General features: G+C 49.6%; 44 protein-coding genes and 1 rRNA gene (1 of these 45 cut by a window edge). 28 read left to right on the forward strand and 17 right to left on the reverse strand.

The window, feature by feature from the left end; translation table 11 throughout:
• From H6F90_RS09980 to H6F90_RS09995, 4 genes are all read left to right on the forward strand, one after another.
• Positions 1 to 817: the 3' portion of a GGDEF domain-containing response regulator gene (locus tag H6F90_RS09980; protein WP_190552317.1), read on the forward strand. The gene continues 905 nt to the left of window position 1, outside the view; 817 of the gene's 1722 nt are visible here — the last part of the coding sequence; its start codon lies beyond the left edge, outside the window; the stop codon is at positions 815 to 817.
• 85 nt (positions 818 to 902) lie between these two features.
• The gene (locus tag H6F90_RS09985) at positions 903 to 1328 is read left to right on the forward strand and encodes a hypothetical protein (RefSeq protein ID WP_190552318.1); all 426 of its coding nucleotides are present in this window, start codon (positions 903 to 905) and stop codon (positions 1326 to 1328) included.
• Between the two features lie 96 nt (positions 1329 to 1424).
• Positions 1425 to 2012 (forward strand): molybdenum cofactor guanylyltransferase, encoded by a 588-nt coding sequence (locus H6F90_RS09990; RefSeq protein WP_190439710.1) that lies wholly within the window; start codon positions 1425 to 1427, stop codon positions 2010 to 2012.
• Between the two features lie 87 nt (positions 2013 to 2099).
• Complete coding sequence (locus H6F90_RS09995) at positions 2100 to 2288, forward strand: CsbD family protein (protein ID WP_190439712.1); 189 nt, start codon at positions 2100 to 2102, stop codon at positions 2286 to 2288.
• Between the two features lie 72 nt (positions 2289 to 2360).
• Here the strand turns inward: H6F90_RS09995 and H6F90_RS10000 are convergent, their stop codons facing one another.
• Together H6F90_RS10000 and H6F90_RS10005 are read right to left on the reverse strand one after the other, a co-directional pair.
• Positions 2361 to 3725, reverse strand: coding sequence for a HEAT repeat domain-containing protein (locus H6F90_RS10000; protein WP_190552319.1), 1365 nt, complete (start codon positions 3723 to 3725; stop codon positions 2361 to 2363).
• Positions 3726 to 3760: 35 nt separating this feature from the next.
• On the reverse strand, positions 3761 to 4225 hold the full coding sequence (locus tag H6F90_RS10005; RefSeq protein WP_190552320.1) for a ubiquinol-cytochrome c reductase iron-sulfur subunit: 465 nt from the start codon (positions 4223 to 4225) through the stop codon (positions 3761 to 3763).
• A gap of 522 nt (positions 4226 to 4747) precedes the next feature.
• Here H6F90_RS10005 and H6F90_RS10010 point away from each other — a divergent pair.
• From H6F90_RS10010 to H6F90_RS10075, 14 genes are all read left to right on the forward strand, one after another.
• Complete coding sequence (locus H6F90_RS10010) at positions 4748 to 5611, forward strand: formate/nitrite transporter family protein (protein ID WP_190552321.1); 864 nt, start codon at positions 4748 to 4750, stop codon at positions 5609 to 5611.
• A gap of 334 nt (positions 5612 to 5945) precedes the next feature.
• Positions 5946 to 7901: a ferredoxin--nitrite reductase gene (locus H6F90_RS10015; protein WP_190552322.1), complete on the forward strand. Its 1956-nt coding sequence runs from the start codon at positions 5946 to 5948 to the stop codon at positions 7899 to 7901.
• A gap of 317 nt (positions 7902 to 8218) precedes the next feature.
• Positions 8219 to 9550, forward strand: coding sequence for a CmpA/NrtA family ABC transporter substrate-binding protein (locus tag H6F90_RS10020; protein ID WP_190552323.1), 1332 nt, complete (start codon positions 8219 to 8221; stop codon positions 9548 to 9550).
• Between the two features lie 85 nt (positions 9551 to 9635).
• Positions 9636 to 10472, forward strand: coding sequence for a nitrate ABC transporter permease (gene ntrB / locus H6F90_RS10025; protein ID WP_190439727.1), 837 nt, complete (start codon positions 9636 to 9638; stop codon positions 10470 to 10472).
• Positions 10473 to 10575: 103 nt separating this feature from the next.
• On the forward strand, positions 10576 to 12621 hold the full coding sequence (locus H6F90_RS10030) for a nitrate ABC transporter ATP-binding protein (protein ID WP_190552324.1): 2046 nt from the start codon (positions 10576 to 10578) through the stop codon (positions 12619 to 12621).
• Positions 12622 to 12711: 90 nt separating this feature from the next.
• The gene (locus H6F90_RS10035; RefSeq protein ID WP_190552325.1) at positions 12712 to 13545 is read left to right on the forward strand and encodes a nitrate ABC transporter ATP-binding protein; all 834 of its coding nucleotides are present in this window, start codon (positions 12712 to 12714) and stop codon (positions 13543 to 13545) included.
• A 112-nt stretch (positions 13546 to 13657) separates the two neighbouring features.
• Positions 13658 to 15175 carry a NarK family nitrate/nitrite MFS transporter gene (locus H6F90_RS10040; protein ID WP_190552326.1) on the forward strand — a complete coding sequence of 506 codons (1518 nt, stop codon included), beginning with the start codon at positions 13658 to 13660 and terminating at the stop codon, positions 15173 to 15175.
• Between the two features lie 206 nt (positions 15176 to 15381).
• Positions 15382 to 17592 (forward strand): molybdopterin oxidoreductase family protein, encoded by a 2211-nt coding sequence (locus tag H6F90_RS10045; RefSeq protein ID WP_190552327.1) that lies wholly within the window; start codon positions 15382 to 15384, stop codon positions 17590 to 17592.
• Between the two features lie 20 nt (positions 17593 to 17612).
• Complete coding sequence (locus H6F90_RS10050; RefSeq protein ID WP_190552328.1) at positions 17613 to 18077, forward strand: phosphate-starvation-inducible PsiE family protein; 465 nt, start codon at positions 17613 to 17615, stop codon at positions 18075 to 18077.
• Between the two features lie 237 nt (positions 18078 to 18314).
• Positions 18315 to 18767 (forward strand): nitrate reductase associated protein, encoded by a 453-nt coding sequence (locus H6F90_RS10055; protein ID WP_190552329.1) that lies wholly within the window; start codon positions 18315 to 18317, stop codon positions 18765 to 18767.
• Between the two features lie 78 nt (positions 18768 to 18845).
• Positions 18846 to 19397, forward strand: coding sequence for an HD domain-containing protein (locus H6F90_RS10060; protein ID WP_190552330.1), 552 nt, complete (start codon positions 18846 to 18848; stop codon positions 19395 to 19397).
• A 137-nt stretch (positions 19398 to 19534) separates the two neighbouring features.
• Complete coding sequence (locus tag H6F90_RS10065) at positions 19535 to 21016, forward strand: cell wall metabolism sensor histidine kinase WalK (RefSeq protein ID WP_190439757.1); 1482 nt, start codon at positions 19535 to 19537, stop codon at positions 21014 to 21016.
• A complete protein-coding gene (locus H6F90_RS10070; protein ID WP_190439760.1) occupies positions 21013 to 21696 on the forward strand; it encodes a response regulator transcription factor in 684 nt (227 codons plus the stop codon). The genes H6F90_RS10065 and H6F90_RS10070 overlap by 4 nt, the downstream gene beginning before the upstream one ends.
• Before the next feature lie 59 nt (positions 21697 to 21755).
• A complete protein-coding gene (locus H6F90_RS10075) occupies positions 21756 to 22595 on the forward strand; it encodes a metallophosphoesterase (RefSeq protein ID WP_190552331.1) in 840 nt (279 codons plus the stop codon).
• A gap of 92 nt (positions 22596 to 22687) precedes the next feature.
• On the opposite strand, the gene H6F90_RS10080 is transcribed toward H6F90_RS10075, so the two are convergent.
• Positions 22688 to 23497 carry a hypothetical protein gene (locus tag H6F90_RS10080; protein ID WP_190552332.1) on the reverse strand — a complete coding sequence of 270 codons (810 nt, stop codon included), beginning with the start codon at positions 23495 to 23497 and terminating at the stop codon, positions 22688 to 22690.
• Positions 23498 to 23710: 213 nt separating this feature from the next.
• Here H6F90_RS10080 and H6F90_RS10085 point away from each other — a divergent pair, with 213 nt between their 5' ends.
• From H6F90_RS10085 to H6F90_RS10105, 5 genes are all read left to right on the forward strand, one after another.
• Positions 23711 to 24517 carry an MOSC domain-containing protein gene (locus tag H6F90_RS10085; RefSeq protein WP_190552333.1) on the forward strand — a complete coding sequence of 269 codons (807 nt, stop codon included), beginning with the start codon at positions 23711 to 23713 and terminating at the stop codon, positions 24515 to 24517.
• Between the two features lie 175 nt (positions 24518 to 24692).
• On the forward strand, positions 24693 to 26915 hold the full coding sequence (locus tag H6F90_RS10090; protein WP_190552334.1) for a GAF domain-containing protein: 2223 nt from the start codon (positions 24693 to 24695) through the stop codon (positions 26913 to 26915).
• A 114-nt stretch (positions 26916 to 27029) separates the two neighbouring features.
• Positions 27030 to 28139, forward strand: coding sequence for an NC domain-containing protein (locus H6F90_RS10095; protein WP_190552335.1), 1110 nt, complete (start codon positions 27030 to 27032; stop codon positions 28137 to 28139).
• A gap of 679 nt (positions 28140 to 28818) precedes the next feature.
• The gene (locus H6F90_RS10100) at positions 28819 to 29682 is read left to right on the forward strand and encodes a glycosyltransferase family 2 protein (RefSeq protein WP_190552336.1); all 864 of its coding nucleotides are present in this window, start codon (positions 28819 to 28821) and stop codon (positions 29680 to 29682) included.
• A 32-nt stretch (positions 29683 to 29714) separates the two neighbouring features.
• The gene (locus tag H6F90_RS10105; RefSeq protein ID WP_190552337.1) at positions 29715 to 30530 is read left to right on the forward strand and encodes a PIG-L deacetylase family protein; all 816 of its coding nucleotides are present in this window, start codon (positions 29715 to 29717) and stop codon (positions 30528 to 30530) included.
• Between the two features lie 23 nt (positions 30531 to 30553).
• Here the strand turns inward: H6F90_RS10105 and H6F90_RS10110 are convergent, their stop codons facing one another.
• The 6 genes from H6F90_RS10110 to H6F90_RS31460 form a co-directional block, all read right to left on the reverse strand.
• Complete coding sequence (locus tag H6F90_RS10110) at positions 30554 to 31309, reverse strand: hypothetical protein (protein WP_242024400.1); 756 nt, start codon at positions 31307 to 31309, stop codon at positions 30554 to 30556.
• A gap of 95 nt (positions 31310 to 31404) precedes the next feature.
• On the reverse strand, positions 31405 to 32481 hold the full coding sequence (gene acsF / locus H6F90_RS10115; protein ID WP_190439787.1) for a magnesium-protoporphyrin IX monomethyl ester (oxidative) cyclase: 1077 nt from the start codon (positions 32479 to 32481) through the stop codon (positions 31405 to 31407).
• A gap of 98 nt (positions 32482 to 32579) precedes the next feature.
• Complete coding sequence (locus H6F90_RS10120) at positions 32580 to 32717, reverse strand: hypothetical protein (RefSeq protein WP_190552338.1); 138 nt, start codon at positions 32715 to 32717, stop codon at positions 32580 to 32582.
• A gap of 11 nt (positions 32718 to 32728) precedes the next feature.
• Positions 32729 to 33793, reverse strand: coding sequence for an NAD(P)-dependent alcohol dehydrogenase (locus H6F90_RS10125; RefSeq protein WP_304941002.1), 1065 nt, complete (start codon positions 33791 to 33793; stop codon positions 32729 to 32731).
• A gap of 256 nt (positions 33794 to 34049) precedes the next feature.
• A complete protein-coding gene (locus tag H6F90_RS10130; protein WP_190552339.1) occupies positions 34050 to 34526 on the reverse strand; it encodes an N-acetyltransferase in 477 nt (158 codons plus the stop codon).
• 34 nt (positions 34527 to 34560) lie between these two features.
• A complete protein-coding gene (locus H6F90_RS31460; RefSeq protein ID WP_370587984.1) occupies positions 34561 to 36648 on the reverse strand; it encodes a M48 family metalloprotease in 2088 nt (695 codons plus the stop codon).
• A gap of 141 nt (positions 36649 to 36789) precedes the next feature.
• Here H6F90_RS31460 and H6F90_RS10140 point away from each other — a divergent pair, with 141 nt between their 5' ends.
• Positions 36790 to 37260, forward strand: coding sequence for an NINE protein (locus H6F90_RS10140; protein ID WP_190552340.1), 471 nt, complete (start codon positions 36790 to 36792; stop codon positions 37258 to 37260).
• Positions 37261 to 37268: 8 nt separating this feature from the next.
• On the opposite strand, the gene H6F90_RS10145 is transcribed toward H6F90_RS10140, so the two are convergent.
• The 6 genes from H6F90_RS10145 to H6F90_RS10170 all read right to left on the reverse strand — a co-directional run bounded on the left by H6F90_RS10145 (position 37269) and on the right by H6F90_RS10170 (position 43531).
• A complete protein-coding gene (locus H6F90_RS10145) occupies positions 37269 to 38021 on the reverse strand; it encodes a DUF2996 domain-containing protein (protein WP_190552341.1) in 753 nt (250 codons plus the stop codon).
• Positions 38022 to 38040: 19 nt separating this feature from the next.
• Positions 38041 to 38934, reverse strand: a complete 894-nt coding sequence (locus H6F90_RS10150; protein ID WP_190552342.1) for a hypothetical protein — start codon at positions 38932 to 38934, stop codon at positions 38041 to 38043.
• 129 nt (positions 38935 to 39063) lie between these two features.
• Positions 39064 to 39606 (reverse strand): hypothetical protein, encoded by a 543-nt coding sequence (locus H6F90_RS10155; protein WP_190552343.1) that lies wholly within the window; start codon positions 39604 to 39606, stop codon positions 39064 to 39066.
• A 77-nt stretch (positions 39607 to 39683) separates the two neighbouring features.
• On the reverse strand, positions 39684 to 40787 hold the full coding sequence (locus H6F90_RS10160; RefSeq protein WP_370587985.1) for an ABC transporter ATP-binding protein: 1104 nt from the start codon (positions 40785 to 40787) through the stop codon (positions 39684 to 39686).
• 15 nt (positions 40788 to 40802) lie between these two features.
• A complete protein-coding gene (locus H6F90_RS10165; RefSeq protein ID WP_199295811.1) occupies positions 40803 to 42452 on the reverse strand; it encodes an iron ABC transporter permease in 1650 nt (549 codons plus the stop codon).
• A 5-nt stretch (positions 42453 to 42457) separates the two neighbouring features.
• Entirely contained in the window at positions 42458 to 43531 is a 1074-nt protein-coding gene (locus H6F90_RS10170) for an iron ABC transporter substrate-binding protein (RefSeq protein WP_190552344.1), read from the reverse strand.
• A 355-nt stretch (positions 43532 to 43886) separates the two neighbouring features.
• On the opposite strand from H6F90_RS10170, the gene carB reads away from it, so the two are divergent.
• The 4 genes from carB (at position 43887) to mutY (ending at position 50575) form a co-directional block, all read left to right on the forward strand.
• Positions 43887 to 47147, forward strand: coding sequence for a carbamoyl-phosphate synthase large subunit (gene carB, locus H6F90_RS10175; RefSeq protein WP_190552345.1), 3261 nt, complete (start codon positions 43887 to 43889; stop codon positions 47145 to 47147).
• A 772-nt stretch (positions 47148 to 47919) separates the two neighbouring features.
• Positions 47920 to 48876, forward strand: a complete 957-nt coding sequence (locus tag H6F90_RS10180; RefSeq protein WP_190439820.1) for an RNA polymerase sigma factor, RpoD/SigA family — start codon at positions 47920 to 47922, stop codon at positions 48874 to 48876.
• A gap of 197 nt (positions 48877 to 49073) precedes the next feature.
• Positions 49074 to 49418 (forward strand): DUF760 domain-containing protein, encoded by a 345-nt coding sequence (locus tag H6F90_RS10185; RefSeq protein WP_242017027.1) that lies wholly within the window; start codon positions 49074 to 49076, stop codon positions 49416 to 49418.
• Between the two features lie 20 nt (positions 49419 to 49438).
• Positions 49439 to 50575: an A/G-specific adenine glycosylase gene (gene mutY, locus H6F90_RS10190; protein ID WP_190552346.1), complete on the forward strand. Its 1137-nt coding sequence runs from the start codon at positions 49439 to 49441 to the stop codon at positions 50573 to 50575.
• Between the two features lie 45 nt (positions 50576 to 50620).
• Here mutY and H6F90_RS10195 read toward each other — a convergent pair whose 3' ends face one another.
• Both H6F90_RS10195 and rrf read right to left on the reverse strand, forming a co-directional pair.
• A complete protein-coding gene (locus H6F90_RS10195; RefSeq protein WP_199295812.1) occupies positions 50621 to 51961 on the reverse strand; it encodes a hypothetical protein in 1341 nt (446 codons plus the stop codon).
• Positions 51962 to 52221: 260 nt separating this feature from the next.
• Positions 52222 to 52334 (reverse strand): 5S ribosomal RNA (gene rrf / locus H6F90_RS10200); the annotation flags it as partial.

Below are 52334 nucleotides of genomic sequence, written 5' to 3' on the forward strand. Positions count from 1 at the left end.
GTTTTATGCTTCTGGGATGACTGTCGGCTCTCTAAATCAGTTTCTGCTAGAAGCTAATTTGCGTCATGCCTTAGAGCGCTCAGAGTTTCAGGTTTACTACCAACCCAAGGTGAGCTTGGTCACGGGGGAAATTGTTGGAGCGGAAGCCTTAATTCGGTGGTTTTCTTCTAGTCAAGGCTTCGTCTCGCCCGTTGATTTTATTCCTTTAGCTGAAGAAACAGGATTGATTGTGCCCTTGGATGAATGGGTGATGACAACAGTTTGTACCCAAGCTAAGCAATGGCAACTAGCCGATTTACCACCACTCCAGGTTGCGGTCAACTTGTCAGGTTTGCAATTTCACCAAACTGACCTCACGGAACGGGTAACCCAAATTTTGCAAAGAACTGAGCTGGAGCCGCAGTACCTAGAGCTTGAGCTGACTGAAAGTGTAATTATGCAAAATACCGATGCCACCATTAAAAAATTGGATCAGCTAAAAACGCTGGGGATTCAAATTGCCATTGATGACTTTGGGACTGGCTATTCTTCCTTGAGCTATTTAAAGCAATTTTCCTTTGATACTCTCAAAATCGATCGCTGCTTTGTGCAAAATATTAGCTGTGATTCTAAAAATGCTGCCATTACCACTGCCATGATCCAGATGGCTCACGATCTTGACTTAAAAGTAATTGCAGAAGGCGTTGAGACCAACTCAGAGCTAGCTTTTTTACAGCAGCAAGCCTGTGATGAAATGCAAGGATATTTCTTTAGTCGGCCTGTTCCGGCTCCTGAGTTTGAGCAGTTACTCGTGACTGGTAAGCGGCTCGCTGATTAACGATTGGTATACCTGAGAGATTACTGAGCAAGTGGGAATACTGAAAGCAAGCTTCGGTGAATCCTAGGTTGGTAGCTTGCAGGGCATGTGGCAAAGGGTCAAAAATTTCTTCCTTAGTTTTCGCACTTATGCTGACCTCAGCCCTGATGTCAAAACTCGGCGGCAGGTGAATCACTGGCTACGCGATCGCCCTGCTCTAACATCAGATGAATGGTACGAGTATTTTTGGCAAGCCCGCCAAGTTTCACCCGCTGTCGCAACGTTTGCCTATATTTATTTAGAGCAGTATTCCGGTTTGCAAACGGCCAGAATCTTACCTAGCGATCGCTTAGAGGAAGACTTGCATTTGACCTTAGTTTGCTGGTTTGACTGGCACTTCACCCTTTGCGAAGATTTTGAGCAGCACTTAGGGGTGGGGATTGAGGACTACTTGGAAATGCAAGACCTCTCGACCGTTGAAGATTTTGTCATGTTCTTAAATCAGCAATTGCTCTCCGTGAATCACTCCTAAGTCAGGTGACGCTGATATGAGGTGTTGCGAACCTAGTAGAACGTCCCTTGAATCTCCTAATCTGCTTGTAAAGCTCAAGCATTCACCTTTAGGGTTATGTCACTCGCTGCCATTGTATTAGCCGGAGGTCAAAGCTCCCGGATGGGTCAGGACAAAGCCCTGATTCCGGTCCAGGGAGTACCGCTGCTACGCCACGTTTGTGATGTTGCAGCCGAGTGCACTAACGAAATTTATGTAGTGACGCCTTGGCCACAGCGTTACCGTGAACTATTGCCCAATACTTGTCGGTTTGTGCAAGAACGACCACTGCATCAAGATATTCACCCCCAAGGCCCTTTAGTGGGATTTGCTCAAGGGTTAGCCCAGGTCCAAACAGATTGGGTTTTGTTGCTGGCTTGCGACCTGCCTCGGCTTAGGGGCGAAGTCTTGCAAGGTTGGGCGCAACAGTTAGATACAGTTCCAGAACTTGCGATCGCCTTTGTCCCGTACCATGCTCAAGGTTGGGACCCGCTGTGTGGGTTCTATCGCCGGAGTTGCTTGCCTCTCTTGAATGCTTTTATCAGCCGAGGCGGGCGATCGTTCCAACGGTGGCTAGACCACAATGAAGTGCAAGCCATTCCGGACGCTGACAAACACATGCTCTTTAACTGCAATACACCCAACGACTTAGCGGCTTTAAATTAAATGCGCCACCAGTAAGATGCCAATTTCTCAAGTGAATGGCTAAGCTCGGTTTAGATAGTAATATTTTTAACTAAGGAGCTTAACACTATGAGTATTGAGGATAGAGCTAAAGCTGTTGCTAAAAACATTGAAGGTAAAGTTCAAGAAGCAGTTGGCAATGTAACAGGCGATCCTAAAGACCTAGCCGAAGGACAGGCCAAACAGAATCAAGCCGCTGCTATGCACACGGTAGAAGACATGAAAGATCATGCTAAACGGCTGATCGATCATGCTTAATTTGCTCTTTTAGTAAGCATAAACCTTGGTTTCGCTTCAGCAGAGTTCTAGTAATTCTGCTGATTTTTTATGTTAGTTGCTATCAGCAATCCCATTCATTTGCCATTCTTGCAAAGCGATCGCTATTCCCTGTTTTAGTTCCGGTGATGCCGCTGGATCTGCTGCCAGGGTTTGTAATTTTTGATGAGTGATTTCAGGCGCTAGTTGCTTTAAAGCTGCGATCGCGTGTAACTGCACTCCGATATCTGGCGTGGCTAACAGTTGAATCAGCGGTTCTACAGCAGCTAGTTCTCCAAGTTGCCCCAAGCCTAGAGCGATCGCTTGTTGCGTGTGGGGCTGTTGCACAACAGGGTGTTGACTTCCTAAGGCTGCCAATAAAATTTCGACAGCTTGCGGTTTTAACTCAGGGGCTTCCACTCGGCCTAGTGCCGTGAGCACCGCTTGATAAACCTCTAGGGACTCTAGCTGCAACGCTTGGTGTAAGTAGTTCAAAGCTTCTGGATGTTGCATCCAACCCAAAGCTCGTACTGCTTCTAACTGAAGGACAGCAGGAGTGGCCGCAGATTGCAATACTTGCCACAAGGCGGCAGCTGCGGCGGGAGTACCCAAGCGTCCTAAGGAAGTAGCTGCTTGTTGACACACCGCTAAATTAAAATCCCACAGGCAATCGCGCAGGAGGGCTACCACATCCAGGTCAGGAGCTAAATCAGCTCGTAACGCTAAACCCGCCACAGCCTCTCGTCTGACTGTAGCCGCCACATCATTGAGAGCATTGACCAAAATCGGTGCAATCTGTGGGTCATGAAAACTACTTAATGCTTCGATCGCAGTCGATCGCACCTCTACTTGTGGGTCATCCACCACACTGCATAAGGGAGCAATGGTTTCACGGCTGCGAATCTGAGCTAAGGCTTGCACTGCCAACCCTCTGGATTGCTCGTCGGCTAGTAGTTCTGTTAAAGCGGCGATCGCATCAGGGCCAAAACTTGCCAAGGTAGTGGCGGCAATTTCACTCAACTCTTCCGCTTCTGTATCCTCGGATTGCAGCAACTGCACCAAGATTTTGATGACTGCTGGATGGTTGAACTGACCTAGAATTCGGATTGCAAACCAACGCAGTTCGACCTCGGCTGCATCGTCTTGCACAATCTCGATCAACGGTGCAATCAACCCATCTACACTTTGCCCAATCTGACCAAACGCTGCGGCTAAGGTAGGAAACACTTTGGCTAGATCCCAGCGCGATTGGAAGTCTCCCGTCGCGAGAGCCGCGATCGCCAAATCTAGCACTTGCTTTAGCGCTGCTACTGTTGGCCCATTTTCCTTAGCTTGAGGAGTCGTTTTTACAGCAGCAGAGAATTGTTGCAAATACTGATTCAGTAGCGGCCAATCGGCTTGTTGTGCCGCAGCCTGAGCTTTTTCCAAAACCTCTAACATTGGCAAATCGGGGGTGTTAATACTTTCACTAAAATCTATACTTTCACTAAAACTGTATCTCCCTCCAGCTTTGTCTCGTAAGTTTTGAGCGGCTCTGTCGCAGGTCCTTGCAACACTTTGCCATCCGTACCAAATTTAGAATCATGGCAAAGACAAACAAAAACTTTCTGCTCGGCTTGCCAGTCTACGAGACAGGCCTTGTGAGTACAGCTAGCATTGACTGCGGCTAAAGTGTCAGGACTATCTGGATTACGCACCACAAGCAAAGGCCCCGAAACAAACTTCTGATCGCCCAACTGGCCCTTCTGGTCTAAAGTCGCCACAGTTCCCACAGGTTGAAAACCATCTGCACGAGCAACCGCGCCTGAAGTGGCCGCAGGATTGGATGCTGTTTCGTTGGAAGTTGTGGTTGTTTTGTTAGAACAAGCTGCGATCGCCACTGGCAAAGAACTGGCAATTCCACCAACGCCAACCCAAGTTAAAAAAGTACGACGATCCATGTTCAGTCTATAAAAGTTCTGCTCGTTCAATTGTCGCATAAGGCTCCAAATCAGTTCCTACACTACCGATTACGGGGATTTTCAGCCTCCTAACTGCCTAAAAAATCTACCTGAACATACTTTGTGAATAGTACAGATTGCACCAGGATTATGCAGTTTTTGTATATTTGATCACCTTTTTTGGTTCATTGAGCTAATACAAGAACCGCATAAATTAATTAAAAAATAAGTAATTTTTTCCAAGCAGATTGCGTTTTTAGCTCAACTCAGTTTTTTCAAACTGTCTCGAATGATGCAAATTCTCAGAAAACTGTATAGAAAACAACTTTTAATAAGCATGGAATTCATGCAGTAATTGCATTGATTGATGAATTTTGTAGTTAAAGATACAAATATTCTTTCTATGCAGAAGTTACATAAACATAGATTTTGCAGCTAGAGATACACTTTCAAATTCAAAGTCAAAGATTTTGATTTGAAGTTAAATTTCCTGGCTCAAAGCAGCTTTAAAAGGACTTGATTATGACGAAAGAAGCGATCGCGACTATTATTAGTGCTGCCCGCACCAAAGCAGAACTGGTTGAAGACAGCTTGCCTAAATTCCTGATTCTATCTGTATTGGCAGGAATTTACGTTGGCTTTGGAGTGATGCTGGTTTTTTCCATCGGCGCACCCTTGCATGCGGCTGGGTCACCTGCGGTTAAAGCCTTAATGGGAGCCTCATTTGCGGTCGCTTTGTCATTAGTTATTTTTGCTGGGTCCGAACTATTCACTGGCAATCATATGTTCATGACAATTGCCAGTCTCGCTAAACAAGTTACCTGGAAAGACACTTGGAAAGTCTTGGGCATCAGCTTTGTTGGTAACTTGGCTGGCTCTCTGCTGCTAGCCTTGCTCTTGGTTCAGTCTGGGCTTTTGGCTAAAGGACCGATCAAGGATTTTGTCTTAGAAGCTGTAGCTGGAAAAATGCAGGCTCCCTTTATGGAGCTATTTTTTCGCGGCATTCTTTGCAACATTTTGGTTTGTTTAGCCATTTGGATGGCCGCTAAGACTAAAGAGGATATCGCGAAGTTAGTGCTGATCTTCTGGTGTCTGTTTGCCTTTGTAGGTGCAGGGTTTGAGCACAGCGTTGCCAACATGACCCTAATGGGATTGGGTCTATTTATCCCTCATGATCCTGAGCAAATTTCTTGGATTGGGTATGTCAAAAACTTGATTCCTGTTTCTCTTGGTAACTGGGTTGGTGGTGCTTGCCTGGTTGGAGCCTCTTACTGGTATGTAGGCAGCGATCGCCCATCTCGCAAACCCAAAAAAGCTAAAAAGTTGGAATCAGTGCCCAGTTTTGAAACTTGGGAAACAGAACCTAGGGAGAAAACAACTTATTAATTGCTTAAGCGAACTCATTCTCCTAGTTAAAGAGCTTATCCAGACTATTTGGATAGGCTTTTATTTTTTGAAGCAGCACCTATTAATCAGGTCTTTTGTATCCTTTGTTGCAAAATCAAATGTTTTTTAGATCGTTTGAAATCAACGAGTTATGTCAAAACAGCATGACTTACATGCAAGTGTTTCATATATAGAAACATTTTGTAACTATAGATACGAATTCACTAGCTAAGTACTCATAACCTTAGCTGGTAAGAAACGTTAAACGGCAAATTACATTGAATTCATCTGAATTCAAACCTTGCTTAAAGCCAGCAGTGACACGGGTAGATTCATGACAACCGCAGCAACCAATCCAGCGACTGGAAGCAATAAATTTGAGAAGCTCAAAGCTGAAAAAGACGGTTTAGAGGTCAAAAAAGAACTTGATCGCTTTGCTCAAATTGGCTGGGAAGCGATGGATGAAACCGATCGCGACTACCGCCTCAAATGGTTGGGTGTATTCTTCCGACCTGTCACTCCTGGCAAGTTTATGTTGCGGATGCGGATTCCCAACGGCATCCTCACCAGCGGTCAAGTACGGGTGCTTGGAGAAGTGCTACAACGCTATGGTGAAGATGGTACTGGTGACATTACCACTCGGCAGAATATTCAGTTGCGCGGCATCCACATCGAAGACCTACCCGATATCTTCCGTCGCTTCGAGGAAGCGGGTCTCACCAGTATCCAGTCTGGCATGGACAACGTCCGCAACATTACAGGCTCTCCCGTTGCAGGGATTGATGCAGACGAGTTGATCGACACTCGCGGCATCGTCCGTAAAGTGCAGGACATGATCACCAACAATGGTGAAGGCAATCCCTCCTTTACCAACCTGCCCCGGAAATTCAATATTGCGATCGCGGGCTGCCGAGATAACTCAGTCCACGCGGAAATCAATGACATCGCCTTTGTCCCTGCCTACAAAAACAACAACCTAGGCTTCAATGTTTTAGTCGGTGGTTTCTTCTCTGCCAAACGTTGCGAAGCCGCAATCCCCATGAATGTCTGGGTTGACCCCCGCGATGTGGTGGCTCTGTGTGAAGCGATTCTCTTGGTCTACCGCAACCACGGTCTACGGGCTAATCGCCAAAAAGCGCGCTTGATGTGGCTGATTGATGAGTGGGGTCTCGACAAGTTCCGCTCTGAAGTTGAGCAACAAATGGGTCATGCGCTCCAGACGGCTGCTCCCAAAGATGAGATTGTCTGGGATAAGCGTGACCATGTCGGCATTCACGCTCAGAAGCAACCCGGACTAAATTATGTGGGACTACATGTTCCGGTAGGCCGCCTCTACGCCCAAGATATGTTCGACTTAGCGCGTCTCGCCGAAGTCTATGGCAGTGGAGAGGTTCGCCTCAGTGTTGAACAAAATGTGATTGTTCCCAATATTCCTGATTCTCGCTTAGGCCCCTTCCTGAAAGAACCTCTGCTGCAACGCTTTACCGCTGATCCTGCGCCGCTCTCGCGATCGCTAGTTTCCTGCACCGGATCTCAGTTCTGCAACTTTGCCCTGATTGAAACCAAGAACCGCGCCGCAGCCCTGATTCAAGAATTGGATTCAGAACTCTCTTTGCCGAAATCCGTGCGGATTCACTGGACAGGTTGCCCCAACTCCTGCGGTCAACCTCAAGTGGCTGACATTGGCCTCATGGGGACCAAAGTTCGCAAAGATGGCAAAACGGTGGAAGGCGTAGACCTCTATATGGGTGGCAAGGTGGGCAAACATGCTGTTTTAGGCACCTGTGTCCAGAAATCCATTCCTTGCGAAGATCTCAAACCATTTCTCACGAATCTCCTGATCCAAAACTTTGGCGCTCAAATCCGCACGACTCCACTAAAAACTTCTGCTCAAATTCAGTTTTCTGTGGAAGAAGAGGTAGTTTCCAGCCCGGTTGCTGCTGTCAATGTCCCTGCGGCATCCAGCTATCAACCTGTGGCAGTGGCAACGCCAGTTCCCTCGGCTCCCCCTGCTCCTCCCGCTCAACATGCGATCGCCAGCTTTGCTAAATCTGGCAAAGAAGTTGCTTGCACAGAAGCAGATACGTTATTGGATGTAGCGACTCAAGCAGGGGTAGAGCTAGATAGCAGTTGTCAGGCAGGTACCTGTGGCACTTGCAAGCAAAAACTGCTGGAAGGACAAGTGCGATATGAAGGTGAACCGGATGCATTGGATGCCAGTGAGCAAGCAGCAGGTTGGATTCTAACCTGTATTGCTCATCCCATCGGCAAGGTTGTGATTGATGCTTGATTAGCCGTTGTTTTCCTCACTGCCTCTCGCTCAATCACGGTGATAACCGAGAGGCACATTGAGAGAGCGATCGCTCCTTGCACCCCAAGCCTCACATCCCCAGGATGGATTGCGAGGTAGGTAGTTACGGCTTAAAAACCACAAGTATGTTTCGCTACAGACAAAAACGCCAAAACCTGTAGAAAAACTTCAAAATTGCTCATGGGTAACATTTTATCTAGAGCAACATCGGTAGGGTAATGACAAGTTGTTGGTATAGAAAACTACCAACACCCCAAAATTTTCACAACTTATAACTTGAGTATTGGTGAACGAGGATGACGAAGTTTTCGAGACGGAAATTCATCTTGACAGCAGGCGTTACAGCCGCAGGTACTCTACTCGCCCACGGCTGTACGTCCTCTAATTCGACCGATACTGCTGCTAGCACTTCCCCCAGTGCTGCTCCTGCGGTTAATGTTGCCGCCGCCGATGCGCCAGAAGTCACCACGGCCAAGCTCGGCTTCATTGCCCTGACAGATTCCGCTCCCCTGATCATCGCCAAGGAAAAGGGTCTATTTGAGAAGTACGGTATGAAGGATGTCCAAGTGGCCAAGCAGGCTTCTTGGGCGGCAACCCGTGACAACATTGTGCTGGGTTCCGAGGGCGGCGGGATCGATGGCGCTCATATCCTGTCTCCGATGCCTTATCTGATTTCAGAAGGCAAAGTGACTGATGGCAAGAAAGTACCGATGTACATCTTGGCGCGTTTAAACGTCAACGGTCAGTGCATCTCCGTTGCCAATACCTACAAAGACTTGAAAGTGGGTTTGCAGAGCAATGCGCTCAAAAATGCCTTCGCTCAAGCTAAATCCGCCGGGAAAGAAACCAAGTGCGCCGTTACCTTCCCCGGTGGCACTCACGATCTGTGGATGCGCTACTGGCTCGCAGCGGGTGGCCTAAATCCGAATGAAGATGCTTCGACCATCGTGGTGCCACCGCCCCAAATGGTCGCCAACATGAAAGTCGGCAACATGGAAGCCTTCTGTGTTGGCGAACCTTGGAATGCTCAGCTCGTCAACCAAGGACTCGGCTACAGCGCCCTCACCACTGGAGAACTTTGGAATAACCACCCAGAAAAAGCCTTCGCCATGCGGGCTGAATGGGTTGACAAACATCCTAAAGCAGCTAAAGCCCTCCTGATGGCAGTGCAAGAAGCCCAGATCTGGTGCGACAAGGCAGAAAACAAAGAGGAGATGTGTGACATCCTCTCCCAACGGGAATGGTTCAAGGTTCCAGCCAAAGACATTATTGAGCGAGCCCAAGGCCGCATCGACTACGGAGATGGTCGAGTGGTTGAGAACAGCCCCCACATCATGAAGTTCTGGGCTGACAATGCTTCCTATCCTTACAAGAGCCATGACCAATGGTTCCTCACCGAAAATATTCGCTGGGGTTACTTTGAGCCAGAAACAGACACCAAGAAACTAGTCGATGCTGTGAATCGGGAAGACATCTGGCGGGAAGCGGCTAAGGCACTCGGTCAAGAAGCCATGACTCCTAAGAGCCCTTCTCGCGGTGTGGAAACCTTCTTTGATGGCGTCAAGTTTGACCCTGAGAATCCAGAAGCTTACCTCAAGAGTTTGCAAATCAAGAAAGTTGAAGTTTAAGTCCAACCGTGAATTTGTAGGGGCTTGATTGTCTAGGCTCCTACCCTTCTTTTCTCACCTGCGACCTAACGAGGAACAAGAGAGCATGACAGCTAGATCGAGTAGTAACGCCATCAATTCTTTCCCTGCCAACTTGCTGCCTCAGCTACGGAAGCAGGCAATTAATGTGATTCCTCCTGTAGTCGCAATCCTCATCTTTTTGGTAATTTGGCAAATTCTCTGCTCAGGCCCCAAAGCTCCGCTACCAGCACCTACCACAGTCGTCACCGAAACTTGGGATTTGATTATTGATCCTTTTTTCGATAACGGTGACACCGATAAAGGCCTAGCTCTGCAAATCTTTGCCAGCCTGAAGCGAGTCGCGATCGGGTACTCTCTGGCTGCGATTGTGGGAGTCGGTCTGGGAATTTTGATTGGCACGAACAAGTTAATGTTTCGGGCCTTGGACCCTCTGTTTCAGGTTTTGCGAACTGTTCCGCCTCTAGCCTGGTTGCCGATCTCCTTGGCCGCGTTCCGCCAAGCCAACCCCTCCGCAATTTTCGTTATTTTCATTACCGCCATCTGGCCGATCTTGATTAACACAGCCGTTGGCGTGAAGCAAATTCCGCAAGACTACAACAACGTCGCTAAAGTCCTGCGGCTTTCCAAGCAAAAGTACTTCTTCAAGATTCTGTTTCCCGCCACGGTGCCCTACATCTTCACTGGCCTCAAGATTGGCATTGGTCTCTCCTGGCTGGCGATCGTAGCGGCTGAGATGCTTACGGGTGGCGTTGGCATTGGCTTCTTTATCTGGGATGCCTGGAATAGCTCCCGCATTAGCGAAATTATTTTGGCTCTGGTTTACGTTGGCGTGGTGGGATTACTCCTAGACAAGCTAGTCAACTATGTCGCTTCTCTGGTTGTTACTGAAGAACAGAAGTAAATGCCTGAGTGAGCCATATTGATGCTCAGCATGACTCAGCGCTTACTATCTCTCTCAATCACCGATCTAATTTCATCCCTCATCCTTCATCCCTCCTAGCACCATGTCTGCCTTCGTTGAAGTCGATCATATTGACCGTGTCTTCCCGCTTTCTAATGGCGGCAGCTATGTCGCGCTGAAAAATATTGAGCTAAAAATTCGCCAAGGTGAGTTTGTTTCTCTAATCGGGCACTCTGGCTGCGGCAAATCGACCCTACTCAACATCGTGGCAGGCTTGGATAAGCCCACCAGCGGTGGTGTGGTTTTGGAAGGTCGGCAAGTGACGTCACCCGGACCCGATCGCATGGTGGTGTTCCAAAACTACTCGTTGTTGCCTTGGCTGACAGTACGCGAAAACATTGCCCTAGCAGTCGATGAAGTCGCTAAGAACCTGCCTAAAGGAGAGCGACGGGGCATCATTGAACACCATATTGATTTGGTGGGGTTGCGAGCGGCGGCGGATAAGCGCCCTGGCCAGTTGTCAGGTGGGATGAAACAGCGGGTGGCGATCGCGCGTGCCTTAGCCATTCGTCCTAAGTTACTTTTACTGGATGAACCCTTTGGAGCATTAGATGCACTCACCAGAGGGAACCTGCAAGAGCAGTTGATGAAAATCTGCGAAGAGAGCCGTGTGACTTGCTTGATGGTGACGCACGACGTAGACGAAGCGCTGCTCCTCTCTGACCGCATCGTCATGCTCACGAATGGCCCGGAATCGCATATTGGTCAGATTTTAGAAGTCTCGATTCCGCGACCCCGCCATCGCTTGGAAGTGGTGAACCACCCCAACTACTACAGTATGCGGAGTGAGATCATCTACTTCCTCAACCAGCAAAAACGAGCGAAGAAGCGGCAAGCCAAGCAGAACATTGCGATCGCCCGTCACGGCCTCGAAAAAGTCAACCTAGACATTGGCTTTATTCCGCTCACGGATTGTGCTCCTCTTGTAGTCGCCAAAGAAAAGGGCTTCTTCAAGAAGCATGGTCTAGACGAAGTCAATCTGGTCCGAGAATCTAGTTGGAAGACGGTTGCAGAAGGCATTACCAGTCGCCGACTCGATGCCGCGCAGATGGTGGCAGGCATGCCCCTTTCGATGACCATTGGTGTGGGTGGCAATGCGCCTGTGCCAGTCGTTACAGCTTTGGTGCTCGATCGCAATGGCAATGCCATCACCCTCGACAAAAAGTTTCATGAGCAAGGAGTAAAAACTCTAGCCGACTTCCGAAACGCCATCCGTCAAGCTCCCGACCAAGTTCATACCCTGGGAGTTGTCCATCCTGCTTCCATGCACAACTTGATGTTGCGCTACTGGTTAGCTTCCGGAGGCATTGATCCCGATCAAGATGTCAGCTTAACTGTCATTCCGCCGCCGCAGATGGTCGCCAACCTCAAAGCAGGCCACATCGACGGCTATTGTTCAGGTGAACCTTGGAACTCGCGGGCGATTCAGGAAGGATTGGGATATGCGATCGCCACTGATCTCGACATTTGGCCCGGACACCCAGAGAAAGTCTTAGGGGTGCGTGAAGAATGGGCAAACGAGCATCCTGAAACTCACATCGCTCTGCTCAAAGCGATACTGGAAGCCTGCGAATACTGTGACGATCGCCGCCACCGGGAAGAGATTGTAGAACTGCTAGCTCGGCCTGAATATGTCGGCACCGCCGCCCAGTACATTCGACCTGGTTTCATCGACCCTTACAATCGCGGCAACGGCGAAGCGCCCCAAAACTTGCCTCGCTACAACCAGTTTCACGTCGGTCAAGCCAACTGTCCTGGTCGCGTAGAAGGGCTGTGGATTTTGACTCAACTCGCTCGTTGGGGTATTACTGCTTTCCCCAAAAATTGGGTCGAAGTTCTCGATCGCGTCCGGCGGGTCGATCTGTATGGAGAAGCCGCTAGACAACTCGGTTGGCCCGATACCGAACCCGATCGCGATTCCTTTAAGCTCTTTGATGGCACTCTCTTCAACCCCGACGATCCCATCGGTTATCTCAATCGCCTCACGATCCATCGCGATATCCGCATCGAAGAAATCATCCTCGATCAACCCGCCCCCACCCCAACTGCAACTACTCCTACCTCCACAAGTCCCACGATCGCCGCCTAGCTTTTCTTTTACGCTTCGCGAACGGCAGAGCCGAACATCCCTCCTCCCTCCCTTTTCATCCTTCCTCTCATCCCTCCTCCCCTAGGAACCATGCAAATTCTCGACGGTCAAGCCTTAGATTCATCTCCAGCCATGAACCGAGACCCTTTCTTGGTCATTGACAACGTTTCTAAGGTCTACCCCACGCCCAACGGTCCCTACACAGTTTTAGATGGAATTGATCTCACGGTCTACGAAGGCGAGTTTATCTGCGTCATCGGTCACTCTGGCTGTGGTAAGTCAACCCTCCTAAACATGGTGGCAGGCTTTAACAAACCCACCACCGGAGAAGTGCGTTTGCAAACCAAACGCATTACTCAGCCTGGACCCGACCGGATGATGGTGTTCCAGAATTACGCTTTGCTGCCCTGGATGAGCGCTTTTGACAACGTCTACCTCGGCGTGGATGAAGTCTATCCCGACAAGCCACGGGCTGAGAAGGTGAAGATTGTCCGGGAACACCTGGCAATGGTGGGTCTAACAGAAGCCGCTGACAAAAAACCAGGGCAACTGTCGGGCGGGATGAAACAGCGGGTCGCGATCGCCCGTGCTCTGGCCATTCGTCCGGAAGTGCTGATCTTGGATGAACCCTTTGGAGCGCTAGACGCGATCACGAAGGAAGAACTGCAAGAGGAGCTGCTGCAAATCTGGCGGGATCATCGTTGCACCGTGATGATGATTACCCACGACATTGACGAGGCGCTATTCCTAGCCGATCGCCTGGTAATGATGACCAATGGCCCCTCGGCTCAGATTGGTGAGGTGCTAGAGATCCCCTTCCCTCGTCCTCGCGATCGCGCTCAGTTGTTAGAAAGCCCAGAATACTACAGCCTCCGTAACTACGCTCTCGATTTCCTCTACAGTCGCTTTGCCCTAGCGCACTAACTCTGGCTCTGACAACTGTCATCGATTTTGGGGCTATCTCTCACTCCGTACCCGCAACTTTACCCGCTTGGAATTAGGGATTGATCCCTCTGTTGAATTCAAAGGTTTTGACGTGCTTCAAGGATTGGTGTCATTCAGGGGTCGCTACCGCATTCTTCACCTGACGTGGTTTGCCTTTTTTCTCACTTTTGTTTGCTGGTTTAACTTTGCACCCTTCGCCACCACCATTGGCAAAGACTTAGACCTCACCACTGAGCAAGTTAAAACCTTAGGCATTTGTAACCTGGCCCTTACAATTCCAGCTCGCATCATCATCGGCATGCTGCTGGATCGTTTCGGCCCCCGGATTACCTATTCCGTGTTGTTGATGTTTGCCGTCGTTCCTTGCTTAGCCACCGCTCTATCCCAAGACTTCGGCCAGTTGGTGATTAGCCGTCTCCTCATGGGCATTGTTGGCGCTGGCTTTGTCGTTGGCATTCGCATGGTGTCCGAGTGGTTTCCGCCTAAAGAAATTGGGGTAGCCGAAGGCGTATATGGCGGCTGGGGAAATTTTGGAGCCTTTGCAGCGGAGTTTGCTCTCCCCTCGCTCGCTGTTGGTAGTGCTTTTTTAGCCGGCGGCAGTAGCGGTTGGCGGGTGGCGATCGCCCTGAGCGGCATCGTTGCAGCCATTTACGGCTACATCTACATGCGGATGGCGCAAGACACTCCCTCCGGGCAGGAATATCACCGTCCCAAGCGCAGCGGCTCGCTCGAAGTCACCAGTGTTAAAAGTTTTTGGGCGTTGATCCTGTCAAACTTAGGTTTGATCCTGGCGTTGGCCTTGTTAGCATGGCGCTTAGCACAACCCCAAATCAACTTTTTCAACACGCCTCAAATGTTGGTGGCTTGGGGTTTACTGGCCGCCCTGTTTGCTTATCAAACTCACAAAGCTTGGGATGTCAACCGCGAATTGTTAAGCGGCAGAAAAATCTATAAACCTAGCGATCGCTACCAATTCCGCCAAATTGCCTTGCTAGAGTTCACTTATGTCACCAGCTTTGGCTCTGAACTCGCGGCTGTTTCCATGCTGCCTGCCTTTTTCGAGAACACCTTTGCGCTAGAACATGTGATGGCAGCGATGATCGCAGCTTGCTATCCCTTCCTCAACTTAGTTTCTCGTCCCAGCGGCGGCTTGATCTCTGACAAATTTGGTAGCCGCAAATGGACGATGACCCTCCTCATGTTTGGCATCGGCGTTGGGTATCTCTTAGCCTATAACATCAACCAAAACTGGCCCATTCCTTTGGCGATCGCTGTCACCATGTTTTCGGCTTACTTTGCCCAAGCTGGCTGTGGAGCTACTTACAGCATCGTGCCTCTGATTAAAAAAGAGATCACAGGACAAGTCGCTGGAAATGTTGGTGCCTACGGCAATTTTGGTGGCGTGGTTTATCTCACCATCTTCAGCCTTACCGATGCTCAGGTGCTATTCCAAACGATGGGAATCGCCGCGCTGATTTGCGCCAGCTTATGCGCCTTCTTGTTGCAAGAACCCCAAGGCTCCTTTGCGGCTCACTACGATGACCCAGCTGAAACCTCAGATCTCCAGTCCATTCCTATGTTGGCGGATGAATCACATACTAATTCCTAATCACCCATCCCTAAAGGGGGCGTGCTGCCTCATTTTCAGGTTGCCTACATTAGAATGGTAAGTATTTATGCTTATCAAAAGTGTAAGCCCATCGAACATCCGTACCGCTAGCAGAGAAAAAGCGTCAAGCAGGCAGCACTATAGCTCTCGCCGCTTGACGCTACCATTTTTTCTCTTAGATGTACGGTTACCAATAGACGACAGTTATGACTGACTCGACTAAAACTCTCTGTCCTTACTGCGGTGTTGGCTGTGGCTTAGAAGTGTTGCCACCCGCGCAGCCTGGTAAGCCGATTAACAGAGATAGTGCTGGTACACCCATTTGGCAAGTCCGGGGCGATCGCGCTCATCCTTCTAGCCACGGAATGGTTTGCGTCAAGGGAGCCACCATCGCAGAATCGTTGAATAAAGACCGCCTGCTCTACCCCATGCTGCGGGATACTTTAACCCAGCCGTTTCGCCGCATTACCTGGGAAGAAGCTTATGATTGCATCGTGCAGCGCATGCAAACTGTCCGGTACACGCAAGGGCCCGAAGCGATCTGCATGTACGGGTCCGGTCAATTCCAAACCGAGGACTACTACACGGCCCAAAAACTGCTGAAAGGGTGTCTCGGCACCAACAACTTTGATGCCAATTCGCGTCTTTGCATGTCTTCAGCGGTCTCTGGTTACATTCAAAGCTTCGGGGCAGATGGTCCTCCCTGCTGCTACGACGACCTAGAACTGGCCGATTGCGCGTTTCTGATTGGAACTAACACTGCCGAATGTCATCCCATCATTTTTAATCGCCTGCGGAAGTACCACAAGCAAAACCGCCACGTCAAAATGATTGTGGTTGATCCGCGCGAAACCGCCACCGCCCAAGCCGCAGATCTCCATTTAGCTATTCGTCCTGGCACTGATATCGACTTAATGAACGGCATGGCTCACTTGCTGATGCGGTGGGGCCATTTTGATGTCAGCTTTATCGATGAATGCACTGCTAACTTCCCGGCCTTTGCTCAGGTCATGCAAGACTACACACCTGAGATGACGGCGCAGCGCTGTGGCATTGCCGTGGAAGACTTGGAAACTGCGGCTCGTTATTGGGGAGAATCTGAGCGAGTACTTTCCCTCTGGTCGATGGGAGTCAACCAATCTAGCGAAGGTACGGCTAAAGTCCGAACCTTGATCAACCTGCACCTGATGACAGGGCAAATCGGCAAGCCCGGAGCGGGGCCATTTTCTCTAACTGGTCAACCCAATGCGATGGGGGGCCGAGAGGCAGGTGGCTTAGCTCACTTGCTTCCAGGCTACCGCGTGGTGCAAAATCCCCAGCACCGAGCGGAACTAGAGGAATTTTGGGGGCTGAAGCCTGGGCAGATTTCTCCGCATCCGGGTCGGACGGCTTGGGAAATGATCACTGGGTTAGAGCAGGGAGACGTAGGGGTGCTGTGGATTGCTGCCACTAATCCTGCGGTGAGTATGCCTGACTTGGAGCGCACCAAAGCCGCGCTGAAGCGATCGCCCTTCACTATTTACCAAGACGCTTATTTCCCCACGGAGACGGCTGAGTATGCTCATCTACTTTTGCCAGCAGCCCAGTGGGGCGAAAAAACTGGGGTGATGACTAACTCGGAGCGACGAGTCACACTTTGTCAGGCGTTTCGCGATCGCCCGGGTGAAGCGAAAGCGGATTGGGAAATCTTTGCGGAAGTGGGGCGGCGCTTAGGATTTGCTCAGCAGTTTGCCTTTACGACTTCTGCGGAGGTCTACGCTGAATTTGCTCAAGTTACTCGCGATCGCCCTTGCGAAATGACGGGACTGAGCCACGAACGCCTGCGAGTTAAAGGCCCAGCTCAGTGGCCTTGTCGAGATTCGGGTCAGGTCAAGCCTGGAGAACCTGCGAGACTCTATCAAGAGCTTCGATTCCACACTCCCGATGGGCGGGCGCGATTTGGGGCTTACCATTCTCGCGGTTTAGCCGAACGGCCTGATCCGGAATATCCTTTGGTGCTGACGACAGGCCGCCTTTACGGTCACTGGCACACCCAAACTCGCACCGGACGAATTGAGAAAACGCGGCAAATGCATCCCAATCCTTTTCTAGAAATTCATCCCCGTGATGCGTCTGAATTGGGCTTACAGGACAAAGATTGGGTGGAGGTGCGATCGCGGCGGGGGTTGGCCCGTTTTCCGGTCACGGTAACGAAGGCGATCGCACCTGGGACGGTGTTTGTGCCGATGCATTGGGGCTTTTTGTGGGCTGACCAGGCCGAAGCGAATGCCCTGACGCATCCAGAGTGTTGCCCCGATTCTAAACAGCCAGAGTTGAAAGCTTGTGCGGTGCAATTGGTGCCGATCAAAGCGGGTATGAGTCCTCAAGAGAATTTGCATCCCGCCGCGCGATCGAGTATTCTCGCACCATCTTCTTAATCTGGCTGAGCGCTGTAAAGATGCGATCGCTGAAAAAAGTCACCAGACAATGTGCCGATGCTGGCAGCAATGAGAACTTTCTCAGGTTCCTGGGTGGGGCCGAGGCATTAGTTTCTAGAGCTTTGTCGATTGCTATGGTGGTGGTTTTAGCCGTAGCAGTGATTGATTTGGTGAGATTTCTAGTTTTAGAGATCTTTTCTGAGCCTTTTGGGTTATTTAGCACCACACTGATTGAGATCTTTGGGCTATTTCTCAATATCTTGATTGCGTTAGAGATTCTAGAAAATATTGCGGCTTATCTGCGCAAGCATGTGGTGCAAGTGGAACTGGTGGTGGTGACTTCGCTGATTGCGGTGGCGCGTAAAATTATTATTTTGGATTTTGAGAAGACGACAGGGGTGGAGTTGATTGGTTTGGCGATCGCGATTTTCTCTCTCTCTATTAGTTATTGGGTGGTTCGTCACGTGAATGCTAAGGAGCACTAAATTTACGAAATCCGAGCCTTGGGGGCACTCGCCCCCAAACCCCTGCTGAGGGACGGTTGCGTCCCCCAGGCCCCCTCCAAACGAACGTAACTGTCAGTGTTTCGATTCTGGTTCTATTTCTTTTTTCATTCCTTCTGACTCCTCACTCCTGACTCCTCACTCCTGACTCCTCACTCCTGACTCCTGACTCCTCACTTTTCATCTCTCATCCTTCCTCCCTCCTCTACTCCCCTCCTCATGTCTGACTTTTTCCAGTTTGAAGCTGATTTTGTTGAGTCTCTCCGTTGTATTCCCATGCAGGTGCGCTACAAGCTGGATACTTGTGGTGTGAAGTTGAAGTTGCAACATTGGCATCAGTTTACGCAAGGGGAGCGGCAATCTTTGGTAGATCTCCCTTGTCTGATGGAGGCGGAGGTTGTGAGTTATCGGGAGCATTTACAGCGGATAGTTGTGGAGCATACGGGCCACGCTGCGAGTGATCTACCGATTGAGGCCTGCCCTGCTTGGATGGATGAAACTGCAATTCCAGTGAGTGTGCAGGAGAAGGCTACGGAAACTGGGGTAGGGTTGACGCTGGAGCAATGGCGATCGCTCTTACCGCTGCAACGCTTTGTGCTGCTCAAACTCAGTCGGTCGGGTCATGAAAACAGCAATTTTTTGCCAGCAATGCAGGAGTTCCAGTTGGTCTGACAAAAACTCCGCAAAATTACTCAGAGCTAAATTAGTCTTGTAGTTCATAGACTAGAGGTGCTGACGTGGAGCAGTTCTATGGAATCGCAACAAGCTGGGTTGATCTGGCAAGCTTTAGATTTTGCGGCGCGTAAGCATCGAGACCAACGACGCAAAGATTTGGAGGCTTCTCCTTACATTAATCACCCAATTAGTTTGGTGAATTTGTTGTGGAATACCGGAGGAGTCACAGATCCAGCGGTAATTATGGCAGCACTACTCCATGACACGGTTGAGGATACTGCAACGACTTTCGCTGAGTTGGCCCAGGAGTTTGGCGAGGAAGTGCAGCAGTTGGTCAAAGAGGTGACAGATGACAAATCTCTACCTAAACAAGAGCGAAAACAACAGCAAGTTGAGCATGCAGCGCATTTAAGTGACAAGGCAAAGTTGGTGAAACTGGCTGATAAAATCTCTAATTTGCGAGATATTATTGCCTCACCTCCGGCGGATTGGTCTTACGATCGCCAGCGCGAGTATTTTGTCTGGGCAAAGCAGGTGGTGGATCAGATGCGGGGTAACCACGCTCCGTTAGAAGCTGTATTTGACCAGGTTTATCAACAAGGGATCAGTCAACTGAGCGATCGCTGAAGAATCTAACTTTCTCAGGAAAAACTAATATTTGGTTTAGAGCCACATCATCTTTTTAAGTTTTACTTTTACTTGATTGTGAAGTAAAAAAATAGCTTTGAGTAGACAAAATTGAATCTTCACCAATAGCTAGTTGAATGAATCTCATTGGCGATTTGCTCACAAAAATTACTCAAAACAAGGGGCGAATCGATCCATTTTCGCTACAGTTTCGGCTCACGGTTGGCATTATAGGGGCATCAGTTCTCAGTTTCGGTGGGGTGGCCATCTGGACAACTTGGACGACCTACCAAATTCTGATTGATTCTCACAAACAAAATATTATCTATCTCACCGATCGCTTGCCACGCGATGTGGAACTGTACAGCGAAATGATTCCGGTAGACATTGGGTTGCGACGGGCCATCAACAACGTCACTAGTCCGAATCTGCTCATTTGGGCTAGGGCACCGGATGGCAGTGTTTTAGCCCAAGCCGAAACTTTGAAAACGGAGCGAGCCAGCCAAATTGTGGCGGCAGTGGATTCTCTGCCCTGGCTGCCGACTAAACCCCAAAGTTCTTGGATTAATGGCTCTTATTTGTTGCTCAGTAGCGAGCCTTTAGCCATTAACGGCACTCGCATCGGCAAACTCTATATTGCTCAAGATATTACCCGGGATCAAGCTCGGTTTTTAGGCTTGATTCGCAGCTTAAGCTTAGTCAATTTGCTAGCAATTCTGGCGCTGGCCATGGCGATCGCGTCTTATATTCGGCGATCGCTGCAACCTTTGCGAGAGATGAGCCAGATGACTCAAGTTATTTCGGTGGATGATTTGGGACAAGCACAATTACAACTCGATAGTGCTCCTAGCGAAGTCACTGATTTAGCGCAGACTTTCAATACGATGTTGTCTCGCTTGTCTGACTCTTGGACGCAACAGCGAGAATTCGTCAGTAATGTTTCTCACGAATTACGCACGCCGCTGACGATTGTGCACGGCTATCTGCAAAGTATGCAGCGCCGTAGCCAGAACTTAACAGAAGCTCAGCAGGAAGCCCTAGATATTGCCGCAGTCGAAACTGAGCGCATTATCCGGTTGTTGCAAGACCTCCTCGATCTCGCGAGAGCCGACAGCGGCTATTTGCATCTCTCTTGGGAACCGATTGATTTAGCTGCACTGTTACGCGAAGTAGCTAGCATGGCAGACCCATTCAGTAGTCATACCATTCAAGTTGAAATTGAGCGTCTCGATGCCCACGGTTCCGGAGCAGAATCGATTCACGTCAAAGCCGATCGCAGCCGTTTGCGACAGGTATTGATCAATCTGATCGATAACGCGGTTAAATATTCTGAGCCTCACACCCCTGTAACTCTACGCTTGCATCAGTTTGATGAGTTTGTCGCTCTCCAAGTCAGCGATCGCGGTTGCGGTATTGATCTCCCCCACCAAACCCGCATCTTTGAGCGCTTCTACCGCGTGGATGAAGCTCGTTCTCGCTCGACTGGAGGCAGTGGCCTGGGGCTGTCGATTGTGAAAACCTTAGTCGAAGGTATGGGAGGCAGCATTACGGTGCGCTCCAAACTAGGGGAGGGCAGCGTCTTTACGGTCACTCTACCCAATCCCTCTGTAAAACTATGACCGCCCCTCCAGCCCACATCCTAGTGGTTGAAGATGAAGTGAAGCTGGCTCGATTTATTGAGCTCGAGCTGAGCTATGAAGGCTATCAGGTGAGTCTGGCGCACGATGGCTTCGTAGGACTGACCACAGCCCGAGATGCCAAGCCCGATTTAATTATTCTCGACTGGATGCTGCCTGGTTTGTCAGGTTTGGAAGTCTGCCGTCGCCTCCGCACCACAGGCGATAAAGTTCCAGTGGTGCTCCTCACGGCCAAGGATGAAGTTAGCGATCGCGTGGCAGGGCTGGACGCAGGAGCCGACGATTATGTCGTCAAACCGTTCAGTATTGAAGAATTGCTAGCACGAGTCCGAGCCCACCTCCGACGAGTGCAAGAAACTGAACCAGAAGTTTTACAGTTCACAGATCTCAGTCTGAATCGCCAAACTCGCGAAGTCTTCCGGGGTGATCGCGCCATTGAACTCACTGCGAAAGAATTTGATCTACTGGATTTCCTCATGGCTCACCCGCGCCAAGTAATTACCCGCGATCGCATTTTGGAGCAAGTTTGGGGCTACGACTTCATGGGCGACTCCAACATTATTGAAGTCTATATTCGCTATCTCCGCCTCAAACTCGAAGCCAATCAAGAAAAACGCTTGATTCAAACCGTACGGGGGGTAGGCTACGTCTTGCGTGACTGAGTATATTTGCAGACCTAAAATGCTAGGCTGAGGCCAGTGAAGTCAGCCATCCTGAAGCCATGCACAGACTCCTGACTGGACCGTTAAGCGTTGATCCTGTGACTGTTGCGATCGCTGGGCTCCCTCCGGCTCTGCACAATACAAAGCTCGTGCAGTTTTCTGATTTTCACTACGATGGTTTGCGGCTCTCAGACGATTTACTCACCCAGGCGATCGCCGCTAGTAATGCCTTGGAGCCAGATTTAATTTTGCTCACCGGGGACTATGTCACGGATGAGCCAGATCCCATTCATGATCTGGTGCGGCATCTAAAGCAATTACGCAGCCGCTTCGGCATCTTGGCAGTTTTAGGCAACCACGATCTGCACGAAGATCACTCTCAAGCGGAAGTTACGGCTGCTCTCACCAGTATTGATGCTCAGGTTTTGTGGAATCAAGTGGCTTACCCCTTGGGCAGCGATTTGGCCTTTGTGGGTTTAGCCGATTTTTGGTCGGGAGAGTTTGCCCCCACTCCAGTCCTCAGCGAGCTAGATCCCGCTCTGCCCCGGATTGTTCTTTCCCATAACCCGGATACGGCCCAAATTCTGCAAAAGTGGCGCGTAGATTTGCAACTTTCTGGTCACACTCACGGTGGTCAAGTTGTCATCCCTGGTTTTGGCACAATTTCCAAATTGTACGAAGATGTTTTCTACAGCATTCCCAAAACGCTCCGCAGCGCCATTCCATCTATGAGAAAACATTGCCACCGAGTGGTGCAGCATTGGGAATGGGCTAGCGGCCTACATCAAGTCGGAGATAATTTGCTTTACGTCAACCGGGGTCTGGGTACCTATCTCCCTGGGCGGCTCTTTTGTCCACCGGAAGTCACTGCGATTACCCTCGTTTGCCAGGATCCATAAGGACGTGATGCTCTATTTTCCTGGAGTTGGCTGCCCGCTCAGGTCGTTTATCCTAAATCAGCAGGGCGATCTAATATTAGACAACGGTTGAGCTAGCGGCAATACGCTTCAGCGCTCTGAGTAGAACGAACTGTTACCTGGGCTCCCTGGCGAACCACAAATTCGCTTAAGCCCACCTGAGCGGGGTGATTTGGCTTAACCCGTTGCCAATCTGATTGACTGCCCCAGTCATAGGTGTATCCCAGTTGGGTCCAGGGATAAGACTTACCCGTAGCGGGGTAGCGACTGGCAAACTGAGCGCTAAACCACTCCTGATAACTCGGCGGGGTTGTAGCAAACTCATTCAGCGGAAATTCTAAGGTTGCCTCGCGATCGCTAATGTCAGGGTCAGGCGTGGGACGAAACAGGTGTCTCGGTTCTACCCACAATTCCACGATGGATCGAGACTGGTTCGCTGCATCTGGAGGCAACCCCAACAGTTGGTTGAGTCGATGGGCTAGGGAGACTTTCTGGGTAGGACGGTAGGTTTTGCAGAAATTTTGTAAATCGGGAGCCGCTGTCACCCAAAGATCGAGAGGCAAACGCATCAAACCACCCACTCGGCTGGCGTACCCAGAATAAGTGGTCCACACTGTTACTAAAACGCGGCTTCGATCCCAAACTAAAGCAGGGTTGTACCAAACGATGGGTGTGAGGTTGCGGTAAATTTCCTGCGGCTCTGCTAACTTAGCATCCTCAATCGCCTCCACATAGGCGGGCGGCAACGGTGACTGGTTGGTGGGTTTGCCACTCCCCTGAGCTAGAGTAGGAATTCCTAGAAGAGTTTCCGTGAGGCTGATCAGCAAAACTGCCCAGGAAAGAATGGCATATTTGTGGCGATCGCGGATTTGATGCATACTCATGCATCTAAAAGTACATGCCTAGCTCTAAACCTACGGAATCCAGATTAAAAAATTTACAACTGGAACACAAACAAAAAACCCCCAGCCGAAGCCAGGGATTGAATTCAGGGTGCATCTACCATTCCTTTCTTCTAGGAAGGCAGGGCTCTATCCGGAATAAATGGCAGGATTAGAAATGAAATTTTGATCTAAGAGCGATCGCACAACAGATAGATGAGCACCATAGAAGTCACCCACCTGTTTACCTATTTCATCAAAGGGCTAACCCCTCATGCTGGCGATCGCGTCTCGCTCCAGGCAGGCCACGGCATTCCAGGCGATCGCGGCTTTGCCCTGATGTATGCCGATGCAGCCTCAATGGAGTCAGAAGCCGAAGTGCCGTGGATGAGGAAAAACAATTTTGCCATGCAGGCTGACTGGCCTGGTTTAGCCAGCTTAACTTGTGAGTATGACCCAGGCACCAGCCAGTTAATGGTGAAGCAGCAAGGGGTAGAGTTGTTAGCTGAAGTGACTAACACACCCAAAGGGCGCGATCGCATTGGCGCTTTTTTTACCGGATACTTAGCGGCGCTGCAACCCACTGCCACCGCTCGCCATCCAGAGAAAGCACCTTTGTGTTTAGTGGGCGACGGCAACAGCACCCGCTACCCTGACCGCGATCCTGTCCATATTTCGCTGATCAACCAAGCCAGCTTAGAAGATTTAGGCCAGAAGTTAGGACATGCCGTTGATCCGCGCCGCTTCCGACCCAACGTTATGCTCACAGGCATTCCTGCTTGGGAAGAGTTGAGTTGGGTCGGCAAAACCTTTCAACTGGGTACTGCTCAAGTGGCAATCGCAGCGCCGATCAACCGTTGTGTCAATGTTGATGTCAATCCAGATACAGGCATGCAAGATTGCTCCATTTTCGCGGCCTTGCAACCCACTTTGGGTCATCGCCAAACTGGAGTCCTAGCTACGGTGATCCAAGGCGGTACAGTTGCGATCGGCGATCGCTTGATTGAAGTGACATCCTCTTAATTGCGGACTTTCTTGCTGGGGTGGCCGATGTAGAATCCGCGCTTTTGCCCTATAGAGAACCTTGAACAGTGGGCATACTAGGGCAGATTATAAACAAAAACTTTATTCACTAGAAGTTCACTACAAAGCTTCTATTTACCCCCAATGCAGTCTGCCCCAGACTAGAAGTGCCAGCATGAGTTCTGTCTCTCCAGATGCTCCTCTAATTCTCATTGTCGATGACAATAAAACGGCGCGATCGCTGTTACGAGAAACCATGGAGGAAGAAGGATACCGAGTCGCCGAAGCGCGAGACGGAGAGCAGTGTTTGACGATTTATGCTCGCCTCCGCCCAGACATTGTCTTGCTCGATGCCATCATGCCTGTGATGGATGGCTTCACCTGTTGCCGTCAGCTCAAAACATTACCAGGAGGCGATCGCACCCCTCTATTGGTGATCACCGCACTAGATGACCAAGCTTCGGTTGATCAAGCCTTTGCCGCAGGAGCTACGGACTACATCACCAAACCGATCCATTGGGCCGTGTTACGGCAACGGGTGCGGCGGTTGCTTCAAGCCAGCAAAGCGATGGTAGAACTGCACCAACAAACCGAGTGGGAACACTTGATGGGAGTGATTTCGCAACGCATCCGGCAATCGCTCAATTTAGAAGATATCCTCAACACCACGGTTGTCGAGGTACGACAGTTTCTTCAAACCGATCGCGTCAGCGTTTATCGTTTTGAACCAGACTGGAGCGGCACGATCGCAGTCGAATCGGTTGGAAGCGAATGGCCCTCTGTGTTGGGCAAGAATACGAAAGATCCTTGCTTCGCCCTCACCTACATTACGCAGTACAAGCAGGGCCATGTGCGAGCAGTCGAGGATATTTACACCGCCGGGATTGCGCCTTGTCACATTAACTTGTTGGCTCAATTTAACGTCCGCGCCAACTTAGTCGTGCCGATCTTGCAAGGAGACCAACTGTGGGGACTACTCCTGGCTCATCATTGCTCTGGCCCCCGGCGCTGGCAACCTTCCGAAATCAAGTTGGTGGAACGACTCACAACCCAAGTAGCGATCGCGATTCAGCAATCAGAGCTTTACCAGCAGGTCCAACATCTCAACGCCGACTTAGAATGCCAAGTGCAGGAGCGCACGACTCAATTGCAGCGAGCGCTGGAGTATGAAGCAATGCTGAAACGGATTACCGATAAAGTTCGTGACAGCCTTGATGAGAGCCAAATCCTTGAAACAGCAATAGCAGAACTCGTGAATGTGTTGGGAGTTTCTTGCTGTGGTACCAGCCTTTATGGGGGAGAGCAGCTCTGCGCCAAGATTCCTCACGAGTACATGATGCCTAATACGGTAGGCTGCCGCTTAGTGCCAAAAGCAGTTGAATTTCCCGAAATTTATCAGCAACTTCACCAAGGACAGTATTCGCAGTTTTGCGAAGTCACCCCAGCCTCCGGTCGAGGCCGCTTAGCAATGTTGGCTTGCCCCATTTTTGATGACCAAGGTGTGATTGGCGACTTGTGGCTGTTTAAGGAAAAGTATGCAGTTTTTAATGAGCTAGAAATTCGCTTGGTGCTTCAGGTAACAAATCAGTGCGCGATCGCCATCCGCCAAGCTCGGCTGTACCAATCTTCCCAAGCTCAAGTAGAAGCGCTCGAAAAGCTGAATCGCCTTAAGGATGAATTTCTCAGCACGGTTTCCCATGAGTTACGAACCCCAATGGCTAGCATGAAAATGGCAACTCACATGCTGGAATTATCCCTACAAAAAGAGCGCACTAAATACGCTGATCAATCTCATCCAGAAGGCAGTAAAACTACTCGCTATCTACAAATTCTCAAAGATGAATGTGAGCGAGAAATTAATTTAATTGATGATTTGCTTGATCTGCAACGGCTTGATGCAGGCAATCAATCCTTAGAGTTAGGGGTAATTAATTTGCACAATTGGCTACCTGCAATCATTGAGCCTTTTGTAGAACAAGCAAACAATTTACAGCAAACACTCCAACTTCAGCTTCCCGATCAATTACCTTTTCTCGTGTCTGATGCTTCACATCTAGAGCGCCTTTTAGCTGAGTTACTCAGCAATGCTTGTAAATACACTCCTGCTCAAGAACATATTACCGTCTCGGCTACTGCTCAATCAGAAACTTTGCAGTTGAGTGTCAGTAATTCTGGTGTAGAAATTCCACCAAACGAACAAACCCGAATTTTTGACAAGTTCTACCGCATTCCTAGTTCTGACCCCTGGAAACAAGCAGGCACCGGATTAGGCTTAGCTTTAGTTCGTAAATTAGTTACACATTTAGGTGGTTCAATTCAGGTGCAGAGTGATAAAAATTTAACTAATTTTATTGTTGAATTACCTCTTAATAGTCCTCTAGGACATTTTGAAAATTAAAATTTTTCATAATTAGATTTCCATGTTCTTTAGTGGTTAAGGGTTAGCTAATTTTCGGGAACTCTAACAAAGAATATTAGAGTTAGCTCGTATTCACAAGAAGAATAGAAATTTATGACTACAGTTACAACAACATTTGTGCTGACAGACGAGATCAAAAAAGGTCTCGCAGACGGCACTTATGAAAGAGTAGGAGGAATGATTCGTGAAACACAGACAAAACGTACAGTTCAATGGTTGCGTGAAATTGTACCAAGCTCAATGCCTGGAATTCTCTCTGACATCGGTTCTGTTGCTAGCGTCCTTAATTTAGGAGTTTCGATCATTAATCTAGGTGTCTCAGTAATGGGATTCCAGATGGTGAGCGATCGCCTAGATCATGTCGAGAAACAGCTACAGCAAACCAAAGAAGTCCTCTTGAAATCTAATGAGCAATTAGCCGTCAAAATTGACCTGTCATTTTATGCAAATCTTCGTGCAGCGATAAGCTTGGCAGATTTTGCTTTTACAATGGCTGATCCTGATAATCGCAAAGTTTTTGCTGCTCAAGCAATTAATCGCTTCTTGGAAGCCAAGGAACATTACCTTGCATATGCCGATAGTGCAATCGAGTCTAGCAGCCGAGCTGCGGATAAGCATCTTCTAACATTATTTCTAGCCTGTATTGCTGAGGCACGTTGCCATTTAGAGCCAGGAGAGCCAACTACAGCATCTCTTTGCTTGCAAAAAGGCAATATAGTTCTTCGTTCTCGGCTTGAAAAATATATCAATATCCTGCTTACAACTAACCCTGCTGCTTACTTACATCCCTCCTTAAATGAAGAGATTGATTTATCAAGATTGACCCATGTTTATAAGTGGCTAAATCCAGAGCTAAACGAGAATTCTATATTTCAAGAGCAGCGCTCAAACTTTTTTAAGATTGCCCAAAGCAACGACCAGTGGGTACGCTCACTTCCAGATGCAGTCATAGAGTATACGCAGTTCAAGAACAACGGAGCCTTGATTTACTCCAAACTGCCTAAAGTGATGGAAAAAATGGAGGCAATGATTGAAACGTATCGTCGTTTTGAAGCGTATCAAGGTGAAGTACAGGCGATCGCTCAACTAGGCATCAGCTTTCAGGAATGGCTGCAACTCAAACCAGCAGAAGCCCAACCTGAGGGAGCCAAACTGATGTATATCATGCCATCCGAACCGCTAAAACTCATTAGTGTAAATTAATACTAAGTCACTTTATTAGTCGTAACCTCATAATCAGCTAAAAAGTTCTCAGCATTCAGCACTAGTTCCAGAATTACAGATTGGGTTGCAACTCAGTATAAGGTGATCGCTTTGTATGAGTTTTCAAACGTAGAGGCAATTGCAGTCGTCAAGTTAGCAGCCTGAAAATGCGTAGTGATCACACAGACTGCCCTTATTAGCTTAAAAGCTCACCTAAGACAAGAGGATGTAGCCCTTGTATCACTAACATTCATACTGCCTTATAAATTCTCCGCTTAAGTTTAAAGATCGAATAAAAGATGGCGTTGACAGCTGGCAGACTTAACTAAATTGGAGGAATATTTATACAGCTCCGTAATAATACCGAATCTAGCTGCTTTAAGTTATTTTAAGAACTGATTAGATTCAGTAATAACCCTCAATAATCCTCATCGTTTATTAGTCTCGCTGACCAACCAATTACCCCATTAGGAGTGCTTAAGTGGACACCGCGATCGCAGCGTTACTGAGCGTGGCCTAACGTTGTAGTACCGAAAAACTAACCTATTCGATATTGTGCCTTCGATGCATCACCCCACCTACTAGTCACGCTGGTGGACTGGTTGTGCTGACAACTAGAGCAAAGTCGTAATCAATGGAGCCAAGAAGTTGACCTGGCTGAAATAGCCCTGGAGATTTGATGAAATTAAGTGTCATTATTGCTTGTTTCAATGCAGCCAATACAATCGCTAAACAGTTAGACGCCTTGGCGCAACAGCAGTGGTCGGAGCCGTGGGAAGTAATCGTTGCGGACAATGGCTCCACCGACGCTTCACTGGAGATTGTACGTCAATATCAGAGTCGAATCCCCAACTTACGGATTGTCGATGCCTCCCACAAAGCGGGCGCAGGTCCTGCCCGTAATGCAGGGACGAGAGCAGCTCAAGGTGAAGCACTCGCTTTTTGTGATGCCGATGATGAGGTTGCACCAGGTTGGGTGGCAGCAATGGGGCAGGCGCTGGCTGAATATGACTTCGTGGGGTGTCGATTTGACCCCAATAAACTCAACGAGTCTTGGCTGGTGAGAGCCCACCCCTGTACTCAAGAAACTGAATTGCCCAAAAGCCGCTACATGCCGCATCTGCTGTTTACAGGCGGTGGAGGAATGGGAGTTAAGCGATCGCTGCACGAAGCTATGGGTGGCTTTGATGAGTCAGTTTTGCGGTTAGAAGACATCGATTATTGCTGGCGACTGCAACTATCCGGCGTAAAGCTACACTTCGTTCCTGGTGCGGTACTCTACGTGCGTTACCGCCCAACCTTGACAGGTATGTATCGACAAGCAAGACAGTGGGCCGAGTCTGAGGTGCTGCTTTACAAAAAATACCAAGCGTTAGGGATGCACCCATTTTCTTGGAAGACGGGCTTAAAATCTTGGGGCCGCTTGCTCCAAGAAATGCCACAAGTCCGCTCGTTAGAAAGCCGCCGCCAATGGTGTTGGAGATTAGCGTGGCGGTGGGGCCGTCTCCAGGGAAGCATCAAGTACAAAGTTTGGGCGCTCTAAAAGTTTTGTCAGGTTTGAGGGTGCAATATCTAATGTTATTAAGCAGATTTTTCCAGAAGTTACATCGCAAACGGGAATCTCTAAATTTCCGGTTCAAGCGAACCATCTACGCTCCAGCTTTGTGGCGCTGGTTACTGGTTAACAGTCGGCCTATGCATCTGAGCCAGAAATCAGCGATTGTTTTTGCACCCCATCAAGATGATGAAAGTCTGGGATGTGGCGGCTTAATTGCCCTCAAACAAGAACAAAACATCCCGATTCAGGTTGTGTTTTTGACAGATGGCCGCTCCTCGCATCCAAAACATCCTTTTATTAAAGGAGAGGAGATGGTACGAATTCGCCAACAGGAGGCGATTGATGCCTTGCAAATCTTGAGTGTTCAGCCATCTCAAATCCACTTCTTGAGCCAACTAGATGGTCATCTGCCCAAATTATCGAGTAGCGAGCGCCAGCAAATGCTCACCCAGCTAGTTCAGCTATTGCAGACCATCAGGCCCGAAGAAGTATATGTCCCCTATCGAAAAGATGTGAACGCCGACCACATAGCGGCCTATGAGCTGATTCACACAGCTCTTCTGGCTTCTGGAATCCCAGCAGAGTTAATTCAATATCCAGTCTGGTCTCTGTGGAAACCTTGGGTCTGGGACTTTAGCGCACCGGAGCTAAAAAATGCTTACCGTTTGCCAATTATCGCTATGCGCGATCGCAAACGGCAGGCTCTAGAGGTGTATCGCTCACAATATCAACCATTGCCACCCGAAACAAAACCCCTGCTGCCTCCAGGCTTTCTCGATCGCTTTCTGTCTCCCTACGAAATCTTCTTCCGACCAGAAGCGAATCAGAAATAGAGTTAACTTACAACCCTTCAGCATTAAGGCATCCACTCCAAAGAAACTCCCACACGGCTATCCTTAGCAAAGCGGGAGTTTTGTTTTTGGATATCCGTAGATAAGCGTAGATTGCTCGTCACCGCATAACCAGCCGACAGCGTCGTCAGACCCACTTCCTCATCCGAACCAGGAGACACCCAACTTTGGGTTAAGGAGACGTCAGCAGCGCCAGTACGAGACATCACCAACAAAACTCGTACCCCGACATTCACTCCATCCGTTGAGTACTGATTGGTTTCCAAATGGCGGTAGCCCACCACAGGCGCAACATTGACATAGCTACCCAAAGGCCGCACATAGTAACGCACATCTCCGCCATAAGCTTCGCGATCGCCATTAAACGCAGCTTGATATTCCCCACTCACCGTTAAGCCACTTCGCCCTAAAAAAATATCCTCCACACCCACATTCCAACCGCCAGCGTGATCTGTGGAAGGAAACTGAGAGTAGCCTGCCCGAACTCGCGTCCGAAAACTCGGATCATGTTTAATTTCTGACAACACATCGGGCACCTCGCGTAACCAACGCTGCAACACCGGACTTTCTTCAATGACCTCTGGCTTTAAATCCAAGTCACTCGCAGCCTGAGACACCTCAGGGGATTGGGTGTTAGGCCCAGGAGCTTCCTGAGCCACAGCCCAATTATTCCCACTAAAAAGCCCGATCAGTAAGCTGGCAAACAGTCCCAAGCGGAAAGGCGATCGCAGCCATTGCCAATAAATGATTTGTCTCTCCATGCAAGCAATTGATGGGTGAAGAATCAAGCAGGTTCCCATAAAAAAACGGTTCTGCATTCAACAGAACCGCCAGCATTCGGAGCCAATCTGAAACGTTAGCGTACAGTGCCTTCTAGAGCCACCATATCAATCGGCTTCATCAGGTACAACCGCAGCATTTGCCAAGCGATCGAACCGATGTGTGGTAGCTTCTGGAAGAACTTCACGGCTTTGGGCTGGTTAGACTCAATGACCTTGTTCAGCTTCAGAAAAGCCTCAGCCGCCTTATCCATCCGAGCCACGAATTTAGGATTTTCTACATCCAAAATCACGGGGAAAACGCGACCCGCAGTTTCGTTGGTCTTGTTGATCACATGCAGATCATAATCCCGTGCATTCAGGCCCAGAGAAGCGTAGAAGCCAGAGCGCTGAAGGTCATTGAGGTACATGGTGGCAAACACGGAGAGCAAGAAGAAGCGACTCCAGAGTTTTGCCTTCCAATCGTTGAGGAACTGGGGCTGAGCCTTCATGATGGCGTCAAAGAAATCACCATGACGGTTCTCATCTTGGCACCAGTTATCAAAGAATCGGAAAATGGGGTAGATGCGATTCTCAGGGTGCGACTCTAGGTGACGGAAGATCGTGATGTACCGCCAGTAGCCAATCTTTTCAGAGAGGTAAGTCGCGTAGAAGATAAACTTCGGCTTGAAGAAGGTGTAGCTGCGGCTCTTGGTCAAGAAACCCAAGTCGAGCGACATGTTGAAGTCGGTCATTGCCTTGTTGAGGAAACCAGCGTGACGCGCCTCATCCCGCGACATGAGCGAGAAGCACTCTGCTAGCAAGGGGTTCTTGTCTTTCAGCTTGCGAGCTAGTTCTTTGTAGAGCAGGAAGCCAGAGAACTCAGCGGTGCAAGAGCGCTCTAGAAACTCAATAAATAGCTGACGGGTTTCGCCATCAATGTGATCCCAAGATTGCTCAAACTCAGCATCCCGCACAAAATGGTGGCGATTGTAGTCAGCCCGAAATTCTTCCAGGATGGCTCTCAACTCGTCCTCGTTGGGAGAGATGTCCATCTTTGCCATCTCATCAAAGTCGGTGGTGTAGAACCGAGGAGTGAGGATGGTTTCCTTTGCGGGGACTTTGATTCCTGGCTTCAGTTCTTCAAAACCAGGTTTCTTGAGGGAATCTACCATAGGTGTTTCTGCTCTTTTATGATTCTGTGCCTCAGGTCTAGAGCCATGAAAGCAATACAGAGGAAGCCAAGACGTAAATGCGGCATTTTCTATGCACTTTAGTTTACAAGGTCTGAGAGGTTGAAGCGAGGCGATCGTGTTAAGAGTTGCAACATCGCGTCAACTTCTGTGAGTCTTAGTAAAGACAAAGGTGCAGACAAGGCGCGATCGCGATACTCCAAGCGGTTGGTATCCACGCTCCCCGCCTCTATTCCGATTTCAAGGAAGCCATATCAATGACAAAGCGGTACTTCACATCAGATTTGAGCAGGCGATCGTAAGCTTCGTTGACCTTTTGGATAGGGACAACTTCAACATCAGCAGTGATATTGTGCTGACCGCAGAAGTCGAGCATTTCCTGGGTTTCTGGGATGCCGCCGATCATAGAGCCAGAAAGACTGCGGCGACCCACGAGAAGGCTGAATGCCGCGATATCCAGAGGCTTCTCTGGTGCACCAACTAGGGTAATGTTACCGTCGAGGCGGAGCAGGTTGAGATAGGCATTGATGTCGTGTTTGGCGGAGACGGTATCGAGAATGAAATCGAAGCTGTCCTCGTGCTTCTTCATCTCGTCAGCATTACGGGAAACGACCACTTCATCAGCACCGAGGCGAAGCGCGTCTTCCGTCTTGTCAGGCGAGGTGGTAAAGACAACAACGTGAGCACCGAACGCATGGGCGAATTTCACACCCATGTGTCCCAGCCCGCCCAGACCAACCACGCCAACCTTCTTGCCCTCGGTAACACCCCAGTGGCGCAGGGGTGAATAGGTTGTAATCCCGGCGCAAAGCAGCGGCGCGACTCCAGCCGGATCGAGGTTCTCTGGAACTCGCAGAACGAAGCGTTCATCAGCGACAATGCTATCGGAGTACCCCCCGTAGGTAACTGGAGCAGTCTTGTGCTTGTCTGGGGAGTTGTAGGTGAAAATGACATTGTGACAAAACTGCTGAAAGCCAGCTTGGCAGCGAGGACAATTCAAATCCGAATCAACCATGCAGCCGATCGCAGCCAGATCGCCAGGCTTGTACTTGGTCACTGCTGAGCCAACCTGAGTTACACGACCGACGATCTCATGACCCGGGACAATCGGGTAGGTAGTGGACATGAAGTCGCTCCACTCGTCACGTACTGAATGAACATCAGAGTGACAGATGCCGCAAAACAAGACTTCGATCTGTACATCGTGTTCAGTTGGATTGCGTCGCTTGATCTGGGTAGAGGTCAGTGGTGATGTTGCACTGGCTGCGGCATAGGCTTTCGTGTTGTAAATCAATGAATGCTCCTATGGTTTACGTTTGGCACTGCTAATGCTCATTGCTGACCTGTTCCATCCAGTCCCCTGCCTTCGAGTTCTGAATGGCGATATGGGGCATGGCTGTTGTGGCTATAGCTCCGTGCCAGTGTTTCACACCTAGCGAATCCAGACGACATCCTCAGGTTTGATCTCTTGGCTTAGTCCGCCTCATTGCTGAAGCCAACCAGACTCAGTCTTAAGAAGCGGTACGTACTCTGCACTTCACACTCTACGGCTACAAAGCTTTCTCTAGCCAAAGTTGTCGTCCACCATGCCACAGCGATCGCTCCGCTCGCAGTCCTAACTGTTGATAAAGGGCGATCGCACCAATATTGCGTTCATTTGTATTGAGGCCGATTGAACGACAACCTTTTTCAATGGCTCGATCAATAGCAAACTGAACCAGTTGCCGCCCCGCGCCTTGTCGTCGCACCTCTGGCAGCACAAAGACATCTTCTAGCTCAGCCTGGTAGCCTACGACCCAAGCAGAATAACGATAACGGCACTGGATATACCCAAGAGCATTTCCTTGAGCATCTTGAGCCAGAAAAAATTCAGTATCAGGATCTTGCAATAACCGAGCGATCGCATCCCAAAACTCTGCATTAGAAGGACTCAATTGCCGCAGCTGATCCCGGAATGCCCCAGCTAGTCGTACCAGTGATTCGAGATCTGCTGCACTTGCAATTCGAATATTCAAATCTGTCGCCATACCTTTTGGTAAAAGGCGATCGCTCCTTTTTAACTTATTTTTCTTCTGTTTTTTGTTCTGCCTTTTGTTCTGGTTTTTTCCGGCATTCTAGTTTTTCTTTTCTACTCTTCTTCTCCTTTTCGCATTGTTTGCGCTCTGCGATCAGTTGCTTAACTCTGGCTTTCACTGTGTTGTGTCGTGTGACTCCCTCGTAGGCGTAACGGTTGTAGCCGTTCTCCTGAATCAGTTTTTCCAGATATTCCACCCGTTCGTTGGTAATGGGGTGCGAGGAGAGCCAACTGAAAGGCATTCTGTCTTTGTCTTCTTTTTCTAGCGTCACCATCAAGTTGCGTAGCCCATCGGCTGCATAACCTGTGGAAGCTAAAATCCGGGTGCCGACAATATCGGCTTGCCGCTCCATGTCTCGGCTATAGTCGAGCACAGCCAAATTGCCGATCGTGCCACCAAACGGGAAGAACTGCGTGGCACTGGAAATCAGATTCCCTTGAGCGACTAACTGAAAGCCATGAGATAGAACCGAATGGGATAACTCATGGGCCAAAAGTCCAGCAAGTTCCGCCTCGGAGTTAGTTTTAGCGATCGCTCCTGCATTGAGAAATACCTTGCCTCCGGGCAAGGCAAAGGCATTGAGGCGATCGTCCATAATCACATGAAACTCGTACTTGAAATCTCGTCCTGCAACCGTAGCGATGCGACGACCAATCTCGTTCACATAATCCACCACTAGCGGATCATCGATTAGTTCCAACTCTTCTTTGGCATCCTTCGCCACACTCTCGCCGATCGCTGCTTCTCCTCGCATCAACATGGCTGTGGTTTGTACCGCCGATAGAGGGCTAAAAGGATTGCCAGTCAGCACAAGACCTGCCACCCCAGTAATCGCATTGGCGATCGCATTCCCTCTTAGCTCTCGTCGCATGTGGACTCGGAAACGCTCTAGATTCTCCTCAGCGAGTTTGGCGAATTCGGGTGCGGCTGGATCGTTGGGGTTGAGCAAAGCAAATTGCCGGGCCGCGATCGAAGCGTCGAGCCATTGTTCGGTTTCGGCCAAGAGCTCGATCTTGGCTTTCAGCAAATCTGGTTGGTTGGGATAAAAGGCGGTCGCTCGTTCCAAAACAGTTAGTGCCTCTGGGGTGCGCTGGTCATCTTTAAGCGCTTGGGCGAGTCGCAAGTGTCCGGGCACAAATTGGGGGTGCTGCTCCACCAACATACTCAGTGGCACAAAGATTCGAGTCTTGAGGTTCTGAGCCATCCCAGCTTCCGACTCACGCCAGTAAACTCGCCCCGCCGGAGACAATTGGGCTGGGTCTAGAATTGGCTCTGGTCGCTGCCTGGCTTCTGTCGCGGCCACTTCTTTGGTAAATGGTGTTTTGGCTTCTCGATAAAGCTTTTCGGCAGCAGGAAACTGACCACCTAAGTAAAGTTGGTCTGCCTCAATTAGCTTTTGTTGTCGTGCTTGTTCTTCTGGGGTAGGAGGTTTCTCAGCTTCCTCTGAGTCAGAATCGCTCGGCTCAGTCTCGCTTGCCTCATCAGTTTTTGGCTCTGAATCCGGTTCTGGTTTTGACTCTGGTTCTACGGAAGTATCAGAATCGCTAGTCTCAGGGGTTGATTCCGCTGGAGCTGATGTGGGTAGTTCTGCCTGAGTCGGTTCTGCTGATGTTTCTGTTGCTGTCGTGGATAGCTCAGGGGTGCCTGGGTTGGCTGGAGTTGAGGATGGCTCGGCAGCGTTGGGGGTGGCGATCGCAGGATCAGAAATGGAGGTGTCTGCCGTTGTAGGGATAGGAACAGCATCTACCACCACATTTTCAGCGATCGCAGGCGACTCCACGGGAACCACCAGCCGATCAGAAACTAAATCAGAAACTTCAAAGGTGGCATTTTCGACAGTAGTAGCAGGCGATCGCGTCGTCGAGGAGGCTGAATCAATTACTTCTGCGATCGCAGCCGTTGGTACGACAGGCAACATCAACAAGCTCAACAGCAACACTTGTCGGCGCATCCGACTTTGACCTTTAGCACCTTGATCTCTAGCACCTTGATCTCTAGCACCTTTGAGCGATCGCCCAGATCTAGCCACCATGACAACCCCCAACGCTTTGATTAAAGTTTGTGATTCATTCACTATGCTTATTGTGCCAAGTCTAACCGCGACAACCTAGCGATCGCCCAGTTTCTTTGGCTGCCCTTTTTGCCCCTAACTACTTACGCTGACTCCCCAGCAAAGTATCTATGATTGAACCAGAAACCTTAACTTGCCAGTGATATGAATAAGGTCGGAACTTCCTACCTGCTTTGGCTAGGTTGCTTATTTGGGATATCTGGACTACATCGTCTTTACAACGGCAAAATTGCCACAGGCTTATTCTGGATGATGACCTGGGGCCTTTTTGGCGTGGGCCAATTTATTGATCTATTTCTAGTTCCAGACATGGTAGAGGAGCACAACCTTAAATACCGTGCTCGTCTAGGTATGTCGCCTACTGGAGTCCCACTGAGCCAACCTGCTGTCGCAGCTACAGTTCTGAAGCCTAGCCGGGAACAGCTCATGATCAGGCTTTTAGAAGCTGCTGCCGCCAGAGGAGGCAAATTGTCTGTGACGCAAGGAGTGATGGCAACGGGTCTTGGCTTTGCCGAAGTTGAAACGGTTCTCCAAGAAATGGTAAGAACCGGATATGTTGGCATTGACAACGATCCCGTTACCGGAGTCATCACCTACGACTTCAAAGAACTGTAAGCCAGAGGTTAGTTTCGCACCAACCACTTCTGAGCATTCAGCCGTTGGACTGCACCAAGAAGCAATAGATCCAACGTCACCTTCCGCTCATCAATTAAGAACGGCTCCAGGGTACTAGCTTTGTGACCCGTGTCTGAGAAAGAGAAGCCTCGCTGACCTTGAATATCGTCCTTAAAGAAGTAGATATTGAACTGTCGTCGTCCTCCTTCCCAGCGACCCACGATCTGCCAGCAATCTGGGGCATCAGTCAAACCAGAAACTTGTACTTTCTGGTTGACAAAGCTTAGATCCAGGTTTTGCAATCCCTGCTTTTCGAGAGCTGTCTTGAGCGCAGGCAGATAGTGTTGCCCGACAAACTCAGCAAAGGGCTTGTCTTCAACAGCGGGTGCTTTTTCTTTCTTGGCTTTGGCAGCAGGAGCAGCATCGTCTCCTTTAGCTTTAGCGGCACCTGCTTTTTTGGCTGCGGCTTTCTCGGTGGAGCCAGGGCCAGGATCAGCCTTAGCTGATTTTGCTGACTTATCTACTGCCGTTTGCGTATCAACGTCTGGACGCGAGGCTTCAGTAGTGGGTTTTTCTCCAGCCGCATTAGGGTTCACATCAGGGTTGGCTGTTGCTGGATCGGGAGCATTGGCCGAGGGAATATCCGTTGCAACCGCTTCATCAGTGCTAGGCGCATTCTCTTCCGCAACGTCTGGGGCTTGTTGGTCAACCGTGCTAGGAGCGACTTCTCCAGCGTCATTGTGATTGGTGGGTTCTGCCATTACTTCGTCAGTCCTTCACTTAGATCTCAGCAACCGCTCGTTCAATTAAGCGACGAGCCAGGGTTTGCACCCCTGTGTGTTCATAATAATTCGTTGTCATATCCAAGAACGCGCCGAGATAGTCTAACTTGTCATTGGAAATTTCAATGAAGTTTTGCAAGTGACTCACGACGGTCTCAGGAGTTAGGTTACGCGAGGTCACAAAGTTACTCATCCAGCCTTGGGTGGAAGCAAAACTTTCGTTGATAAAGCCGAGTTGTCCAGCGGGATTGCCTCCTGGAATTAAGCCACCAATTTGCTTGAAGACGGGATGCTGGGTCAAGTCTCCAGGATTGAGTTGGCTTAGAGCCGACTGAGTTTTCAAAATGAAGTCTGGTCCCAGAGGAATCAAACCATCGAAGCAAACCAGCGCTGCCATCCGCATTAGAGATTCACCACTGTAGTCACCCAAAGACGCCACGAAATCACCAATGCTGTCGCCGGGAATGCCGTTGATTTGACAAAAAGCGACTAACTCAGTCACCAGCTTCAAGCTCAAGTCGATGGTTTGCGCTTTGTCAGCTTTGGGAGTGACGCGATCGAGAAAAGACAGAAACGATACCCGCTCACTGATTTTGTTAGCTAAAGCGGCTGCACCCAAAGCTCCCCCCGCACTATTCACGGTTTGGTAGAGCCACATGGCTCGTTGATAACCTTGCGAGGGGTCGTTGTAAAGCTGAATTGCCCGCTCGCCAACTTGTTGAATTACCCCCTCGTCTGTTTCACCTGTGATGGTGCGAATGGTGTTGTCAAACCCGACTAAGTTTTGCCATTGCCCAGGCACCACAAAGTCTAGAGCTTTGAGGGCATAGACGGTCATGTTATTCGTGGGTAGCTGATCAACCAACTCAAAGATTGGTTTAGCCTGACTCATAGCAAAGACTCCTTATTTCTGTATTTATTAGCCAATGGACTAGATTTACCCTGATTTTGATGGTTCTCGTTTACTCAAACAGTCTTTAGCTCCGATTTCCGGAGTGATAGTACTTCTGAGGCAGCGCTATTACCTTTTTTGAGCAGTCGTCGGTAAGTTTCTTAACCCGTCAAGATCAAATCTTTGCAACCATGCTTCGCGATCGCTCTTAGTAAAAGCAGGGTCACGGGAGAGTACCTTGACTTGATAGCGATTGCCCACCAAAACGCTAGTTGAGTTGGTGCCTGTCTCAACCGCTGGGTAGCCTGCAATCGTTCTAGTGCTTTGTTGGTACTTGCCGGCAGCACTGGGGTTACTAGCAGTATCTGAGATCGCGAGCATTGCCACATCTTTACCCCCTTGCTTCAGTTTGGCTTCCGCAAAACCTGCTTTTTCTTGGGTGTAGACACGCTCATACCCTCCGCCTGGCTGGGGAAAGAACTTATTAAATTGACCGCCGGAAGTAGGCTTAGCAGCAGTTGTAGTCTTGGTTTCAGTAGCTGGTTGCTTCTGAGTCGTTTCTTGCTGCACCTGATCCCAGCGGGAAGGCTCTTCTGGGGCACAAGCTGTGGTGAATATCAAAAGGGACAAACACAGCCCTGCTAAAATCTGTCGCGTGCGAGGAAAAATCATTGCTAACTCCTGCCATAAAAGGGTTTTAAGGACACATTCATCCCTATTATGGCGATCGCGTTTGGCTTATTGGAAAACTACAGAGTTTTTGCGAGTTTGGGTGTATTAGTCGGGAAGATACGTAAAGCCTGATCTGGTACCGACAATTGCACATGGGTACCAATTGGTAGATTAATTGCAGTGGTAGTACGAGCGTGCAATTCCTTTCCAGAAGGGGTGCTGAGGCAGTAACAATACTCTCGGCCTAAAAAGTGGCGATCGCGGATCACTACGGCTGCTTCATTGTCAGCTTCGAGCACTAGATCTTCTTGACGTACCATCAAGTCGCCGATTTCGCTCTCGATCCATTCATCATGCGGCAATTTGAACTGGCCCACTTCCGTTTGCCAAAGCTGCCCTTGCCGCTGCGCCGCTATAAAGTTGGCTTGGGTAACAAACTCGGCTACAAAGCGTGAAGCAGGATGGTGGTAAACCTCCTCGGGTGTGCCAAGCTGCTCCAGTCGCCCTTGTTGCATCACCGCAACTTGGTCTGAGATGGCTAATGCCTCTTCTTGGTCATGGGTGACAAATACCCCAGAAATGCCAGCAGATTTCAGCACTTCGCGGATTTCTTCGCGTAGGCGTAAGCGGACTTGCACATCCAAATTGCTCAGAGGTTCATCGAGCAAGATCAGGGCAGGACGGGGAGCCAAGGCCCGCGCCAAAGCCACTCGCTGCTGCTGGCCGCCAGAAAGTTCGTAGGGATAGCGGTTTTCTAGCCCTTGCAATCTGACTTGGGCGATCGCGTCTGCGGTTCTAGCCTTGATTTGCGCGGAGTCTGCGACTTTCTGCAACCCAAAAGCCACATTCTGCTCCACGGTCAAGTGTGGAAACAGAGCAAAGTCTTGAAACACCATGCCGACCGATCGCTGCTCTGGGGGTATCCAGGTGCCTGGGCTAGCCACAGTTCTGCCTGCAAGGGCGATCGCGCCTGACTGCAACGGTTCAAATCCAGCTATCATCCGCAACAGCGTGGTTTTACCGCAGCCTGAAGGCCCCAAGAGCGCCAGTAAATCGCCTTGAGCCAAGGTCAAGTTCACGTCCTCTACGGCAGCAGTGGAGCTGGTAGGAAATTGTTTAGTAACGCGGTCAAGTTGCAGAATCACGGGTCGGGTCATGGTCGAGCTAGGCGGAGGAAACATAGATACAGAGCAAACTCAGCGGTGAGCTGTCCTCGCATGGTCTTGCGCCAGAACAAACAAGGTGGAGCCAGCAGACACCAAGAGCATCGCTAGGGAAGCTGCTGCTGCCTCGGCAAAGGAAACATTCTCTGTGGCTTGCCAAATCTGCGTGGCTAAGGTTTTAAAGCCAATCGGAGCTAACAAGAGCGTCGCAGGCAGTTCCTTAATCGCGGTTAAGAACACCAGCACGGTTCCACTTAGAATGCCTGGACGCACTAGCGGCAGCGTAATCTCCCTCAAGGTTTGCCAGGGGGTGCGACCTAAACTCCGGGCGGACTCTTCCACCTGAGGATTTACCTGCAGGAGCGAGCTCCGGACGGTGCCGACGGTTTGCGGCAGAAACAAAATCAGATAGGCAAACACCAACAGCGGCAGGGTTTGGTAAATCCAGGGCAAGTAGTTAGCGCCAAAAAAGACCAAAGACAACGCCACAACAATCCCTGGCAAGCCAAAGCCAATGTAGGAACAACGCTCGATCGCTGTCGTAATATGCCCCGGAAAGCGCACTGACAATACGGCCACAGGTAAAGCAAACAAAATCGCTGCGATCGCCGCTAATCCTGCTGCTGAAATGGAGTTGAGGGCCAGGTGCAGCAGCTCGGCTGGAGCTAGCATATCGACTTGGGCTAGCCAGCCCCGCACCAGCCAAAAGATCGTCATGGCAAACGGCAGCACCAAACTCAGCGCTACGATCGCGGCACAAAATATGAGCGCAGGCCATTTCCATGGCCCCAGCTTGACCAGTTGAGGCGATCGCCTGACCGCAGCGGCACGGCTGTAGTACTTAGCCCGCGATCGCACTCGGTACTCCAACCACAGAATTGACAGCACCAACCCCACCAGTACTAGCGCCAGCACCGAAGCTGAAGTACGGTCAAAACTCGACTTGTACTGCAAAAAAATCACGCGAGTAAAAGCATCAAACCGCATCAGTGACGGCGTGCCAAAATCGCGCAAAGCGTACAAAGCGACGAGCAACCCACCCGCCACGATGGAAGGGCGCAGTTGTGGCAGCGTCACCTGCCAAAAAGTTGCCCAAGGGCTACGTCCTAAACTCCGGGCCACTTCTTCTAAGGCTGGATCAATGCCTTGCAAGCCCGCCCGCACGCTCAGCAGCAAGTAAGGATAGGTAAACAGAGTTAGCGCTAGGAGGGTTCCAGGCCAGCCGTAGATAGAGGGTAGTTCCTGAACGCCCAAAGGTTCCAGCAACAATTGCAAGCCACTCCCCCTAGGCCCAAACGTCGCCAGCAGCGTAAAACTGCCCACATAACTGGGAATCGCCAGAGGTAATGTCGTCGCAATCAGCCACCATCGTCGTCCTGGCAAGTCAGTCCGCAGCGTTAAAAAAGCGATGGGAATAGCAATCAACGCCGATAGCAAAGTCACAGCCGCCGCCATTCCCGCACTATTTAGCAGCACAGTGAGCGTCCGGGGCCGAGACAAGAGCGTCCAAATTTGCTCTGCCCCGATCCCCGAAGTCCGAAACACCAGATAAGCCAAAGGTAAGGCGATCGCGATCGCGACCATTGCCCCAGCCAAAGTCAAGAACAAAGGTGGCCCGGAAGCCCTCGGCGATCGCCACATCCATCCCTGTAAGAGACGGTGCAGTCCCTTGGAAACCTGCATTCCCTCTAGATCACTCCAGTTGATTGCAGCAGTTTCAAGGTGGCATCCAAGTCACTCAAGCTAGCCAGGTCAATTTTTGGGGTTTGCACCTGATCTAGACTCTTCAGATTGCTACTCGCCACCTTGACGCCATCGGCTAGAGGATATTCGCGAGTCTCGGTCGCAAAGTAGTTTTGTGCTTCGTTATCTAACAAGAAGGCAACGAACTTCTGGGCCAGTTCTGGACGCTTGGCACTGTCTAGAATTGCAACACCCGCAACATTCACCATAGAACCCGCATCACCTGTGAAGTGATGCTCTACAGGAGCATTGGGGTTCTCCACTTTAACTCGCTCTAGATAGTAGTGGTTCACCAAACCTAAAGCGATTTCACCGCGAGACAGGGCTTCCACGATGGGCACATTCTTGGGATAAACCTTGGGTTCATTGGCTTTCATGCCTTCCAGCCATTGCTTCGCCTTCTCTTCCCCTTCTGTAACCCGCAGAGCGGTAACAAACGCTTGGAACGAACCGTTCGTCGGTGCCCAACCAATTTTGCCTTTCCATTTCGGATCGGTGAGGTCAAAAATCGACTGTGGCAACTCTTCCGCTTTCACCAAATTGGTGTTGTAGTCCACCGTGCGCGCACGGCCCGTAATGCCCACCCATTGCCCAGTCGGGGAATGGAAGCGATCGTCGACCTTGGCGAGCACAGCATCCGGTAACTTGGTAGTGCGATTGGCTTTTTGTAGCGCCCCCAAAGCTCCTGGATCTTGAGCAAAGAAAACATCCGCCGGACTATTCTTTTGCTCTTCTAAAACTGCGGCCACTAATTCAGCCGTATCGCCATAGCGAACTTGAACTTTAGTACCTGTTTCAGCTTCAAACTTTTTAATTAATTCCCCGACGAGTTTTTCATCTCGACCGCAGTACACTACGAGTTCTTCACCTGTGCCGCTGCTAGCCGCAGTGGTGGCACTCGGAGAGTTAGCAGGAGAGGTTTGAGCATTGGGTGTGGAGGAGTTATTAGAACAAGCGATCGCAACTCCTCCAGTTGTCACCGCCAACCCCAACAGGGACAATAATTTACGACGTTTCACAGAGTTCTCCGTACAAGTTGTAGAATCACTTAATCAAAAAAACTATCAATAAAAGCAGGAAACGGCTTTTATATTCATCTAACCAGAAAGGGTGCCAATCCATGTGGGTGAATCAGTATGTGACAGTGGAACATCGCGATCGCCCTAGTCAATATTAATGCAAGTAATTCTCAATTCAAAATCAGAGAAGCATCATGAGTTGCAATCAGAAATCTTGATCTGCTGATTTAGCCCTGCCTTTACCCCAAAGTTTGCTGACAATCCTCCGGAAAAGTGCTTAAAACGATCAGCAACTCCTAGAAGAAACCTTCTACAATGAGTGGGATTTACGAACCATGAACGCTTTAGCAAGACTATGCCTCGTCGCGATGACCTCCGCAAGATTTTGTTGATTGGCTCTGGCCCGATTGTGATTGGGCAAGCTAGTGAGTTTGACTACTCAGGAACTCAGGCTTGTAAGGCACTGCGAGATGAAGGCTACGAGGTGGTGCTGGTCAACTCCAACCCAGCCACAATCATGACGGACCCAGACACCGCCGATCGCACCTATATCGAACCACTCACCCCTGAGCTACTAGAGAAAATCATTGCTAAGGAGCGACCCGATGCCTTGCTACCCACGATGGGAGGGCAAACGGCACTGAACTTAGCCGTTACGTTAGCTAAGAACGGTGTTCTAGAGAAGTACGGCGTAGAGTTGATCGGGGCTAAGTTACCTGCGATCGAAAAGGCAGAAGATCGCAAACTCTTTAAAGCAGCGATGGAGAAGATTGGGGTCAGCGTTTGCCCTTCTGGCCTCGCAGAGAACATGACAGAAGCCAAGCAAATCGCGATTCAAATTGGCTCCTATCCATTAATTATTCGTCCCGCTTTCACCCTAGGGGGATCAGGCGGTGGTATTGCCTACAACCAAGAAGAATTCGAGGAGATTTCTCAATCTGGGTTAGATGCCAGCCCTGTCTCTCAAATTCTGATCGAACAATCACTCTTGGGGTGGAAAGAGTACGAGCTAGAAGTGATGCGCGATCTAGCCGATAACGTGGTAATTATCTGCTCCATCGAAAATATTGATCCGATGGGCATCCACACAGGCGACTCGATCACCGTTGCTCCTGCCCAAACTTTAACCGACAAAGAATATCAACGACTGCGGGATGCTTCGATCAAAATCATTCGTGAGATTGGGGTAGAGACGGGTGGCTCCAACATCCAGTTCGCCATCCATCCCGAAACAGGCGACTTGGTGGTGATCGAAATGAACCCCCGCGTCTCTCGTAGCTCCGCTCTTGCTTCCAAAGCGACAGGATTCGCGATCGCCAAAATTGCTGCTAAGTTAGCCGTTGGTTACACCTTGGATGAAATCCCCAACGACATCACCAAAAAAACTCCCGCTAGCTTTGAGCCGACGATCGATTATGTCGTCACCAAAATTCCTCGCTTTGCCTTCGAGAAGTTTCCCGGTTCTACTCCTGTCCTCACAACCCAAATGAAGTCTGTGGGTGAGGCAATGGCGATCGGTCGTACCTTCCAAGAGTCTTTCCAAAAAGCTTTGCGATCGCTAGAAACTGGACGGGCTGGCTGGGGCTGCGATCGCGCCGAAAAGCTACCTAGCTTAGAGCATATCCGCGCTTCCCTCCGCACGCCCAACCCCGATCGCATCTTTACGGTGCGTCATGCGTTCCAAATGGGCATGACTGTCGCCGAAGTTTACGAGCTAACTGGCATCGATCCCTGGTTCCTCGACAAACTTCAAGAACTGCTAGAAGTAGCCAAGGCGATGAAGCGCAAGTCACTGCAAGAGTTCAGCAAAGAAGAACTTTATGCAGTCAAACAGCAAGGCTTTAGCGATCGCCAGATTGCCTACGCGACCAAAACCACTGAAGACGAAGTTCGAGCTTATCGCAAGAACCTAGGCATTATTCCGGTCTACAAAACCGTCGATACCTGCGCCGCTGAATTTGAGGCTTACACGCCTTACTATTACTCCACCTACGAAGAAGAAACCGAAGTTCTCCCTTCCGACAAACCGAAAGTGATGATTTTGGGCAGCGGTCCTAACCGGATCGGTCAGGGAATCGAGTTCGACTACTGTTGTTGCCATGCCTCCTTTGCTCTAGCCAAAGAAGGGTTTGAGACGATCATGGTTAACTCCAACCCCGAAACCGTTTCCACCGACTACGACACCAGCGATCGCCTCTACTTTGAACCCCTGACCAAAGAAGATGTAATCAACATCATCGAGGCAGAAAATCCTGTCGGCATCATCATCCAGTTCGGCGGTCAAACTCCCCTAAAGCTAGCGGTTCCCCTTCAGGAATATTTGAAGCAGCGGCAGGCTACCAGCGATAGCGCTAATTCAGATTCCATTCCGAAGATTTGGGGCACGTCCCCCGACTCCATCGACGTGGCTGAAGACCGGGAGCGCTTCGAGAAAATTCTCCGCGAACTGGATATTCATCAACCACCCAACGGTCTGGCTCGCAGCTACGATGAAGCCCTGTCCGTTGCCCGTCAAATCGATTACCCCGTCGTCGTGCGTCCGAGTTACGTGTTGGGCGGTCGAGCAATGGAGATTGTTTACTCCGATGCTGATCTAGAGCGCTACATGACCTATGCCGTTCAGGTCGAACCTGATCACCCCATCTTGATCGATAAGTTCTTAGAGAATGCGATCGAAATAGATGTGGACGCGATCGCCGACCAAACCGGACAAGTGGTGATTGGCGGCATCATGGAGCACATTGAGCAAGCGGGCATTCACTCTGGCGACTCTGCTTGTTCTCTGCCCACTACTTCGCTCACTCCCGCAGCTCTCGACACCATTCGCACTTGGACCGTGCAATTGGCCAAAGCGCTGAATGTAGTGGGGTTAATGAACATTCAGTTTGCGGTCCAAGGCGAGCAAGTTTATATCATTGAAGCAAACCCTCGTGCCTCACGTACCGTTCCTTTTGTCTCTAAAGCGATTGGTTTACCGCTTGCCAAGCTTGCGGCTCGCATCATGTCAGGTCAAACCCTAAAGTCGATTGGATTTACGGAAGAGGTAATTCCGCAGCATCTCTCGGTGAAGGAAGCCGTCCTCCCCTTCGACAAATTCCCTGGCACAGACACCATCCTAGGACCCGAAATGCGCTCTACAGGTGAGGTGATGGGCATTGATACAGACTTTGGCAAAGCCTTCGCTAAAGCGGCTCTCGCAGCGGGTCAGCGTCTCCCTCTGTCGGGAACTGTGTTTGTCTCCATGAGCGATCGCGACAAAGCCGCCGTTGTACCTGTGGTCCGTGACCTGATTGACATTGGCTTCCAAGTTGTCGCCACCGATGGCACCCGCAATGTCCTTCGAGAACATGGTCTAGAAGTCGAGTTAGTGCTGAAGCTGCATGAGGGACGGCCTCACGTGCTGGATTCAATTAAAAATGAGAAAATCCAACTCATTCTTAACACTCCTTCTGGAGAAGAAGCCCAAACCGATGCCCGTCTGATTCGCCGTAGTGCTTTGTCTTACAAGATTCCCATCATCACCACGATCGCGGGAGCCAAAGCTACTGCCGCAGCCATTCGCTCTTTACAATCTCAACCGCTAGACGTGAAAGCTCTACAGGACTACATAGCCTAGTTGGCCCATAGCCCCTATCCTGAAGCCTAGCAGTTGAATTCCCTAGGATAAAAGAAGAGTTATACTCCTCATCTTTTAATGGATGGGGAGTATTTTTTGTTGTAGATGCCCCCATAGAGCATTTACGATTTTTTCAGATATGCATTACGATAAGTTACCTTCGCCATACACCAGCCCCTAACCGCTAACTTAGGAACGGATGGCGATCTTTAAAGTTGAAAGCTGCCACAAAAGCACCGATGCCTTGAAGCTGTAGTTGATTTATGAGAGCTTCGGTCGTGAGCAGAAAATCTTAAAACAAGTTAACAATTCCTGGTCAATTCCAGAATTGCAGGGTTAATGATATTCACTGAATTTTGTTGCTCAGGATGCATTCGTGTTGCCGATTCGCGGGTACTCTAACGGTACATTCCCCGAACGCCCAAAATTCAGTCTGAGGAGGTATGCCCAACCTTTTCTCAGAAATGTTACGATTGTTAACATTAAAACCCCTAAAATATTAAGGCCTTAGGCTTCTTATGTTGACAGACACAAACCTCTTAGTCGAAATTGCTATTTCTATCAGCTTGGGAATCGGGTTGGCTGCATTAAGCTTACGTTCCAGATCAGAAGCTCCTGAATACTCTGCGGTTCCTATTCCTGTTAAACCTAACCGGAAGCCGTAAGTTCATCTTGGTCTAGCTGAATTTGTCCCTTGTGTATATTGCCGGCTATTTTTAGCCGGTACCCTCTATTTGCCCCTCGTGTCATCGTCAATCTAAGACTCAGCGCCATGAAAACTGCTCAGACTTCTACCGATCCCGTACGCGCTTACCTCCGAGAAATTGGTCGTGTTCCGCTACTGACCCATGAGCAGGAAATCCTTTATGGAAAGCAGGTCCAGCGTGTAGCAGTGCTTTATGAAATTCAAGAAGCTTTGGCTGAACGCTTAGGCCATGAACCAAGCTTTGTGGAATGGGCAGAGCAAGCCAAAATCTCTGAAAGCGAACTCAATCAGGCGATCGAGGAAGGAGAAACTGCAAAACGCAAGATGGTAGAAGCCAATCTGCGCCTAGTTGTATCTGTTGCAAAGAAGTACATTAAGCGCAATGTTGACTTATTGGATTTGATTCAGGAAGGCACGATCGGAATGCAACGTGGCGTTGAGAAGTTCGACCCTTCCAAGGGCTATCGTTTCTCTACTTACGCTTACTGGTGGATTCGCCAAGCAATTACCCGAGCGATCGCGGAAAAGGGCAGAACCATTCGTTTGCCTATTCACATCACAGAAAAACTCAACAAGATTAAGAAAGCCCAGCGACAACTGGCTCAAAAGCTTGGCAGAGCTGCAACCGCTGGAGAACTAGCAGATGAATTAGAACTCACGCCTCGCCAAGTTCGAGATTACTTAGAGCGGGCACGGCAACCGCTATCTCTGGATCTGCGAGTGGGCGATAACCAAGATACTGAACTGGGTGAACTTCTCGAAGATACCGGACCTTCCCCAGAAGATTTTGCGGCTCAATCTTCGCTGCGGGCAGATTTAGAGCGGTTGATGGCTGACCTCACACCTCAGCAGCAGCAAGTCTTAGCCTTACGGTTCGGCCTGGAAGATGGCAAATCCATGACCCTAGCCAAGATTGGCGATCGCCTGAACATCAGCCGAGAGCGGGTGCGTCAGATTGAGCGGGAAGCTCTAACTAAGCTGCGTAAGCGCAAAGCTGACATGCGGGAATACATTGCTAGTTAACCGCCTGTTACCCTATAACCTCCAGAGCGGGACAACCCATCGTCTTTGGTTCGGTTCTACCTACTGCCTGAGTTCACTACTCCTGTTAGATTGGATTGTAGAAACTTGTAGAAACGTTAACAGTCAAATAACTTAGACAATTAAGCATCTCCTGCTTAATGTCGAGGCTGTTAAGTTCTACTGTCAGGAGGTCCAAGTTGAATAACTCATCTAACCCATTTCCAGAAGTTTTTGGAAGCAGCACCGAGTCTAGTGACTTGCTGTGGCGTTACGTGCAAGCGATGAGCCCCGAAACGGTCTCACAACTATCCAAACCAACCTCGCCTGATGTCTTGCAGGTCATGGAGCGCAATGTCATTGGATTGTTGGGAGGTTTACCTTCAGAACATTTTGAAGTAGAGATCACTACAAGTCGTGAGCACTTAGGTCGTCTTCTAGCCTCCGCTATGATTAGTGGTTACTTCCTCCGCAACGCTGAGCAGCGGATGGCCTTTGAAAAATCTTTGCTTGCTTCTGAAACCTATACTTCTGACGCTGAGTAGGTAGACCACCAGGATTGCCCGTGTCCGCAGTTAACAATAAATCCATTCAACAGAACTCGGTAAATTGGGAAGTCAGTTTGCCGAGTTCTGCTGTATTAGAATTACGGCGATCGCTTTTGGATTGGTATCACCAATTTGGCCGTAACTTACCTTGGCGGCGCAATCGAGATCCGTATGCCATTTGGATCTCAGAGATCATGTTGCAGCAAACCCAAGTCAAAACAGTGATTCCCTACTATGAGCGTTGGTTAACTTTATTTCCAACCGTTGCCACCCTAGCAACCGCTGAGCAGCAACAAGTGCTAAAAGCATGGCAAGGTTTAGGATATTATGCTCGCGCTCGCAACTTACACCGAGCTGCCAAGGTGATTGTTGAACAGCACGGCGCTACTTTTCCCCAAGATTTAGCAGCCGTTCTAAACCTCCCTGGCATTGGCCGTACCACCGCTGGCGGGATTTTGAGTGCCGCTTTTAATCAAGCAGTGGCTATTTTGGATGGTAATGTGAAACGAGTGCTAACTCGTTTGGCGGCAATAGAGGTTCCTCCATCAAAGGCAAGCAAACAACTCTGGGAACTCTCTGAGAATCTCCTTGATCCGGAGCAACCTAGAAATTTCAATCAAGCCTTAATGGATTTAGGCGCGACGCTTTGTACTCCCCAAAATCCTGCTTGCCTGATTTGTCCTTGGAGCACTCACTGCCGAGCTTATCAATTCAATCTGCAATCTGAACTACCCATGTCTGAAACTCGCACCCCTATTCCTCACAAGCTGATCGGTGTTGCCGTGATCTGGAATAACGAAGGCCAAATCCTCATCGATCGCCGCCGTCAAGAAGGATTATTAGGTGGCTTGTGGGAATTTCCTGGCGGTAAGGTTGAGCCCGGGGAAACCGTAGAAGCCTGCATTCAGCGAGAAATTCAAGAAGAGTTGGGCATTGAGGTAGCAGTGGGCGATCGCTTGATCACCGTTGACCATGCCTACACCCACTTCCGCGTCACTTTAAATGTGCATCATTGCCGCCACGTCAGCGGGGACCCACAACCGATTGAATGCGATGAAGTCCGCTGGGTGACTTTGGCAGAAATTGATCAGTTTCCCTTCCCCAAGGCGAACGTACAAATCATTGAAGCCTTGCGTCAAACCAGCAACGTCTAACTCATCTACATTCAACCCAATTAGAATTGGGCAAGGGCGATCGCATCACTGAAAGCCCTTGGCCGATTTCTTTTTGCCTTTGTCTTTCGCCTTAGACTTACCTACTTCAGCTAACGCCTCCTGAAACAGATCATGTAAGTGCACAGGTACGCTCGCAACTTCTGGTAAATCAGGCTCAAGTGGCTTATCAAACTCTTGCAGCAATCCAGGCAAATCCTGCTGTAGTTGAAACTCTGGCCGCTGTAATACCGTTTGCAGCAAACTTTCTAATTGCTTAGGATATTTCTCAGCCAAACGATACCAGACATAAGCATTAATCTCTGGGCTCTCCAAGTATCGGCGCACCAGCTTATCAGCATTGTCAGCACTACTCAAATCATCAGCGATCAATAAACTTTCGAATCGATGGTAGGTCGGTAGAAACATTTGACCCCAGCGAGGATGGGCTAATACTGTCACCTTTTCTGCTTTCTTTAATTCAGCAGGTAGCTCAACCTTAGGCATCACCATTTTCATGGCTTGTGTACTTTCCATGACTTTGGCAACAGCCTTAGCATCCGCTCCTGCTGCCTCCGCTACCAACTCCATTTCAGCTGGGTCTACCCCTGCTTCCGCTGCTATTTCCGCAAGAGACTTAGAATCATCAATGCCAGTATCAGCCAGACGTTGTTGTGTCACCTTCTCCTGCATCTCAGCAATTTTCTTACTGAGTTCATACCCAGACATCGTGACTTCATCACTACCAAAGAAGTCTAGAAAATCCTGATGATATTGTTCTACCGACTGCCAAGATTGCTCTAATAATTCTGGTGCATCACTATAGAGAGCATGTTTATAATCTTGCTTAAAGTTACCGATCGCCACTGCCAACTTGGGTTTACCTAATTTTCCCATTGGAATACAAGGCCCAGAAAACATCCACTCTGTTTCAGTCAGAGGAGAAATTCGAGCTAACAAAATATCCCCAAGTTGGAAACGAGACATCTCTTGTTTTGTCGCCTCATTATTGGGCTTAACTACATAAGGCTTGGCAGTTAGCCAATTCATCAGCTCAAACCCATCGACAAGAGTCTGCCTAATTTCAAACAATCCAATAAAGCTGTGATGCCAACTTGAAAGCAGGGCGCGATCGCTCTCTGACAACTCCGCTTGATCTTCCAAAAACAAATCGAGTGGAGTTTTATCCTCAACCTTGCCCTCGGTCAAAAATGTATCTAACCACAAATTTCTCTGATTAATATCAGGTTGTTGACTACGTAAATGCTCAGCACTATACAATTCCAGTGCTCGCGCCAACTCTCCTTCCGCTTCCAGAACAAATTCAACCAACGCTTGCTTCAAATCTTTTGCTCGTTCCAGAATGGCATCCACGGTTGTATCTCCCATAAACGATGCCACGATAAGCTTTTCAGCTGCTAAGCGTCAAACACCTTTCGGTAGAAACTGTTAGAGGAGAGTAGGCAGGCATATTGAGGTTTCACGTCAGGAATAATCGCATCATCCTACGTACTGTCAGTCCTCTAGATAATTTACATCCCTATTTAGGGAGCGTAATCAACCATACATAAATATGTACAGAGACAACACAGAGAAGAGAGAGGAGCTTACAATAAGCCCTCCTCTCTCTTCTCTGTGTTTGATTATTGCCCTGGCATCGAGCTATTGTCCCGTGGGGCTGCCCCCAAAGTATCGTCGCCGCTACAGCGTTTCACCTCTGAGTTCGGGATGGGTCAGTGTGGTTCCACCGCGCCATGAACAC

This window comes from Trichocoleus sp. FACHB-591, from assembly GCF_014695845.1.
Lineage (GTDB): Bacteria > Cyanobacteriota > Cyanobacteriia > FACHB-46 > FACHB-46 > Trichocoleus.

Excerpts from the sequence above, each read along its gene's own strand:
- H6F90_RS10050 (WP_190552328.1), top strand. The coding sequence starts at position 17,613 with ATGCGATCGCTGAAAAAAGTCACCAGACAATGTGCCGATGCTGGCAGC.
- H6F90_RS10145 (WP_190552341.1), bottom strand. The coding sequence starts at position 38,021 with ATGGCAGAACCCACCAATCACAATGACGCTGGAGAAGTCGCTCCTAGC.
- H6F90_RS10165 (WP_199295811.1), bottom strand. The coding sequence starts at position 42,452 with ATGCAGGTTTCCAAGGGACTGCACCGTCTCTTACAGGGATGGATGTGG.
- H6F90_RS10085 (WP_190552333.1), top strand. The coding sequence starts at position 23,711 with ATGAGCACCATAGAAGTCACCCACCTGTTTACCTATTTCATCAAAGGG.
- H6F90_RS10005 (WP_190552320.1), bottom strand. The coding sequence starts at position 4,225 with ATGGATCGTCGTACTTTTTTAACTTGGGTTGGCGTTGGTGGAATTGCC.
- acsF (WP_190439787.1), bottom strand. The coding sequence starts at position 32,481 with ATGGTAGATTCCCTCAAGAAACCTGGTTTTGAAGAACTGAAGCCAGGA.
- H6F90_RS10030 (WP_190552324.1), top strand. The coding sequence starts at position 10,576 with ATGTCTGCCTTCGTTGAAGTCGATCATATTGACCGTGTCTTCCCGCTT.
- H6F90_RS10180 (WP_190439820.1), top strand. The coding sequence starts at position 47,920 with ATGAAAACTGCTCAGACTTCTACCGATCCCGTACGCGCTTACCTCCGA.
- H6F90_RS10015 (WP_190552322.1), top strand. The coding sequence starts at position 5,946 with ATGACAACCGCAGCAACCAATCCAGCGACTGGAAGCAATAAATTTGAG.
- H6F90_RS10150 (WP_190552342.1), bottom strand. The coding sequence starts at position 38,934 with ATGAGTCAGGCTAAACCAATCTTTGAGTTGGTTGATCAGCTACCCACG.
- H6F90_RS10000 (WP_190552319.1), bottom strand. The coding sequence starts at position 3,725 with ATGTTAGAGGTTTTGGAAAAAGCTCAGGCTGCGGCACAACAAGCCGAT.
- H6F90_RS10100 (WP_190552336.1), top strand. The coding sequence starts at position 28,819 with ATGAAATTAAGTGTCATTATTGCTTGTTTCAATGCAGCCAATACAATC.
- H6F90_RS10160 (WP_370587985.1), bottom strand. The coding sequence starts at position 40,787 with ATGTTTCCTCCGCCTAGCTCGACCATGACCCGACCCGTGATTCTGCAA.
- H6F90_RS10110 (WP_242024400.1), bottom strand. The coding sequence starts at position 31,309 with ATGGAGAGACAAATCATTTATTGGCAATGGCTGCGATCGCCTTTCCGC.
- H6F90_RS09990 (WP_190439710.1), top strand. The coding sequence starts at position 1,425 with ATGTCACTCGCTGCCATTGTATTAGCCGGAGGTCAAAGCTCCCGGATG.
- H6F90_RS10035 (WP_190552325.1), top strand. The coding sequence starts at position 12,712 with ATGCAAATTCTCGACGGTCAAGCCTTAGATTCATCTCCAGCCATGAAC.
- H6F90_RS10095 (WP_190552335.1), top strand. The coding sequence starts at position 27,030 with ATGACTACAGTTACAACAACATTTGTGCTGACAGACGAGATCAAAAAA.
- H6F90_RS10055 (WP_190552329.1), top strand. The coding sequence starts at position 18,315 with ATGTCTGACTTTTTCCAGTTTGAAGCTGATTTTGTTGAGTCTCTCCGT.
- H6F90_RS10070 (WP_190439760.1), top strand. The coding sequence starts at position 21,013 with ATGACCGCCCCTCCAGCCCACATCCTAGTGGTTGAAGATGAAGTGAAG.
- H6F90_RS10195 (WP_199295812.1), bottom strand. The coding sequence starts at position 51,961 with ATGGGAGATACAACCGTGGATGCCATTCTGGAACGAGCAAAAGATTTG.
- H6F90_RS10010 (WP_190552321.1), top strand. The coding sequence starts at position 4,748 with ATGACGAAAGAAGCGATCGCGACTATTATTAGTGCTGCCCGCACCAAA.
- H6F90_RS10020 (WP_190552323.1), top strand. The coding sequence starts at position 8,219 with ATGACGAAGTTTTCGAGACGGAAATTCATCTTGACAGCAGGCGTTACA.
- H6F90_RS10080 (WP_190552332.1), bottom strand. The coding sequence starts at position 23,497 with ATGAGTATGCATCAAATCCGCGATCGCCACAAATATGCCATTCTTTCC.
- H6F90_RS10045 (WP_190552327.1), top strand. The coding sequence starts at position 15,382 with ATGACTGACTCGACTAAAACTCTCTGTCCTTACTGCGGTGTTGGCTGT.
- H6F90_RS10060 (WP_190552330.1), top strand. The coding sequence starts at position 18,846 with ATGGAATCGCAACAAGCTGGGTTGATCTGGCAAGCTTTAGATTTTGCG.
- H6F90_RS10140 (WP_190552340.1), top strand. The coding sequence starts at position 36,790 with ATGAATAAGGTCGGAACTTCCTACCTGCTTTGGCTAGGTTGCTTATTT.
- H6F90_RS10090 (WP_190552334.1), top strand. The coding sequence starts at position 24,693 with ATGAGTTCTGTCTCTCCAGATGCTCCTCTAATTCTCATTGTCGATGAC.
- H6F90_RS09995 (WP_190439712.1), top strand. The coding sequence starts at position 2,100 with ATGAGTATTGAGGATAGAGCTAAAGCTGTTGCTAAAAACATTGAAGGT.
- H6F90_RS10075 (WP_190552331.1), top strand. The coding sequence starts at position 21,756 with ATGCACAGACTCCTGACTGGACCGTTAAGCGTTGATCCTGTGACTGTT.
- carB (WP_190552345.1), top strand. The coding sequence starts at position 43,887 with ATGCCTCGTCGCGATGACCTCCGCAAGATTTTGTTGATTGGCTCTGGC.
- ntrB (WP_190439727.1), top strand. The coding sequence starts at position 9,636 with ATGACAGCTAGATCGAGTAGTAACGCCATCAATTCTTTCCCTGCCAAC.
- H6F90_RS09985 (WP_190552318.1), top strand. The coding sequence starts at position 903 with ATGTGGCAAAGGGTCAAAAATTTCTTCCTTAGTTTTCGCACTTATGCT.
- H6F90_RS10130 (WP_190552339.1), bottom strand. The coding sequence starts at position 34,526 with ATGGCGACAGATTTGAATATTCGAATTGCAAGTGCAGCAGATCTCGAA.
- H6F90_RS10105 (WP_190552337.1), top strand. The coding sequence starts at position 29,715 with ATGTTATTAAGCAGATTTTTCCAGAAGTTACATCGCAAACGGGAATCT.
- H6F90_RS10065 (WP_190439757.1), top strand. The coding sequence starts at position 19,535 with ATGAATCTCATTGGCGATTTGCTCACAAAAATTACTCAAAACAAGGGG.
- H6F90_RS10155 (WP_190552343.1), bottom strand. The coding sequence starts at position 39,606 with ATGATTTTTCCTCGCACGCGACAGATTTTAGCAGGGCTGTGTTTGTCC.